General features: G+C 69.1%; 57 protein-coding genes and 2 tRNA genes (2 of these 59 only partly in view). 21 read left to right on the top strand and 38 right to left on the bottom strand.

What is annotated here, in order from left to right; genetic code table 11:
- Nucleotides 1–257: the 3' portion of a winged helix-turn-helix transcriptional regulator gene (locus BKA15_RS01705; protein ID WP_179747808.1), read on the top strand. 106 nt of this gene lie to the left of the window's left edge; 257 of the gene's 363 nt are visible here — the last part of the coding sequence; its start codon lies off the left edge, out of view; the stop codon is at nucleotides 255–257.
- On the opposite strand, the gene BKA15_RS01700 is transcribed toward BKA15_RS01705, so the two are convergent.
- Nucleotides 258–1259 (bottom strand): alpha/beta fold hydrolase, encoded by a 1002-nt coding sequence (locus tag BKA15_RS01700; RefSeq protein WP_179747807.1) that lies wholly within the window; start codon nucleotides 1257–1259, stop codon nucleotides 258–260.
- Nucleotides 1260–1307: 48 nt separating this feature from the next.
- Between BKA15_RS01700 and BKA15_RS35190 the strand changes: the two genes are divergently transcribed.
- Nucleotides 1308–2423, top strand: a complete 1116-nt coding sequence (locus BKA15_RS35190) for a DUF4272 domain-containing protein (RefSeq protein WP_179747806.1) — start codon at nucleotides 1308–1310, stop codon at nucleotides 2421–2423.
- Here the strand turns inward: BKA15_RS35190 and BKA15_RS01690 are convergent.
- From BKA15_RS01690 to BKA15_RS01665, 6 genes are all read right to left on the bottom strand, one after another.
- Nucleotides 2396–4558, bottom strand: coding sequence for a glucosidase family protein (locus BKA15_RS01690; protein ID WP_179747805.1), 2163 nt, complete (start codon nucleotides 4556–4558; stop codon nucleotides 2396–2398). The genes BKA15_RS35190 and BKA15_RS01690 overlap by 28 nt on opposite strands.
- Before the next feature lie 13 nt (nucleotides 4559–4571).
- Entirely contained in the window at nucleotides 4572–5396 is an 825-nt protein-coding gene (locus tag BKA15_RS01685) for a carbohydrate ABC transporter permease (protein WP_179747804.1), read from the bottom strand.
- 10 nt (nucleotides 5397–5406) lie between these two features.
- Nucleotides 5407–6279, bottom strand: coding sequence for a carbohydrate ABC transporter permease (locus BKA15_RS01680; RefSeq protein WP_179747803.1), 873 nt, complete (start codon nucleotides 6277–6279; stop codon nucleotides 5407–5409).
- Nucleotides 6280–6418: 139 nt separating this feature from the next.
- Nucleotides 6419–7582, bottom strand: a complete 1164-nt coding sequence (locus BKA15_RS01675) for an ABC transporter substrate-binding protein (protein ID WP_218871015.1) — start codon at nucleotides 7580–7582, stop codon at nucleotides 6419–6421.
- The gene (locus BKA15_RS01670; protein ID WP_179747802.1) at nucleotides 7579–9426 is read right to left on the bottom strand and encodes a class I mannose-6-phosphate isomerase; all 1848 of its coding nucleotides are present in this window, start codon (nucleotides 9424–9426) and stop codon (nucleotides 7579–7581) included. The genes BKA15_RS01675 and BKA15_RS01670 overlap by 4 nt, the downstream gene beginning before the upstream one ends.
- Nucleotides 9423–10382, bottom strand: coding sequence for an ROK family protein (locus BKA15_RS01665; protein ID WP_179747801.1), 960 nt, complete (start codon nucleotides 10380–10382; stop codon nucleotides 9423–9425). The genes BKA15_RS01670 and BKA15_RS01665 overlap by 4 nt, the downstream gene beginning before the upstream one ends.
- Before the next feature lie 347 nt (nucleotides 10383–10729).
- Here BKA15_RS01665 and BKA15_RS36215 point away from each other — a divergent pair, with 347 nt between their 5' ends.
- On the top strand, nucleotides 10730–10858 hold the full coding sequence (locus tag BKA15_RS36215; RefSeq protein ID WP_281385185.1) for a hypothetical protein: 129 nt from the start codon (nucleotides 10730–10732) through the stop codon (nucleotides 10856–10858).
- Between the two features lie 356 nt (nucleotides 10859–11214).
- On the opposite strand, the gene BKA15_RS01660 is transcribed toward BKA15_RS36215, so the two are convergent.
- Nucleotides 11215–12252: a LacI family DNA-binding transcriptional regulator gene (locus BKA15_RS01660; RefSeq protein ID WP_179747800.1), complete on the bottom strand. Its 1038-nt coding sequence runs from the start codon at nucleotides 12250–12252 to the stop codon at nucleotides 11215–11217.
- 58 nt (nucleotides 12253–12310) lie between these two features.
- Here BKA15_RS01660 and BKA15_RS01655 point away from each other — a divergent pair, with 58 nt between their 5' ends.
- From BKA15_RS01655 to BKA15_RS01635, 5 genes are read left to right on the top strand one after another with little or no spacing between them, the layout of a single operon-like run.
- Nucleotides 12311–13420 (top strand): DUF5005 domain-containing protein, encoded by a 1110-nt coding sequence (locus BKA15_RS01655; RefSeq protein ID WP_179747799.1) that lies wholly within the window; start codon nucleotides 12311–12313, stop codon nucleotides 13418–13420.
- Nucleotides 13421–13463: 43 nt separating this feature from the next.
- The gene (locus BKA15_RS01650; protein ID WP_179747798.1) at nucleotides 13464–14327 is read left to right on the top strand and encodes a phytanoyl-CoA dioxygenase family protein; all 864 of its coding nucleotides are present in this window, start codon (nucleotides 13464–13466) and stop codon (nucleotides 14325–14327) included.
- 47 nt (nucleotides 14328–14374) lie between these two features.
- The gene (gene cmk, locus BKA15_RS01645) at nucleotides 14375–15055 is read left to right on the top strand and encodes a (d)CMP kinase (protein WP_312878788.1); all 681 of its coding nucleotides are present in this window, start codon (nucleotides 14375–14377) and stop codon (nucleotides 15053–15055) included.
- A gap of 60 nt (nucleotides 15056–15115) precedes the next feature.
- On the top strand, nucleotides 15116–16465 hold the full coding sequence (gene der / locus BKA15_RS01640; protein ID WP_179747797.1) for a ribosome biogenesis GTPase Der: 1350 nt from the start codon (nucleotides 15116–15118) through the stop codon (nucleotides 16463–16465).
- The gene (locus tag BKA15_RS01635; RefSeq protein ID WP_179747796.1) at nucleotides 16465–17133 is read left to right on the top strand and encodes a response regulator; all 669 of its coding nucleotides are present in this window, start codon (nucleotides 16465–16467) and stop codon (nucleotides 17131–17133) included. The genes der and BKA15_RS01635 overlap by 1 nt, the downstream gene beginning before the upstream one ends.
- On the opposite strand, the gene BKA15_RS34715 is transcribed toward BKA15_RS01635, so the two are convergent.
- The 3 genes from BKA15_RS34715 to BKA15_RS01625 all read right to left on the bottom strand — a co-directional run bounded on the left by BKA15_RS34715 (nucleotide 17117) and on the right by BKA15_RS01625 (nucleotide 18883).
- Nucleotides 17117–17272, bottom strand: a complete 156-nt coding sequence (locus BKA15_RS34715) for a hypothetical protein (protein ID WP_218871014.1) — start codon at nucleotides 17270–17272, stop codon at nucleotides 17117–17119. The two genes, BKA15_RS01635 and BKA15_RS34715, sit on opposite strands and share 17 nt — an antisense overlap.
- 69 nt (nucleotides 17273–17341) lie before the next feature.
- Nucleotides 17342–18424, bottom strand: a complete 1083-nt coding sequence (locus BKA15_RS01630) for an acyltransferase family protein (RefSeq protein ID WP_218871013.1) — start codon at nucleotides 18422–18424, stop codon at nucleotides 17342–17344.
- Between the two features lie 99 nt (nucleotides 18425–18523).
- Nucleotides 18524–18883, bottom strand: coding sequence for a DUF5655 domain-containing protein (locus tag BKA15_RS01625; protein ID WP_218871012.1), 360 nt, complete (start codon nucleotides 18881–18883; stop codon nucleotides 18524–18526).
- 172 nt (nucleotides 18884–19055) lie between these two features.
- Here BKA15_RS01625 and BKA15_RS01620 point away from each other — a divergent pair.
- Together BKA15_RS01620 and BKA15_RS01615 are read left to right on the top strand one after the other, a co-directional pair.
- A tRNA-Pro gene (locus BKA15_RS01620) sits at nucleotides 19056–19127 on the top strand.
- Nucleotides 19128–19147: 20 nt separating this feature from the next.
- Nucleotides 19148–19221 (top strand) — tRNA-Pro (locus BKA15_RS01615).
- Between the two features lie 207 nt (nucleotides 19222–19428).
- Here BKA15_RS01615 and BKA15_RS01610 read toward each other — a convergent pair.
- The 7 genes from BKA15_RS01610 to BKA15_RS37490 all read right to left on the bottom strand — a co-directional run bounded on the left by BKA15_RS01610 (nucleotide 19429) and on the right by BKA15_RS37490 (nucleotide 24984).
- On the bottom strand, nucleotides 19429–20580 hold the full coding sequence (locus BKA15_RS01610; protein ID WP_051016947.1) for a tyrosine-type recombinase/integrase: 1152 nt from the start codon (nucleotides 20578–20580) through the stop codon (nucleotides 19429–19431).
- A 61-nt stretch (nucleotides 20581–20641) separates the two neighbouring features.
- Nucleotides 20642–20854, bottom strand: a complete 213-nt coding sequence (locus BKA15_RS01605; RefSeq protein WP_026529681.1) for a helix-turn-helix transcriptional regulator — start codon at nucleotides 20852–20854, stop codon at nucleotides 20642–20644.
- Nucleotides 20851–21375: a hypothetical protein gene (locus tag BKA15_RS01600; RefSeq protein WP_085996294.1), complete on the bottom strand. Its 525-nt coding sequence runs from the start codon at nucleotides 21373–21375 to the stop codon at nucleotides 20851–20853. Before BKA15_RS01600 ends, BKA15_RS01605 begins: the two co-directional genes overlap by 4 nt.
- Nucleotides 21376–21518: 143 nt before the next feature.
- Nucleotides 21519–23297, bottom strand: a complete 1779-nt coding sequence (locus tag BKA15_RS01595) for a type IV secretory system conjugative DNA transfer family protein (protein ID WP_036542293.1) — start codon at nucleotides 23295–23297, stop codon at nucleotides 21519–21521.
- The gene (locus tag BKA15_RS01590) at nucleotides 23294–23776 is read right to left on the bottom strand and encodes a hypothetical protein (protein ID WP_312878787.1); all 483 of its coding nucleotides are present in this window, start codon (nucleotides 23774–23776) and stop codon (nucleotides 23294–23296) included. Before BKA15_RS01590 ends, BKA15_RS01595 begins: the two co-directional genes overlap by 4 nt.
- A gap of 432 nt (nucleotides 23777–24208) precedes the next feature.
- Complete coding sequence (locus tag BKA15_RS01585) at nucleotides 24209–24565, bottom strand: DUF4145 domain-containing protein (RefSeq protein ID WP_257996728.1); 357 nt, start codon at nucleotides 24563–24565, stop codon at nucleotides 24209–24211.
- 86 nt (nucleotides 24566–24651) lie between these two features.
- Nucleotides 24652–24984, bottom strand: coding sequence for a DUF8608 domain-containing protein (locus tag BKA15_RS37490; RefSeq protein WP_498043712.1), 333 nt, complete (start codon nucleotides 24982–24984; stop codon nucleotides 24652–24654).
- Between the two features lie 243 nt (nucleotides 24985–25227).
- Between BKA15_RS37490 and BKA15_RS01580 the strand changes: the two genes are divergently transcribed.
- The 10 genes from BKA15_RS01580 to BKA15_RS01535 all read left to right on the top strand — a co-directional run bounded on the left by BKA15_RS01580 (nucleotide 25228) and on the right by BKA15_RS01535 (nucleotide 33943).
- Nucleotides 25228–26307 carry a tyrosine-type recombinase/integrase gene (locus BKA15_RS01580; RefSeq protein WP_102209907.1) on the top strand — a complete coding sequence of 360 codons (1080 nt, stop codon included), beginning with the start codon at nucleotides 25228–25230 and terminating at the stop codon, nucleotides 26305–26307.
- A 3-nt stretch (nucleotides 26308–26310) separates the two neighbouring features.
- A complete protein-coding gene (locus BKA15_RS01575) occupies nucleotides 26311–26640 on the top strand; it encodes a helix-turn-helix domain-containing protein (RefSeq protein ID WP_054683702.1) in 330 nt (109 codons plus the stop codon).
- Between the two features lie 389 nt (nucleotides 26641–27029).
- A complete protein-coding gene (locus BKA15_RS01570) occupies nucleotides 27030–28400 on the top strand; it encodes a site-specific integrase (RefSeq protein WP_054683699.1) in 1371 nt (456 codons plus the stop codon).
- A gap of 73 nt (nucleotides 28401–28473) precedes the next feature.
- Nucleotides 28474–29442, top strand: coding sequence for a thioredoxin-disulfide reductase (gene trxB / locus BKA15_RS01565; protein WP_054683697.1), 969 nt, complete (start codon nucleotides 28474–28476; stop codon nucleotides 29440–29442).
- Nucleotides 29439–29765, top strand: a complete 327-nt coding sequence (trxA, locus tag BKA15_RS01560; RefSeq protein ID WP_054683694.1) for a thioredoxin — start codon at nucleotides 29439–29441, stop codon at nucleotides 29763–29765. Before trxB ends, trxA begins: the two co-directional genes overlap by 4 nt.
- Nucleotides 29762–30865 (top strand): ACR3 family arsenite efflux transporter, encoded by a 1104-nt coding sequence (gene arsB, locus BKA15_RS01555; protein ID WP_082406260.1) that lies wholly within the window; start codon nucleotides 29762–29764, stop codon nucleotides 30863–30865. The genes trxA and arsB overlap by 4 nt, the downstream gene beginning before the upstream one ends.
- On the top strand, nucleotides 30862–31866 hold the full coding sequence (locus tag BKA15_RS35185; RefSeq protein WP_054683691.1) for a metalloregulator ArsR/SmtB family transcription factor: 1005 nt from the start codon (nucleotides 30862–30864) through the stop codon (nucleotides 31864–31866). Before arsB ends, BKA15_RS35185 begins: the two co-directional genes overlap by 4 nt.
- A complete protein-coding gene (gene chrA / locus BKA15_RS01545) occupies nucleotides 31863–33077 on the top strand; it encodes a chromate efflux transporter (RefSeq protein ID WP_054683686.1) in 1215 nt (404 codons plus the stop codon). The genes BKA15_RS35185 and chrA overlap by 4 nt, the downstream gene beginning before the upstream one ends.
- A gap of 27 nt (nucleotides 33078–33104) precedes the next feature.
- Nucleotides 33105–33527 carry an arsenate reductase ArsC gene (locus tag BKA15_RS01540; RefSeq protein ID WP_054683684.1) on the top strand — a complete coding sequence of 141 codons (423 nt, stop codon included), beginning with the start codon at nucleotides 33105–33107 and terminating at the stop codon, nucleotides 33525–33527.
- Nucleotides 33524–33943: an arsenate-mycothiol transferase ArsC gene (locus tag BKA15_RS01535; protein WP_026937615.1), complete on the top strand. Its 420-nt coding sequence runs from the start codon at nucleotides 33524–33526 to the stop codon at nucleotides 33941–33943. Before BKA15_RS01540 ends, BKA15_RS01535 begins: the two co-directional genes overlap by 4 nt.
- Nucleotides 33944–34035: 92 nt before the next feature.
- Here BKA15_RS01535 and BKA15_RS01530 read toward each other — a convergent pair whose 3' ends face one another.
- Nucleotides 34036–35541 carry a SulP family inorganic anion transporter gene (locus BKA15_RS01530; protein ID WP_026937616.1) on the bottom strand — a complete coding sequence of 502 codons (1506 nt, stop codon included), beginning with the start codon at nucleotides 35539–35541 and terminating at the stop codon, nucleotides 34036–34038.
- Between the two features lie 118 nt (nucleotides 35542–35659).
- Between BKA15_RS01530 and BKA15_RS01525 the strand changes: the two genes are divergently transcribed.
- Nucleotides 35660–36025: a helix-turn-helix domain-containing protein gene (locus BKA15_RS01525; RefSeq protein ID WP_054687050.1), complete on the top strand. Its 366-nt coding sequence runs from the start codon at nucleotides 35660–35662 to the stop codon at nucleotides 36023–36025.
- Between the two features lie 113 nt (nucleotides 36026–36138).
- Here BKA15_RS01525 and BKA15_RS01520 read toward each other — a convergent pair whose 3' ends face one another.
- From BKA15_RS01520 to BKA15_RS01430, 19 genes are all read right to left on the bottom strand, one after another.
- Nucleotides 36139–37647, bottom strand: coding sequence for a putative type IV secretion/conjugal transfer ATPase (locus BKA15_RS01520; protein ID WP_102209905.1), 1509 nt, complete (start codon nucleotides 37645–37647; stop codon nucleotides 36139–36141).
- A complete protein-coding gene (locus BKA15_RS01515; RefSeq protein WP_102209904.1) occupies nucleotides 37644–38111 on the bottom strand; it encodes a hypothetical protein in 468 nt (155 codons plus the stop codon). Before BKA15_RS01515 ends, BKA15_RS01520 begins: the two co-directional genes overlap by 4 nt.
- A 41-nt stretch (nucleotides 38112–38152) precedes the next feature.
- Nucleotides 38153–38950, bottom strand: a complete 798-nt coding sequence (locus tag BKA15_RS01510; protein WP_036542075.1) for a hypothetical protein — start codon at nucleotides 38948–38950, stop codon at nucleotides 38153–38155.
- 50 nt (nucleotides 38951–39000) lie between these two features.
- Nucleotides 39001–40467, bottom strand: coding sequence for an SCO6880 family protein (locus BKA15_RS01505; protein ID WP_026529670.1), 1467 nt, complete (start codon nucleotides 40465–40467; stop codon nucleotides 39001–39003).
- Nucleotides 40468–40473: 6 nt separating this feature from the next.
- On the bottom strand, nucleotides 40474–41805 hold the full coding sequence (locus BKA15_RS01500) for a TrbL/VirB6 family protein (RefSeq protein WP_102209903.1): 1332 nt from the start codon (nucleotides 41803–41805) through the stop codon (nucleotides 40474–40476).
- Between the two features lie 28 nt (nucleotides 41806–41833).
- Nucleotides 41834–42103, bottom strand: a complete 270-nt coding sequence (locus BKA15_RS01495) for a DUF6112 family protein (protein ID WP_026529668.1) — start codon at nucleotides 42101–42103, stop codon at nucleotides 41834–41836.
- A gap of 246 nt (nucleotides 42104–42349) precedes the next feature.
- The gene (locus BKA15_RS01490) at nucleotides 42350–44773 is read right to left on the bottom strand and encodes a TniQ family protein (protein ID WP_179747794.1); all 2424 of its coding nucleotides are present in this window, start codon (nucleotides 44771–44773) and stop codon (nucleotides 42350–42352) included.
- On the bottom strand, nucleotides 44770–45921 hold the full coding sequence (locus BKA15_RS01485; RefSeq protein WP_218871011.1) for an ATP-binding protein: 1152 nt from the start codon (nucleotides 45919–45921) through the stop codon (nucleotides 44770–44772). The genes BKA15_RS01490 and BKA15_RS01485 overlap by 4 nt, the downstream gene beginning before the upstream one ends.
- A complete protein-coding gene (locus tag BKA15_RS01480; RefSeq protein WP_179747793.1) occupies nucleotides 45918–47993 on the bottom strand; it encodes a TnsB C-terminal domain-containing protein in 2076 nt (691 codons plus the stop codon). The genes BKA15_RS01485 and BKA15_RS01480 overlap by 4 nt, the downstream gene beginning before the upstream one ends.
- Complete coding sequence (locus tag BKA15_RS01475; protein ID WP_218871010.1) at nucleotides 47990–48700, bottom strand: TnsA-like heteromeric transposase endonuclease subunit; 711 nt, start codon at nucleotides 48698–48700, stop codon at nucleotides 47990–47992. Before BKA15_RS01475 ends, BKA15_RS01480 begins: the two co-directional genes overlap by 4 nt.
- 184 nt (nucleotides 48701–48884) lie before the next feature.
- Entirely contained in the window at nucleotides 48885–49151 is a 267-nt protein-coding gene (locus BKA15_RS01470; RefSeq protein WP_026529667.1) for a DUF6112 family protein, read from the bottom strand.
- Nucleotides 49151–50719 (bottom strand): M23 family metallopeptidase, encoded by a 1569-nt coding sequence (locus BKA15_RS01465; RefSeq protein ID WP_218871009.1) that lies wholly within the window; start codon nucleotides 50717–50719, stop codon nucleotides 49151–49153. Before BKA15_RS01465 ends, BKA15_RS01470 begins: the two co-directional genes overlap by 1 nt.
- A 76-nt stretch (nucleotides 50720–50795) precedes the next feature.
- Complete coding sequence (locus BKA15_RS01460) at nucleotides 50796–51440, bottom strand: hypothetical protein (protein WP_312878785.1); 645 nt, start codon at nucleotides 51438–51440, stop codon at nucleotides 50796–50798.
- A gap of 86 nt (nucleotides 51441–51526) precedes the next feature.
- Nucleotides 51527–52552 carry a ParB N-terminal domain-containing protein gene (locus BKA15_RS01455; RefSeq protein WP_026529660.1) on the bottom strand — a complete coding sequence of 342 codons (1026 nt, stop codon included), beginning with the start codon at nucleotides 52550–52552 and terminating at the stop codon, nucleotides 51527–51529.
- A complete protein-coding gene (locus BKA15_RS01450) occupies nucleotides 52549–53445 on the bottom strand; it encodes a hypothetical protein (protein ID WP_026529659.1) in 897 nt (298 codons plus the stop codon). The genes BKA15_RS01455 and BKA15_RS01450 overlap by 4 nt, the downstream gene beginning before the upstream one ends.
- Nucleotides 53446–53537: 92 nt before the next feature.
- The gene (locus BKA15_RS01445; protein ID WP_026529658.1) at nucleotides 53538–53942 is read right to left on the bottom strand and encodes a hypothetical protein; all 405 of its coding nucleotides are present in this window, start codon (nucleotides 53940–53942) and stop codon (nucleotides 53538–53540) included.
- A complete protein-coding gene (locus BKA15_RS01440; RefSeq protein ID WP_036542085.1) occupies nucleotides 53939–54649 on the bottom strand; it encodes a helix-turn-helix domain-containing protein in 711 nt (236 codons plus the stop codon). The genes BKA15_RS01445 and BKA15_RS01440 overlap by 4 nt, the downstream gene beginning before the upstream one ends.
- Nucleotides 54646–55560, bottom strand: a complete 915-nt coding sequence (locus BKA15_RS01435) for a bifunctional DNA primase/polymerase (RefSeq protein WP_026529656.1) — start codon at nucleotides 55558–55560, stop codon at nucleotides 54646–54648. The genes BKA15_RS01440 and BKA15_RS01435 overlap by 4 nt, the downstream gene beginning before the upstream one ends.
- Nucleotides 55560–55639 carry the end of an ArdC-like ssDNA-binding domain-containing protein gene (locus BKA15_RS01430; protein WP_102209900.1) on the bottom strand. The gene runs 1018 nt beyond the window's last position, so only the last 80 of its 1098 coding nucleotides appear in the window; its start codon lies beyond the right edge, outside the window; it ends in the stop codon at nucleotides 55560–55562. The genes BKA15_RS01435 and BKA15_RS01430 overlap by 1 nt, the downstream gene beginning before the upstream one ends.

Genomic DNA, 55639 nt, shown 5'->3' with positions numbered 1-55639 from the left:
TGGCCCTGGCCGGCGGCACCCGGCGCTGGAACGAACTGCGCGACGCGATCGACGGTGTCAGCGAAAAGATGCTGGCGCAGACGCTGCGCACGCTGGTCGACGACGGCTTCGTGGTACGGGACCAGAAGCCGACCCTGCCGCCGCACGTCGAGTACTCGCTGACCGACGTCGGCCGGGAGATCGCCGACCTGCTGCTGCCGCTGGTGGAACGGGTGGCTCGGCACGTCGGCGACGAAGTCCCCTGGACCCGTTGTTGATCATCGCCCGTACGGCAGCAGGTGCTCGAGGACGGCGGTCAGGAAATGGCCGGGCTCCTCGTACATCGGCAGATGGGCGGAGTCGTCGAACCACTCGATGATCTTGGCCGGCGCGGCCAGTCGGTCCAGCCAGGCGAGCGCCGGGGCGGTCGGGGTCACGTAGTCGTGCCGGCCGAGGAAGACCATGATCGGGATCGGGAACTCGGTGATCATGGTGAAGTCGATCTCGATGAACCGGGGCAGCAGGTGCTGGGCCAGGAACTCCCGGCCGGCCCGGGCCGACTCCTGGTCGGCGGCCGACCAGTCCGGAGCCACGCTCTCCCCGTCGTCGAAGTAGAGACTGTCGGCCCGACCGGCCGCCATCCCGCCGAACCGGGACACCCAGCGGCGCTCGATGATCAAGGTCTCCCGGCTGAACGACTCGGGGTACGGCGCGATCGCGTCCAGCTCCGCGGCCGCGGCCCGGTCCCCGCGCCGGTCCGCCTCGGCTCTCGCCCAGCGCCAGCTCTCCGCCTCGCCGGCCGCGGTCGAGGCGATCTGGCAGACGCCGAGATAGGCGGCGAAGAGGTCCGGCCGGAGCAGCGCGGCCCGGGTGGCGACGGCCGTACCCCAGCTGTGCCCGGCCAGCAGCACCTGCTCGATCCCGAACTCGGCCGTGATCAACTCGGCCAGCTCGATCGTGTCCCAGGCGCAGTGATCAAGGCTGAGCGCGTCCCGGAGCCGATCCGGGTCGTCGTGCCGGAAGCTGCGGCCGGCGCCGCGCTGGTCGTACTGAATGATCGTGAGCGACTCCTCGAGCGGCCGCTGCCACATCCAGGAGGTCGCGCTGAGCGAAGTGCCCGGCCCGCCGTGGACCATGATCAACACCGGGTTGCGCCGGTCCCGGCCGCGGAGCGAGACCACCTGCGGGCTGTCGCCGAGCTCGACGATCCTGGTCTCCTCGATCGCGTACGGCGTCGTGAGCCGAGACAGTTCGGAGATGATCATGCTCGGATCGGTCATGGACGTATCCTCCCGGACCGGCCGGCGAACTGTGGATAGGTTGAGGCCGTGGTGACAAACGCGGCGGTGTACGCGAGGTTCGGCTGGCGGCTGGAGGCTCCGCATTGGCAGGCCCTGGTCCCGCCCGGCGTGGAGTGCGCGGTCGATCTCGCCGAGGACGGGAGCTCGGTGACGTTCGCCTCGCCGGAGGGGACGATCACGTTCAACCGGCTGGCCGACGACAAGGTCGGGCCGCACCTGCTCGGGCTGGAGCGCTACCTCCGTGGCGTCGGCGCCTCGGACGGCCTGCTGGTTCGGGCGCTGTCGACGTCGGCCGTGTACGGGTCGGTGGCGGACCGCGACCTGGGCAAGGGACTGCCCGGTCAGCTGATGCTCGACCTGACCGACCGGACCGGCGGTTTCTGCTTCCTGGACGGCCGCCTGTTCATCGACTGCGACGGCCGGGATCTGGTCGCCGACCCGCTGCGGCCGGACCGGGACCGGGTCGTCCGGCGCGCCCTGGTCCTGCTGGCGACCATGTACCGCAGCGCGATCGAGGCCGGCATCGAGGAACATCCGGACCTGATGAAGGACGAGGAGGGCAGGTACCGGGCCTGGCTGGACGGAGTCGATCTCGGCGCCGAGCCGGAGCCGGACGAACGCGATCTGCTGGACCAACCGGCCGGCGCGGTCGGCGAGGACGTCGCCGCGGAGCACGCGTTCGACGCCGAGGCGGCCCTGACCCTGCTCTGGGCGCTCGGGGTCGCCGACACGCTGCCCGCCCTCGACCCGGCCCGGCAGCCGCTGGACACGCTGATCGAGTACCAGGTGCCGGGCCCGGGGCCGTTCGACGGCCGCCGCCCGGACCCGTCGCTGCGACCCGACGACGTGATCGACTGTGAATGGCGCCGGCAGCAGGCGATCCACTGGCGGCTGGCCGACCTGCAGCTCGCCCGGCGGCACGTCGACTTCGCCGCCTGGGCCCAGGACACCTGGTTCGGCGCCGTCGACCTGGACGGGATCACCCTGATCGACGGCGACCTGGCCGTGGCCGGGACCCCGGTCTCGGCACTGGACGACCGGGCGTCGTGGTGGCTATGGCGGCAGGTCGCCGAGCGCAACCGCGCCCTGAACTGGCTGATCGGCGCCAACCCGATCTACGGCGCGGTCGGCACGCCGACCTGACCGAGCTCGACGACCCGGCCGTCCGCGTGCACGTCGAAGGTGCGGCCGGCGACGCGGAGCCCGTGCAGGGCGGCGCCGGGATCGAGGTCGTGCAGGACCGGTCGGGCCGTGACCGCACCGTCGGCGCCGACTCGGACGCCGAACAGCGATTCGATCACCAACGCCACCCAGGCGCCGGAGGACGAGCAGGACCAGTCGATGATGTACGGCAGCTGCGGCGGGGCCTTCCGGGCGCCGCCGTTGATGCCCGGCTGGGCCTCCTCGACGAAGTGCGCCTGGCCGGTCGGGCCCTGGTTCGCGGTCCGGGCGAGCCCGGGCAGCCAGTCCAGCGCGACGTCCGCCGCGCCGAGATCGACCAGGGCCCGGGCCGCGTCCGCGGGCCAGGCCGGGTAGGCGCCGTTCCACTGGTGGTCGGGGCGGACACTGAAGCTGGCGTCCGGATCGTACGGCGACAGGGCACGGATCCAGTTCGGCGTCTGCAGCTCGCGCCGGAAGAAGTCGATCATCTCGGCCTTGACTCCCGGGTCAAGATCATCGGCGATCGTGGTGCCGACGATGCTGAAGTCGTAGCAGTGCCGGACGCCGAGCCGGGTGCCGTCCGGCTGCCGGGCCGCGAAGAACCCGGTCCCGGTCTCGTACAGGTCGATCACGTGCGGCAGCAGCTCGTCCGCCGTCTTCCAGAGTTGATCACCGTCCTGGCCGGCCCGGTCGAGCAGCTCGGCCGCCGTGCGCAGGTTCCACACGTTCGCGGCGTTGAGGCTGGCCACCTCGTGGGTGTACGAACTCACGCACTCGAGCAGGTTCTCGATCTCACCGTAGTCGGCCAGCGGAGAGGCCTTGCGGAAGTCCTGCCAGGCGTAGGCCCACTGCCGGAGATGATCATGGACCGGGCGCCCGGCCAGTTCCTCGCCGAGGAACTGTTGATCACCGGTGAACCGGACGTAGTCGTCGACCAACCGGGTCATCGCGTAGTCGTTCACCGAGTACCACTGGCCGACCGGCCCGCCGGTCAGCGACGAGGTGCCGAAGTGGGTGTGGATGTCGCTGGTGATCCAGTGCGCCAGCTGCCGCCGCATCGGCTCGGGATCGAGCAGCGCATGGGTGAGCGAGCTGAGGCTGAAATCCCAGATGAACGTCGTGGTGGACCAGTAGTTCGGCATCAGCGTGTCGTAGCTGCGGCCGAGCACGTTGCCGGCAAAGTCGCGGCGGAACCAGATCACGCCGAGAACGCCCCACCAGTAGAGCCGACGCAGCGCGTCGTTGTCGGTGCTCAGGATCGGCAGGCTACCGGAGAACTCGCCGCTGCCCGGCGTGAACGCCGCGCTGAGCTGGGTGTTCCAGAACTCCTTGGCCGCCTTGACCGCGGCCGGCACGTCGGCGGAGACCCGGTCGAACGTCGCGTTCGCCTGTTCCTCGGTGCCCGCGATCGCCTGTACGTAAGCGATCCGGGCCGATACGCCGGCCGGGACGTCGAGCGTCGCGTCGACCGTGCCACCGCGAGCGGTGCCGCCGATGCCGACCTCGTACGCGTCGCCGGCCGCCTGCGCGACGCCGCTGGCCCGCACCGTGGCCGGCCGGTCCAGCCCCTGCACCGATACCGCGGCGCCACCCGGCTGGGTGAAGATCATCCGCGCCGTCTGATCGTTCCCTGAGCCTGTCGAAGGGCAGGCGACAGTCTCATTGGCCGCACTCGGCGACTCAGCGGACAGCCAGGCATCCCCGTCCGCCGCGCGGACCCGCGCATTCAGCGTGAACCCGAGCCCCACCTGGCGATCATGGTCGCCCAGGTTGTGCACGACGACGTCGATCGCGACCGCGGTCTCGCCGGGCACCGCGACCGTGGTCGTCTCGATCCGCAACCCCGGCAGTTCGGCGCTCCGGACCACCCGGTCCGGCCGCCAGGCGTGGGTCACCTCGGCGCCGTACGACGCGAACAGCCGGCCGTCCACGAACAGCGTCGCGGTGGCGGTCAGGCCCTGCGACACGGGCGGGAACGTGACGGCGCTGAGCTGGGTCAGGTCATGATCGACTCGCACCGTGCCGAGCAGGTTGGTCAACCCGCTCGGCGCGATCAGGTCGTCGTAGTGGTGGCTGACCGGGTCGGCCGCAAGATCATCGACGGTCGGAACGGACACGAAGGAAAACTCCTCAGTACTGGCCGAGGGCCAGGCCCTTGGCGAAGAAGCGTTGGGTGCACAGGAACAAGATCACGGTCGGCAGCGAGACCAGCACGCCGGCCGCGAGCACGGTGGACAGCTGCGCTCCGCCGTACGTGCTCTGCATGCCGGCCAGCGTCGTCACGATCGGCCGGACCGCGTCGGACTGGGCCAGCACCAGGCCGAGCAGCAGGTCGTTCCAGATGAACGTGGCCTGCAGGATGAAGATCGCCACCAGGGCACTGACCGACATCGGCAGGTAGACCCGGGTGAAGATCGACCAGACCGACGCCCCGTCCAGCCGGGCCGCCTCGAACACGCTGTGCGAGACACCGGTGAAGAAGTTGCGCATCACGAACGCCGAGAACGGGGTCGCGATCGCCGTATAGATCAAGATCATCCCGATCCGGTTGTCGTACAGGCCGACCCGGGAGTAGCCGTCGAACAGCGGCAGCAAGATCATCTGCAGCGGGAAGATCGTGCCGCCGAAGATCACCACGAACCAGGCGAACCCGTGCCTCAGGCCGAGCGCGACGATGCCGAAGCCGGCCGCCGCGCCGATGATCACGGCCAGGGCAGGGGAGACCAGGCTGTAGAGCACCGTGCTGAGCACGCTGTCCGCCATCCCGGACAGGCTCAGCGCCTCGGCGATGTTGGAGAACAGCGCGAAGCCGTCCGGGACCCAGGACTGCCGCGAGTCGTACACGGTCGGATCCTTGCTGGCGTTGATCAGCAGCAGGTAGACCGGAATCAGCCAGAGCAGGCCGAAGATCACCAGGATCGTGGTACGGACGATCTGAGACGTCTTTCCATTCATGATCGGCTCCTCAGATCTCGTGCTTGCTGGACAGCTGGCGGCGCAGGTAGAGCACCGAGGCGATCAGCGTGATCACGGTCAGGAAGAGCGCGATCGCGGAGCCGAGGCCGTACTCGCTGTTGACGAAGGTCTCCTTGTACATGGTCAAAGCAAGCGTCTCGGACGCACGGCCGGGACCGCCCTTCGTCATGCCCTGGACGATGTCGAACGTCTTCAGGCTGGCCACGATCGACAACCCGATCACCACAGTCGTGAGCGGTCGCAGCATCGGCCAGATGATGCTGCCGAGCAGCCTGGCGCCGGTCGCACCGTCCAGCCGGGCAGCCTCCAGCGGTTCCTTCGGGATCGAGTTCAGCCCGATCGTGAACAGCAGCGCGTTCACCCCGACGCCCTGCCAGGCACTGGCCAGGATCATCATGATCGTGTTCAGCGGCGCGTCGACCAGCCACCGGGGTCCACCGAGCCCAAAGGTGCCAAGGGCCTGGTCGAGGGCGCCGCCGCTGGACAGGATGAACGACCAGATCAGCCCGACTCCGATCCCGGACAGCGCGTACGGGATCAGGAAGGGCAGCCGCAGCCAGGCGCCGCCCGGCAGGTTCCAGGACAGCAGGGCGAGCACCAGCCCGAGGCCGACCGGGACCAGCAAGGTCCCGGCCACCCAGAGCAGCGTGTTGGCCACGGACCCGAGGAAACCGCCGTCGTCGAACATCTCGACGAAGTTCGCCAGCCCGACCCAGTCCGGGCTGCCGAGCCCGTTGTAGTCGGTGAAGCTGAGGAACACCGTCCACAGCAGTGGTGCGTACAGCAACACCGCGACGATGATCACTCCCGGGGCGACGAACCCCAGTCCCGATCGCTGCGTCCGCAGCGTCAGACTCGCCATGCGCTTCCTTCCTCAGCCCGCGGGATCGCCTACTTGTTCTCGGCGAAGTACTTGTCCGCCTCGGCCTGGATCGCCTCCAGGACCGGCATCGGATCGCCCGGGTTGGCGTTGAACGCGCCGAACTGCTCCAGGGCGACGGTCAGGATCGGCGTCGGGGTGGCCTCGTAGTGCGCTCGACCAGGGTGTACTTGTCGGTCGCCACCTCCTGGCCGAGCTCCTCGAGGCTCTTGTCGGCCACGGTCGCCTTCGGGTTGAACGGCACGTCACCGCGGGCCGAGGACCAGGCGCTCTGCGCCTCCGGCGACATCCACCACTTCGAGTACGCGAGCCCGAGTGCCTTCTGCTTCGAGTTCTCCGCGACACAGATCGGGCCGGTCTCGACCGCGACCGGCGTGGCCGGCAGGTCGGCGTTCTTGGCCGGGATGACGAAGAAGCCGTAGTCCTCGCCGGACTTCATCCCGGCGCCGTCCAGCGAGCCGTTGAAGAAGCTGCCGAAGTTGATCATGGCGAAGTCGCCCTGCTTGAGCCCGTTGGCCGGGTCGGTGTTGCTGCCCGGATCGGAGAACCAGCCCTTCTTGTGCTGATCCAGCCACTCGTTCATGATCGCGACGATCCGCGGGTCGGTGTACTTCACCTCACCGGTGGCCAAGCCGTTGTAGAGCGCGGGATCGGTGCCGGCGACGAGCTGCTGGAACCACTGGAACGTGAACAGGGTGCTGGTCTGGTAGTACGGCGTGACGCCGGCCGTCTTGAGCTTGGCCGCCGCGGCGTCGAGCTCCGGCCAGCTGGTCGGCACCGTGACGTCGTTCTCCGCGAAGATCTTCTTGTTGTAGTACATCACCCAGTAGGCGATGTTCATCGGCACGCAGTACTGCTTGCCGTCATAGGTGTACGTCTCGCGCAGATCCTCGGTCACCCAGCCCTGTGCGACGGCCTCGGTCCACACGTCGGTGGTCTCGGCGACCAGCTTCTCGTCCACCAGTTCCTTCAGCGACGGGCCGGTCTGCCAGGTGAACAGGCCCGGGCTCTTGTCGGTCCGGAACGACTGCTTGATGAACGCGTCGTACTGGTTCGCGTCGGAGTAGCCGGTGGTGTTCAGGGTGATCTTGGTGCCCGGCTCGGAGGTCTTGTTCAGTTCGTCGAAGTCGGGCTTCCAGGCGGCCTTGTTGGTGAAGAAGTCGAGCGTCCCGGTGACCGGCTGATCATCGGTGCTGCCCGAGCCCGGGCTGGAACAACCGGCGAGCAGCAGCCCGGCGGTCGCGGCCGCGGCGATCACGCCGGTGGCGAGGGAACGGAATCTCATGATCGAACTCCTTTGTTGCCGGCTGCGAGGGCCGGGCCTTCTTGATCGGTGCGGGTGGTTCCCCTGACGTACGCCTTGACGGTGGCGAACCGGGTCGACTGCGAGTTCTCGGTGCGCCGGATCCGGTACGGTCCGACGGCGGCCGGGATGATGAAGGTCTCGGCATAGTGGATCCGCAGCGGAGCGAAGGCGCCGGTCGGGCTGATCACCTCGACCTCGTCGCCCTCGACCAGGTTGAGGACGTTGACCGTACCGTCGGTGTCGTGGTCGGCATGGTTCTCGAACCAGTGCCGGCGCACCTCGATGAACTCCAGTTCGTGCAGGCCGGTCCGTTCCTCGATCACGTCGCCGTCGCGGCTCAGCTCCTCGGGCCCTTGCAGCAGGTGCTCGGTCACCCATTCGGTGTCGCGATCCCACTGGATGTTGGCCGCACCATGATCGACATGGACCGGCCGCGGCACTCCGTCCAGACCGACCCGGCCCCAGTCCCACAGCTTGAACGTGAAGATGAACGGCGTCGCGGAGATCTCCAGCACCATCGAGTTCGCGCCGGAGCAGTGCACAGTGCCGGCCGGGATCGAGAAATGATCATGCTTGCGGGCCGGGAAGGCATTCACGTACTTCTCGGTGTCGAACGGGTGATCGGCCTGCTGGGCCGCCCGCAGGTCGGCGATCATGGCGTCCGGATCGATGCCGGACTTCAGCCCGAGATAGACCACCGCGTCCTCGTCCGCGTCGAGCAGGTAGTAGCTCTCGTCCTGGGTGTAGTGCATGCCGAACGTGTCGGTGATGTAGTCGGTCAGCGGGTGCACCTGCAGCGAGAGGTTGCCGCCGCCGACGGTGTCCAGGAAGTCGAACCGGATCGGGAACTCGGCGCCGAACCGGGCGTACGTCTTCGCGCCGAGCAGGCCGCGCGGCTGGGTCAGCACCAGGTCCAGCGCGGGGATCTCGACGGCATGATCACCGTCGGACAGCAGCAGCGAGTTCTCCTCCGGTACGCAGTCGAAGCACCAGGCGTAGTTGGGCGTCTCCGTGTCCAGCCCCAGCTTGTCCTGCATCCAGTGACCGCCCCAGACGCCCGGGTCGAAGAACGGCACCACCCGCAACGGCGCGTTGACGGCGGCCGCCAGCGCACCGCGGAACGCGTCGCCGGTGATCATCCCCGGCCCGCGGACGACCCCGGAACTGTGCCCGATCGCATTGCCGTCGAGCAGGAAGTCGATCTTGGCGAACAGGTCCCGCTTGTGGCGGTCCGCGACCCGCCACTCGACGAAGAAGCCGCGCTTGTATTTGCGCAGGTTGTCCTCGGCGCCGTTGGCCGACCGCCAGTTGGGGGCGCCGGCGCGCTGCCGCTGCTGGATCTCCCAGCGGGCCAGGTCGACCAGCACCAGGGCGTCGGGCCTGGTGGCGGTGAGGGCGGCGCCCCAACCGATCAGGACCGTTGCCGCGGTGCGGTCGGCCAGCCGCTCGGCCAGGGCGGCGAGCCTTTCCTGATCGTAGAAGGCGTTCAGCCGCAGATGGCTCATCACGCCGAACACCCGGTCGTCGGTGAGGTTGTCGGCGATCCGGGCGTCGATCTCCTCGATCGGCTTGGCCGCCTCCTGCTCGACGTCGATGATCACCGCGGTCGGCCAGGCCTCGGCCAGCTGCCGGGTCAGTTCGGGAAGATCGACACCCGGATAGGTGTCGACCACGATCAGCGGCGGCCGGTCCTCGGCGCGCTCGTAGGCGAGGTCGCGGACCCGGTGCCAGGCGGCGGCGCCGGTGATCACCGACTCCCCGGCCGGCAGCGGCACGGTGGGGTAGCGGTCGTAACTGGACTTCTGAACAGGTGCGGTCGTCAACGCTTCCTCGCAGCGGTCGTGGGACCGGCCAGCGCGGCGAGTCCGCGCAGCACCGAGTCCTCGGGTCGGTCGGGGGTGATCAACTCCGGCCGGTGGGCGGAGGACCAGAGATGGCGGTGCACGTATTCGGTCAGCGACGGCAACACCCGGTCGCGGGCCCGCAGCACGCCGCCGGAAACGATCACGACCTCGGGGTCGTAGGCGTGGCAGAGGTTGACCAGCGCGGCGCCCCAGACGTTCAGGAACCTGGTCCGCAGATCCGCGGCGGCCGGATCGTCCGCGGGTGCTGCGAACAGATCGGCGAGTCCGGGCCGTTCCGTACGGGCCAGAGCCGAGGCGTCTCGCTGCGGGTCCCGGGCCAGGTGCAGCGGCAGGCTCCAGGTGCTGGCCTGGGCCTCCGCGCAGCCCAGATTGCCGCAGTTGCAGGGGATTCCGGAGAGATCGACGGTCTGATGGCCGCCCAGGATCGCGGCGTGATCATGACGGCCCCGGAGCAGGTGGCCGTCGATCAGGGCGGCGGTGCCGATCCCGGTGCCGAGCGTCATGATCACCGCGTCCGTGGCGCCGCGAGCGCAGCCGTAGGTCACCTCGCCGAGCAGCGCGGCCCGGGCATCGTTCTCGATCATGGTCGGTACGCCGAGCGTTGCCGAACCCCAGGCCCGCAGATCCCGATCTCCCAGATAGCCGTACTTGTCGTGCGCCCGGACCAGCCGTCCCGCGGCCCGATCGACCACCCCCGGCAGTGCGACCCCGGCCCCGTCGACCGGCGCACCCGACTCCTTGATCAACTCTCCGGCCAGATGGGCGGCCCGGTTCAGGTCGGCCAGCTCCCCGGTGACCACGAACTCGTCCCGGAGCAGCACAGCCCCGTCCTGATCGAGCACCCCGATCTTGACCGAACTGCCCCCGAGATCGATCGCCACCCGCGCCGTAGCGTCCTGCTCGCCTCTCGTCACCTTGGTAACGTTACCACCCCAAACCCCAGCCCGCCGACCGGTCACAAAAGCAGGTGTTTTGACGGCGTGTCGCTGCAGGAGTGACGTGTCAGCATGCGGACCGATGGATGGGGCTGCGGTGATCGCGCACCACAAGATCATGAAGAGGCCGGATCACAGACCTGGGCCCGATCCCAGCTGGGCGAGTTCGAGGAGACGTCACGGTGCTCGGATCCTCCAACTCGGCGCCGGCTTCGGGCACCACTTCATCGAGTGTGACCCTGTGAACCGTTGAAATCGATCTCCAGGGTCCGGAACCTCACACTCGACGACACGCGCGGCGTGGCCGTCGCGAAGGTCCGGGCGCCATGATCGACCTGAGCACGCTCAGTCTCATCGCGCGCGGTCCGGCGCCGCATTCGGAGCCGGATACGCGTGAGTGGGTGCGGGGGATCTCCGGCACACCGGTGCTCGGCCCTGGACGCGAGCGCCAGTGACACACCGCGCGGGCGAGCTCCAGCAGTGCCGGTTCCGTCGCGGTGCCGCAGTCGGCCCGGCTGGCCAGATGCTCGATCGCGGCCGCCCGCTTCGCCTCGACGTCGTCCCGGTGGCGTCAGGGCGTGCGATCAAGGTTGTCCCGGAAGCCACGGTCCGCCTGCGGCGCTGGTGATCGGACGTGGAAGCCGCGTCGACTCGGTCGTTCTGCAGCGAAGCGCCCCAGGGCGCGTGTGGTTGTGCTGGGACTGCTGTCCGGTTCGGGCGCCGTCGACGAACCCACCACACCCTGCATCGACCGGTCACTTCTGCGGCGACACGCCGTCAAACACCTGCTTTTGTGACCGGTCGGCGGGTTTCAGGGGCGGATGATGCGGAGGGTGACGGGGAGTTCGATGGTCCGGGCCGGTACCGGGTCGGTGGACTCCATCCGGTGGAAGAGCAGGCGGGCTGCTTCGGCACCCAGTTGGTGCGGGTCGTGGGCGATCACGGCGAGCGGTACGGGGGAGAGGTCGGCGAGTTCGAAGTCGTCGAAGCCGACCAGGGCGGGCAGTCGGCTCGGGTCCGTACCGCCGCGGATCCGGCGGCCGATCTCGGACAGAGCACCGATCGTGTTCCGGTTGTTGGCGCTGAAGATCGCGGTCGGCGGATCGTCGGAGTCGAGGAGCCGGGCCAGGGCGGCGCCGGCCGACTCGACGTCCTGCTGGCCGCGCTGGACCAGCTCGGGGTGGACGGCGAGCCCCTGCTCGGTCAGGGCGCGCTCGTAGCCGGAGAAGCGGCGCTGCCCGGTGAAGACGGAGAGAACGTTACCGAGGTAGCCGATTCGCCGGTGCCCGGACTCGATCAGGTGCCGGGTGCCGCGGTAGGCGCCGCCGACGTCGTCCAGGACCACGGTGTCGAGCTCGAGTCCGTACACCCGGCGGGAGGCCAGAACCGCCGGCAGGCCACCGATCCGATCGGGTCCGAGGTGGTCGGCGGAGCTCGCCGACGGGACGATGATCAAGCCCTCGATCTGCCGGCCGATGAAGTCCGCGACGAGCTGCGTCTCCCGGTCGGCGTCCTCACCGGTGTTGCCGAGGATGATCCGTCGGCCGTACGTCGCGGCGACCTCCTCGACACCGAGCGCGAAGGTGCCGTAGTACGGGTTGGCGAGGTTGGTGATCGCGACGCCGATGAGTCCGCTGCGATGCCCGGGCCGCAGGCTGCGCGCGTTCTCGTTGCGGTGATATCCCAACTTCTGAACGGCTTCCAGCACCCGCTGCTGCACCTCGGGACGCACGCCGCTGCCGCCGGCGAGGGTCCTAGACACCGTCATCGGGCTCACGCCGGCCCGCTCGGCCACCTGTTTGATGGTCGGCTGCCTGCCTTCCGGTCCCGGCCGGCGTGGTCTGCTCATCGTTGGTAACGTTATCGCATCAGGATCGACGAAGGCGACGACCGAAGGGGATTTGATCATGGAGCGACCGACCATCCACCGACGGGCGGTGCTGACCGCGGGCGTCGGGCTGGCCGCCTTCGCCGCACTGGGCCAGCGCAGCGCCGGAGCCGTACCGAAGGACGGGGAACCGACCGCCGTGATCAACGAGCGGCTGACCCGATTGTTCGGCGACTACGCCGACACCGCGGGCGCCTGGACCGGCGCCGACTCGGCCTACAGCGTGCCGCTACCGGACGGGCGCACCGCGTGGCTCTATTCGGACACGTTCCTCGGCACCGTCAACCCGGACGGCTCGCGGCCGCTCGACTCCCCGTTCATCCACAACTCGATCATCGTCCAGGATCGCGACCGGCTCGCCACGATCACCGGCGGCACGCCCGGCGCCCCGCGCTCGCTGGTCGCGCCGGCCGGAGCCGACGAGTCCAAGACCTGGTACTGGTTCGGCGACGGCACGGTGGAGGGCCGGCGGCTGCGCGTCCTGCTGCTGGAGTTCGAGAAGACCGGCGACGGGCCGTTCGACTTCGCGTTCAAGCGCACCGCGATCGCCTCGTTCGCCCTGCCTGACGTACGCCTCGAAACGATCACCCCGCTGCCGGAGCCGACGCCGGATCTCCCACTGCACTGGGCCTCCGCGGTCGTCGAGCAGCCCGATCACACCTACGTCTTCGGCGTCGAGGACCGGCAGGCGGAGAAGTACGCCCACCTGGCCCGGGTCCGGCCCGGTCACCTGACCAGAGATCCGTGGCAGTACTTCACGGGCGACGGCTGGTCGGGCGATCCGACCGCGTCGGCGCGGATTCTGGCCGGCGTGTCGAACGAGTTCAGCGTCAGCCGACACCGCGGTCGCTGGCTGTTGATCACCGGCGATGCGCGGGAGCCGCTGAGCGCCGACATCGTCGCCTACCGGAGCGCGTCGCTGACCGGCGGGTACGGCGAGCCGATCAAGCTCTACCGCACCCCGGAGACCGGCGGCAACGTGTTCACGTACAACGCGAAGGCCCATCCGCAGCTGACCCGGGGCGGAACCGTCGTGATCACGTACAACGTGAACAGCTTCGAGTCCGACGACCTCTACGCCGACGCCCGGCTCTATCGCCCGCGGTACGTCGACGTCTCGTTCTCCTGACCGGGCGCTGGCGTACGACCAGGAACCGGCGCAGGCTGAAACCATGGCAACGGTGCGACAACCCAGTGATCTCGATGACTACCTGTTCGACCTCCGCGGCTATCTGATCTTGCGCGATGCGATCGATCCCGAGTTGATCACCCGGCTCAACGAGGCCTTCGACACGTTCCCTGCGGATCTGGAGCCGTGGGGTTGGTGGGGCAACGTGCAGCGCTCCGACGACGGCGACAACGCCAAGGGTTACGAGCTGCAGAACATCGTCGAGGCCGGTCCGCCGTTCGAGGCGCTGATCGACCACCCGAGCTGGATCGCCTATATGCGGCGCTATGCCGGTGAGGTCGATTCCTACGTCGAGGGCCTGTTCATCGACGAGTGCTTCGCCTCGATCCGGCGCAGCGGCGGCTACTTCTATTTGCACTCGGGCGGCTATCACGGCGCGATCCGCGGCCAGTACCGCTATCTCAACGGCGTGTTCCGGTGCGGCCAGGTCAACGCGCTGATGGCGCTGACCGACATCGGACCCGGCGACGGCGGCACGATGGTCATCCCCGGCAGCCACAAGTCGAACTTCGCCCACCCGCAGTCGATCGGGCGCGACGCGAGGCCGATGGACGACGTCGAGGGCGCGATCGAGGTGCACCTGAACGCCGGCGACGTGCTGCTGTTCTGCGACGGGATCACCCACGGCGGCAGCTCGCGGACCAACCCGGAGGGGGAGCGGCGGGTCGTCATCTACCGGTACGGGCCGTCGTGGGCGGCGACCCGGCACGGCTACCGCTATTCAGAGGACCTGCTGCGCCGGGTGAGCGCGCCGCAGCGGAAGATCCTGGAGCCGGTACGGCCTCGGCACCCGGGCGAAACCCGCCAGGTCACGGACGAGTATCCGGAGGACGAACCGACCGGCTGAGCCGGTCGGAAAGCGGTCGTCCGCAGGAATCCCGGTACGCTGTCGGCGTGCCTGGGGTAACCGAACGACTGGTGATCGCGATCGACGGACCGAGCGGGTCCGGCAAGTCGAGCACGTCCCGGGGGGTGGCGCAACGCCTCGGACTGGCCTACCTGGACACCGGTGCGATGTATCGAGCGGTGACCTGGCTGGCGCTCGACCGGGGTCTGGACCGGACCGACGCCGCCACCGTGGCCGGGACGATCGCGCAGGCGCGGCTGGACGTCGCGACCGACCCCGCCGCGCCGACGATCTCCGTCGACGGGACCGACGTGACGACGGCGATCCGGGACCCGCAGGTGTCCCAGGCGGTCAGTTCCGTCGCCACCAACCTCGCCGTCCGCAAGGACCTGATCGCCCGCCAGCGGGCGATCATCGCCGCCGCCGAGCGCGGCATCGTGGTCGAGGGCCGCGACATCACCACCGTGGTCGCGCCCGAGGCCACGGTCCGGGTGCTGCTGGTCGCCGACCCGGCTGCCCGGGTGGCCCGGCGGCAGGCCGAGCTCGGCAACCGAGTTGATCATGACGCGGTCACCGACCAGGTGATCCGGCGGGACCGGGACGACTCGACCGTCGCCCAGTTCACCGATGCGGCGCCCGGCGTGACCGTGGTCGACTCGACCGACCTGACCCTCGACCAGGTGATCGACGTGATCTGCGGCCTGGTGCCGCAACACACGGGCTCCTGATCAGAGACGCCCTCCGACCCGGTCGAAGGGCCTGAAATCCAACACACGAAGGAAATACCGATGACCGAAACTGCTGCCGACTCTGCCCCGGCGGTACCGGTCGTCGCCGTGGTCGGCCGCCCCAACGTGGGCAAGTCCACCCTGGTGAACCGGATCCTCGGTCGCCGCGAGGCCGTGGTCCAGGACGTGCCGGGCGTGACCCGGGACCGGGTCTTCTACGACGCCGACTGGAACGGGCGGAAGTTCGTCCTGGTCGACACCGGCGGCTGGGCTCCGGACGCCGCGGGGATGGCGGCCCGGATCACCGAGCAGGCCGAACTGGCGGTCGCCACCGCCGACGCGGTGCTGTTCGTCGTGGACGCCACCGTCGGCACCACCGACGACGACGAGGCCGTGGTACGAGTGCTGCGGCGGAGCAAGAAGCCGGTGCTGCTCGCGGCCAACAAGGTCGACGACATCCGGGCCGAGGCCGAGGCCGCCAGCATGTGGAACCTCGGGCTCGGCGAGCCGCACTCGGTCTCCGCGCTGCACGGGCGCGGTTCGGGTGACCTGCTCGACGCCGTCCTGAAGCTGCTGCCGGAGGCGCCGAAGGACACCGGCGCCGAGGTCGGCGGACCGCGCCGGGTGGCGCTGATCGGCAAGCCGAACGTCGGGAAGTCGAGCCTGCTGAACCGGATCGCGGGATCGGAGCGTTCGGTCGTCGACGACGTCGCCGGGACCACGGTTGACCCGGTCGACGAGCTGGTCGAGGTTGGCGGCGTGACCTACCGGTTCATCGACACGGCCGGGATCCGGCGCCGGGTCAAGGAGGCGACCGGCCACGAGTACTACGCCAGCCTGCGCACCCAGGGCGCGATCGAGCGGGCCGAGGTGTGCGTGGCGTTGATCGACGCCAGCCAGCCGGTCACCGAGCAGGATCTGCGGATCCTGACCAACGCCGAGGAGTCCGGCCGGGCCCTGGTGATCGCGTTCAACAAGTGGGACCTGACCGACGACGAACGGCGCCGCTACCTGGAACGGGAGATCGAGCGCGACCTGATCCAGTTCGGCTGGGCGAGCAAGATCAACATCTCGGCGCAGACCGGGCGCAGCGTGGACCGGCTCGGCCCGGCGATCGAGGAAGCCTTGCAGGGTTGGGAGACCCGGATCCCGACGGCGAAGCTGAACGCGTTCCTGGGCCGGCTCTCGGCGGCGCATCCGCATCCGGTCCGGGGCGGCAAGCAGCCGCGGATCATGTTCGGGACCCAGGCCAAGGCCGCCCCGCCGACGTTCATCCTGTTCACCTCGGGGCTGCTCGACGACAGCTACCAGCGGTTCGTGGAGCGCCGGCTGCGGGAGGAGTTCGGGTTCGTGGGATCGCCCGTGCACGTCCAGATCCGGGCTCGGGAGCGGCGCGGCCGTACCCGCTGATGAACACCGGCGGCAGCATCTCGCTGATCATCGCCGATGATCATGCGATGGTACGGGCCGGGTTCATGGCCCTGCTCACCGAGCAGCCCGGCTTCGCGATCATCGGGCAGGCCGAGAACGGCGCCGACTGCGTCCGGCTGGCCGGGGAACTGCGGCCGGACGTGGTGCTGATGGACATCAGCATGCCGATCATGAACGGGATCGAGGCGACCCGGCAGGTGGTCCGCGACTCGTCGTCGCGGGTGTTGATCTTGACCACGTACGACAGCGACGACTACGTCTACGAGGCGCTCCGGGCCGGCGCCAGCGGCTTCCTGCTCAAGGACGCGCCGCCGGCCGAGTTGATCAACGCGATCACCGTGATCGCCGCCGGTGACGCGCTGCTGGCGCCGCGGATCACCCGCCGGCTGATCGAGCGGTTCGCCGCGGCCGGCGGACCGTCGGCGCCGAACCGGGACGCGCTGAGCCGGCTGACCGACCGGGAGCGGGAGGTGCTGACCGCCGTCGCCCGCGGCCGCTCCAACGCCGAGATCGCCGCCACCCTGGTGATCGCCGAGCAGACGGTCAAGACGCACGTCTCCCGGATGCTGACCAAGCTGGGCCTGCGGGACCGGGCCCAGCTGGTCGTTGCCGCGTACGAGTCCGGACTGGTCACGCCGGGACGCTGACCGGCGGCCGTAGCGTCGGCACCGCCGGTCGAGGCAGCGGGGCGCCGACCAGGCGGAGGGCGCCGGCCAGGCCGAGCGCCGCCACGGTCGCGGAGAGCACCGAGAAGCCGGCGATCAGGACCGCGGCGACCGCGGCCATCGCGAGCAGGACGGCGGCCGTGGCGGGCGCCGAGCGGTCGGGGTGCCCGGGCCGAGGGCGTACCGCGGACTATTCGAACCGGCCGAGCAGCCGGGCCGCGATGATCATGACCAGGGCGATCGCCGCCAGCCAGTAGCCGCGGGTGATCCACCAGGCCGGGCTCAGCGGATCCGGGAACGGCAGCCCGGCGGCCAGCCCGACCAGCGCGACACCGACCAGCACCGACATGTGCCACAGATAGATCGTCAGCGCCCGCCCGTTGATCGCGTCCGCCGCGGCCGTCACGGCGGGACGAGCGGCCAGGCCGCGGAGCGCCGGCTCGACGAGCGTGAGCGCAAGGGCCTGGACGACGCCGAGGACGAGCAGCAGGCAGGTCGGCGGGTTCAGGTTGTCGATCAGGTTGGGCGAGTAGCCGCCGGCCCAGCCGATCATGATCATGGTCCCGACGCCGAGCAGGGCGGCCGCCGGGAGCCGGCACCGATCGATCCGGCGGAACCACCCGTCGGCGTACCCGAAACCGAACTGCTGCACGGCGAGCCAGACGAACCCGAGGTTGAGGAAGCCGATCGCCTCGAGGCCCGTGGCGGACCGGAGCAGATCGACCAGCACCGCGCCGGCGGTGAGCGCCAGCAGGGTCCGGCGCGGCACGGTCTCGTGCAGCCGGACCATGATCGGCACCAGGGCGGTGACGCCGAGATAGACGCCGAGGAACCACATCGGCTGCCCCATCCGGAAGCCCACCTGGGCCAGCAGGTCGCCGGGGACGCCGAGCAGCGAGGCCACGGCGAACGCCGCGGCGATCGCCCCGAACGTGATCACCGCCGGCCGGGCCAGCCGGACCAGCCTGGCCTGGACGTACGCGGCCGGGCTCGTGCCCCGCGCCCGCAGCCGGCGCCAATGGGTGAGACTCGCGAACCCGCCGACCAGGAAGAACAACGGCATGATCTGCACCAGCCAGGTGAGCACGGTGAACCACGGCTGCCCGTGCGTCGCGTCGAACACCGCAAGCCGGCCGCCGTCGATCGAGATGCCGGCCATGAACGCGTGCAGCCCGACCACGATGATCAGACAGCCGGCGCGAACCAGGTCGACCACCGGGTCGCGGCCGACCAGGACGGGGGAGTGCGGTGCATGATCATGTTTCATGATCATGACCCTAGGAACGCGGGCCGCCCGGTGCGTCACCCGGCGGAGCGGACTTCGAGGCCGTACCGGAGTAGGTGGAGGTCCCTCCAGCGCCCGATGCTGGGGTTAGCCGGAGTCCCCGGTCGCGAAGTCGTACGCGACACCGACCAGGGCGAGCAACTCGTCGTCAAGATCATCCGCGGACCGCAGCGTGAAGTAGTGCACCACCCGGGCCGCCGAGGGATCCGGAGCGGAGGTCAACTTCGGATGCTCCACCCGGCCCGGCAGGTACAAGATCAGTTGCACCGTACGCGCGCGCGGCCGGAACTCCGCCAGCTTACGATCGGTCTTCAAGAACACCCCGACCCGCACCGCGTCCTCGTGCACCGGCCCGTGCTGCCGTACCTCCTCGATGATCATGGCGTAGCAGTCCCGCATCCACGGCGTCGCCGGTGCCAGCGACTCCTCGACCGAGGACCCCGGCACGCAACTGTGCCCCTGCCCAACTCGTCCGAACTCGCGGTCACAGCGAGGACAGATCCAGCGAGCCATGCCGCCATTCTGGGCCACCGCCACGCGGACCGGGAACCGCGTTGGGCGCGACGCCCCGCGCATAGTAGAGTTCCGGCTGTTGCCCTGATCCTCGGACCGGGGCACACGGGCTGTGGCGCAGTTTGGTAGCGCACTTGACTGGGGGTTAAGTGGGTTTACCCCGCTCTGGTCGGCCCGAACAACTGAAAATCCATGCCACGGGCTGTGGCGCAGCTTGGTAGCGCACCTGACTGGGGGTCAGGGGGTCGCAGGTTCAAATCCTGTCAGCCCGACGTAAAAGCCCAGGTGAGAGTAGGTTTCTCGCCTGGGCTTCATCATGTCCGGGGGTCGTTCTCTGTGGTCCCCCTCTGGTCCCCCGGCGCTCTCGCCGGTGGTCGCCTGTGGACGAACTGATCGCCCAGAACCCGCGTCCTGTGGATAAGGGGACCAAAAGGGGACCAGAACGCTTCCGGGAGCACTCCCGCGGGCGTCGGAGCGCATCACAGGCCCCTGGTCGCGGGGCTGCTGCGCCGGGCGTTCTTGCGTTGTCCGGCGGTGGAGAGGAAGGCGTTGGCCTGCTCGGCGGCGGAGGCTAGGTGGCGGTCGTCGGGGTGGAGATAGCCGCGCGTGGTCTCCATCGAGGCGTGCCCGAGGATGTCTTGCAGTACGTGCAGCGGGATGCCCGCGTCGGCCATCCAGGTTGCCCCGGTGTGGCGTAGGCCGTGCCGGGTGAGGTCGGGCAGTCCGAGCTTCGCGACGATGCCGTCCCAGTTGGTGGCGTCGCGGACGGTCGCGGTGGTGAGATAGCCGCCCTTCGGGCCGACCAGCAACGAGTCCTCGGGCTCCTTCCCGTCGGTGAGGCGTTCGAGCACTGGCCGGAGTGGTTCGAGGATCGGCACGCGGCGTTCTTTGCGGCTCTTGGTCGGTTTTGTAACCAGGCCGCCTTTGCCGGGGAAAACCTGCCGGCGGATCACGACGAGGTTCTTGCCGTAGTCCACGTCCCCGACCTGCAACCCGGAGACCTCCGAGGACCGTGCGGCGAGTAGCGCGGCGAGCATCACGAAGTCGCTGTAGGACTGATGCACCTTGCCGCACGCCCTGGCGAGGCGGTTGAGGGTCTTCATGTCCGGGATTGCGTGCGCCCGTGGGGAGGTGTGTTCGGCGGACTGGCCGCGGAAGGCGTTGCGGTTCAGGCTCCGCTTGGCGCGGTTCTTCGCAGGATTGATCTGGATCAGCCCGTCCCGCACGGCCTCATCGAGCACCCGCACGAGCGGGGCGATGGTGTTCTTGATGGTCGACGCGCCGTGACGCTGCTCCCACTCATCAATGGTGCGGTCGATGATCCCGGCGGTGATCTGGGTGACCGGCAGGTGCCCGAGCGCGGGCAGCACGCGCAGTTTCAGCCCGTACCCGTAGGTCTCGCCGGTGGAGGTCGGGTCCAGGCCCCGCGCCCACCGGTCGCCGATGGAGGTGACGAACTCCAGCAGCGTCATGGACACGTCCATGCCCTTGGTCGATGAGTTGCGGAGCTGGTCGAAGAACGCGTGCGCGGCCGCTTCGTCTCGCACGATTTCCGAGCGGATGACACGCCGCTTGGTGGTCGGGTCGGTCCACCGGGCTCGGGCGCGGATGCCGTAGGAGCGGCGCTCCATGTCTGTGGAGACCTTCACGCCGATCGGCGGGACCGGCTTGGGCTCGGCGGTCGGCTGCGGTTCAGCTCTGCGGGGCACGGTCGTGTTCCAGCTCGCTCAGCCAGCGGTCCACGGCGTCGAGCCGGTACCGGGCGATCCCGCCAAGCCGCAGGAACGGCGGCCCCGTGCCGGCCGAGCGCCACCGCGACAGGGTGGACTCCGAGACCTTCAAGTACGCGGCGACCTCACGGCTGTCCAGCAGGGGCGAGACGAGTGCCTCGGTCTTGTCGCTCACGACACTTCTCCGGTGTCCGGGTCGAGGTCGCGGTAGAACGCTTCCTCTGCCTCGCGGCGGGCCTGGACGTCGGCCATGACGAACTCCACGAACTCGGCGTCGCGGTCGGTGATCGGGATGTCCTCGATCGGGTCGCCGGGTTCCTCGCCGGGCCAGACAGTCTGCCGGGTGGGACGGTCGTGGTCGAGCCGGGTGCCGCAGGCGGCGACCCATTCGCGGAGCCGCTGGCGGGCGTCGGCGAAGTCGCGGTGCCAGCCGAGCGGTGCGCTGCCGTTCTGGTCCGGGTCGTAGGCGCAGAGCCAGTGAAGGTGCAGCGCGCTCAGCTCCCACAGCAGCTCCGGGTGCATGTGCCAGGCGGGCGGGATCACGGAGGCGGGGAGCCCGTAGGTGTGGCGTAGCCAGTCCACCCAGCGGTTGAGCTCCAACCACTCGGCCTCGGCGTCCTCGGCACTCAGCAGGTTCCAGTTGATCGGGTGCGGCGGCTCGGCGATCAGCGGCTCGTCGTAGCCGTCGTCGTCCATCTGGTCCACATCCGAGTCGGGAACATCGTTCGTCGTGGCGTCGCCACCGGGTTCGTCGGACATGCTGGGCTCCTGTCTGCTCTCCGGCGCCGGTTCGTGCCGGGCCGTTGTGGCGGGCAGGTGCTCCGTGCCGCGACCGGCGTTCAGGTGCCGGAACGACGGAGCAGGGCTTCGATCTCGGCACGGTCGGCGGCGAGCTGGCCGGCGTCGGGACGCTTGGGCCAGGGGTGCAGGTCGGTGACGATCGGGGCCGCGGAGCGCAGCAGCACGATCCCGGTCCCGAACGGGAGCCGGCGGATGCGGTCGGGCGGGAAGATCGGCACCCGGCGCACGGACCGCTGGTTGGAGCGGGTGCCGTGGTCGCCCAGCGTCACGGAGTCGGTGTATTCGTCGCGTTCGCCGACCAAGGCGCTCAGGTCTTGCAGGTCCCGGCTGTTGGAAGCCCCGCCGAGGATGACCTTGACGATCGAGGCGTCCCAGATCGCGTTCGCCTGGTGCTCGTTCCACTTGTCCCGCGCCTGCGCGAGCGATTGGAGCACCGGCATGGTCGTGATCCCCGACCCGCCGCCTTCGGCCATCAGCGTCGGCAGCGACGGCAACGGCGAGAGGTTGGCTATCTCATCCAAGGCCAGCAGCATCGGCGGATCGAGCCGGGCACCGGCCGACCGTGCGGCCAGGCGGCGGGCGGTCTCGATGAGGTCTTCCACGAGCGCGGCGACCAGCGCGGCGCTGGCTCCCGCACCGGACCCGGTTGCCAGCAGGAACAACGTGCCGCGGTCGCGGATGAACGCTTCGGGATCGAAGCCCTCACCGGGGCCGGGCGATACGGCGTCGAGCACGCGCGGGTCCGCGAGGGAGCCGAGAGCCAAGGAGACGCCCTGCCAGATCGAGTCGCGGGTGCGGGGGTCGGAGTCGATCATCGCTTCCAGAGACTCGGCCCACCCGGTCGCAGCCTGCGTGGAGCCGGTCAGGATCGCCACCGCGTCAGCGGCCGCGGTCGGATCGAGAGTCCACCTGAACAGCTCGGCGGGCGGCCGATGGTCGATCGCTGCCGCGTGCAGCAGGGCTTGGAGCGCGGCCCGTGTCTTGCCCTCCCAGAAGCCTCCGCCGTCGACGCCGCCTGCGGACAGGCCGGTGCCGGCGGCGAGCCCGGTGGCGCGGATCATCGCCGTCTGCGGCGACTCGCAGCCCCGGATCGGTGACCAGCGCAGACCGGCGGGCAGACCCTCGGCCAAGTGTTGCGGGTCGAAGATCGCGACGGGGCCGATCCTGCGACGGGCGCGCATGGTCGCGGTGAGGTTGTCCGGCCTGGTCGAGGTGACGACGACGGCGCCGGGCGCGTCGAGGATCGCCGGGATCACCAGATGCAGGCCCTTCCCGGAGCGGGGCGGCCCGATCACCATGATCGAGTCCTCGACCGACGCCCACACGCCGGTGCCCTTGGAGGTGCCGAGCCGGTAGCCCACGTCCGCCGGCTTCGGGTCAGCCAGGCCGGGGCGCAGGTTTCCCGCGCGGCGCAGCAGCGCCTTCTCAGACGCAGCGGCGGCGACTTCGTGCCGTGTGGCGATCCCGGCCATGCGGCGCGGGTCGGTCTCGATCCGGTGGGTGTGGCGGCGCAACCGCAGCCACGCCCATAGCCCGCCGGTCACGAGGCCGGCGAGCAGCAGCCCGGCGACGATCCAGTAGACGACCGGGTTCAGGCCGTCCGCGTCGAGCGCCGCGCCGGGATCACCAGGGCGGAACAGCACACCGACCCCGGAAGCGGGATCGCCGGCCGGCTGGGGCGTGCCGGTCAGGAACGCGGCCACCGATCCCGCGGCGCGCAGGATCAGCGCGACGCCGAACAGGACGACCAGCCCGATCATCGCGGCGTTGGTCAGCTCGTCCCCGAACGAGCCGGTCTGCCGGCCCTGCTCGTTCACGGCACTCGCCGGATGATCGTGGTGCCGGAGACCCGGCCGAACAGGATGACCTCGATGACCTCGCCGGTCCGGTCGGCGCCGTTCCCGGCTGGGTCGATGAGGGCGCGCGCGGTGCCGGAGTGGGCGGCGTCGGTGTGCCCGGTGACGACTGCGACCGCCACGTCCTCGCCCGGAACGAACCCCTTGCCCTCGACGGTGTGAAACACCGGCCCGGCCTGCGCCGCCGGTTCCGGTTCGGGCTCGGGGCGGGAACGCCGGCGGCGGGCGGCGACGATGTCGGTGAACGTCGTGCCGTCCGCTTCGCGGACCTCGACCCTCGCCGGTGTCGTCCGGTCGTTCGTGGCGCGGTCGATGATCTGCCCGAACGAGGAGCGCCGCCACGGCGGCGCGAAAGGGTCAGGGTCCAACCGTTTCCCGTCGACGGTGACGGTCACGGTGCCGTCCTCGCGCACATCGAGCACGACGAGCGGAATGGACACCGGGACGGGCTCAGGCTCGGGCTTCCTCATAGCGTCGAGGTGAGCCAACGCCGCCATGAGAGCATGCGTGGCGCTCCTGGGCGTCCGCGCGCACGTACGAGCCGTGCAGGTCGAACCTCTGCCGCGTACGGAGGAATGTCGGACGTCTCTGGCAGGCTCTTCGTATGAGTGATGAAACTTGGGACGGCCGCCGGGCGGTCAGTGCGAGTTCGGGTGATAACACGGTTTCGCGTGCGCGGCAACCGGATGGTTGACGCGCACACTGGGGAGACATCATTCCGTGTCCGCGACGACGGCAGAGTGGTGGATGCCAGTTCCGGCGAGACACGGTTTCGCGTGCGCGATGACGGCCGTGTGGTCGATGTCAACACGGGTGAGACGGTCTACAGACTCAGAGGTTGAGTCACTTAGCCCTGGTTTGGCCATCGTTGCTCAAGGTTGCCGCGATGGCCCCTTGGCCGCGTTTATGGTTCGTGCTTGGGCATCGATATCCGGGCCAGTGAAGAGTCGGTGGAACGCCTCGTCGAGCACTCTGGCTCCGTCCAGCACCTCCATAGTGGTTAAGTCCGAGTCCTCGTGGGTTCCGACGTTTCCGAGCCATTTGACGGCGAAGAAGAGATCGGCCACCGCTGGACGGTCTGGGTCAGTATCACGCCACTCTTTGATACGTTCGTGCGCGTTCCGAAATTGCCCAGATGGTCGAGTTGCAGAGATTCCTTCTGAAGTCAAGAACCGTTCCACCGTGGCACGCAGCGCAGTTGCGGCCACACCAGGATCAGCGAAAAGCACGCGAGAAGCGCGCAGCACACCCTCTCTTACTTCGTCGGGTGCCTATCTCGGGATCGGCATTATCAGCATCGGCGGATGCAGGTGCGTCACAGTGTAGTACGAGGAATAGGCGATGCCTTGGTACTCGAAATCATCGCGGTTCGACCTGTGGGAGTAGTCCACGCGATAGTCGCCGTGCCGTGCACAGCCTGTCGACACTCGGGATTCTCGCACTGACCGCGGACGACAAACGTGCCGGAAATCCACTCCGGCTCGAACGCAGGGTGGTTGCGCGCGGAAGCTGAATCGTGTCCTTCATCCTCGGTGGGCGCTGAGAATCCGATGTATCCGGTCTGGCACTTGGGGCACGCAGGCCGCGGCCACGGCTGTCCGTCCTCAATCGGGCGAGCGAGCTCGGAAAGTGCGGGGTCCACAGCCATGCTTCCAGCGTAAGCGGGACGCTATGCGGACAGGCGTAGAACGGGAATCGATCGCGGGCGACGGCTCTAGCCTTTTGTCTCTATTCCCGCGTCTTCGTGAGTTGCTTCCATGTGATTCAGGTGCGTCCTGCCCGCTGTATCAACGAAGCCACGCCGGATCAAGATTCCTGACAAACCATCACGATTCCTGACGATTCGGGCGTATTCTTGATGCATGGTCAGGATTGCTGAAGTAGCGGGCTGATGAGCCTCGCTGTCGTTCGGAGTATCGGGACCGCTCGCGGGTGGCGGTCCGAGGAAGATGCTGCGGACTTTGAGCAGGAGATCATCGACCAGTACGCGCTCGCGATGGCCGCAGCTGGGCTCAGCGACGCTTACATCTCGCACTCACGAACAGCGATCTTCGAGCTCCGTTCGCACGTGAATATCCCGCTGTGGCAGGTCAAGCCCGCCGACGCGGACGCGTTTCTTGCCGGGCTTCGCCGAGCGGGTCTTGCGGCTTCGACGCGTGCGGGCAAAGCGGGCGTGATCGCCCAGTTCTTCGACTTTGCGATCAGTCGGTATCAGGCCGACATCAACGCGCTTACCGGGTGGGTGATCGAGCAGCCCATCGATGAGTACAACCGGCAATCGGGTTCGTCGCTCGGCAAAGTCCGCGTCCCGCCCTCGGACGCGGAGGTCGACCGACTCTTCGGCGGCTGGGCGGCTTCGTTGCAGGATGAGCGGCGATTTCTCCCGGCGGCGCGGAACTACTTCGCGGCGTCGTTGTGGCGGCGAGTCGGGCTGCGGATCACGGAGAGCACGAAACTCGATCTTCGCGACTGGCGGCCCGATCTCGGCACGCTCGGGAAACTGCATGTCCGATTTGGGAAAGGCTCGCGCGGGCGCGGCTCGAAGCAGCGCCTGGTTCCCGCGATCAACGGTGCCGACAAGCTCATGGATTGGTGGCTCGGCGACGTGCGGCACAGGTTCGGCCCGGATTGGGATGACCCGGATGCGCCGCTGATCCCGTCGGAACGGTTCGATCATGAGCTCGGCCGCACGGGGAGGGCCAGCGACGATGTGCTCCGGCGCGGGCTGGTGCGTGCGACCGAGCGGTTTCTGCCTGCGTGGTCGGGTGATCTGACTCCGCACGTGCTGCGGCACTATTGCGCGTCGTCGCTGTATCTGGCGGGTATGGACTTGAAAGCCCTCCAAGAACTGCTCGGGCATCAGTGGCTGTCGACGACGACGCAGTACATCCACGTCTCGAGCCAGCACATCGAGGATGCGTGGGCGCACGCGAACAAGAGCGTTGAGGAACGATTCGAAGGGATGGCGTGACTGATGAAGTGGAACCTGAGAGTCCAGGCCGCTGAGCGCGGCATCTGGAAGTCTGCGGAGTTGCGGCGCATGCTCGCCGCCGCTGGGTTGGAGATGAGCCAGGGCAAGATGTCGGGGCTGTGGACGGGCACTCCGACGACGATCCGCCTCGATGATCTCGACGTGATCTGCCACGTCCTGGACTGCCAGCCGACAGACCTCCTCGTGCCCGAACCGGAAAAGGTCAGCGCGCGCACGCGACGGCTCGAGCAGCACAGCGAGGCCAACGGTTCGACACCGCGAGTGACGCCACGGTTGGGCGCGAAGGATGACCGGCCCGCCCCGCCGCTATGAGTCCGGCACGCGGTCCGAACGGGCCGCTGAGCCCGCCGCTGCCCTGCACGGGGTGCGGCGTGAAACCGGCCGCGTGGCTCCAGCCTCGCGTCGACTACTGCTACGACTGCATCCCCGGCGGCCCCTTCGCTCCGCCGCTATGCCGCAGATGCGGATCGAGCGAGTACTACAGCCAAGGATTGTGCGCGCATTGCCATCCGGGAAGTCCCGGCTTCATAGGGTCCTGTCGTGATTGCCTGGCCTGGGGCGTCTACCGGAATCGCAACTGGCGGTGCCCGAAGTGCCGCTGGTGGTTCAAGCACTACCCGCAAGGCGAATGCGTCTCGTGCCATCGCGACGTCACCATCGGTGAGCAGGGCTACTGCCGCCTCTGCCTGGAGACCGCCCGGATGCTGCAAGTACTCGGCGAACCGCTCGACCTCGACGCACCGCGAAAGTTCGGGGCGCAACTGTTCTTCGCCGTGATGAACGATCCCCGCAGGCCTGCCGAGAAGCACCGGCCGATGGCGATGAGCCTGCGCGAAGCGATCCGGCTCGTCGCCGCGCCGCCGCCGGTCGCCGAGAGCACCCAGCCGGTGCTGTTCGATCTGGATCCCGACCCGGAACGGGTGCGGCAGCGCTCGAACGAGATCCGGCGGCGCGACATCACCTCCCGCACCGATCACTTCCTGTACGCCCGCGCCGCCGAGTATGCGTGGAGCAAACGGCAGACGAACCAGGTGCGGCGCACGTTGAAGATTCTCCAGCTCGTGTTCCCCGGCGCGAATCTGCACTTCCGTGCTTCCGACATTCTCGCGATGCGCCGCTACGACGATGACGGCAACATCCGCTCCACGATCGAAGTCCTGGGCGACGCCGACCTCCTCATCGACGACCGAGTGCCGACGTTCGAGCAGCTCTTCGACCGTAAGACCAGGCATCTGCCCGAGCCGATGCGCTCCCAGCTCGAACTCTGGCGCGACATCATGGCCGACGGATCGAAGACCACGCCGCGCCGTCAACCCCGCGACACGATGACCGTGAAAGGGCAGATGTACGGCATCCTCCCCGCGATCACCCGCTGGGTCGAGGAAGGCCGCACCAGCCTGACCGGGATCAGCACTGAAGACATCCTCGACGCGCTCCCGGATGATCCGAGCCGCCAGCACACGATGATGCTCGGCTTCCGCACCCTGTTCACGATCCTGCGCGGCCGCAAGATCGTCTTCGCCGACCCGACGAAACCGATTCCGCTGCGCGGCCCCAAACGCACGATCCCGCTCCCGATGGAGAAGTCCGCGATCCGTGACGCGCTCACCAGCCCTGACCCCGCAATCGCTCTGGCCGTCGCCCTCGTCGCTTTCCACGCCCTCACCACACAACAGGTGCAGCACGTCCAGCTCACCGATATCATCGACGGCAGACTCCGCATGCCCGACGGCCGTACGATCCCGCTCGCCGAACCCGTGCGGGTGCGCCTGGCCGCCTGGCTCGACCATCGCGCCACGCGTTGGCCCGAGACGAAGAACCCGTACCTGCTCGTCACGATCCAGACCGCGCCGCGCCTGTCGCCACCGGGCCGGAACTTCCCCTGGAAGAAGGCCGGAGTCACCGCTCAGGCGCTGCGCACTGACCGCATCCTCTACGAGGTCGAACAGACCGGCGGCGATGTGCGACGCATCTGCGACCTGTTCGGCATCGGCATCGACACCGCCCTCCGCTATGCGCATCCCGCCCGAGTCGACCGTCCTGTAGATGACGGCGGCGACTCCGCCGGGTGAACACTCGGCGAACAACCTCCCGAACGCACCTACCCGACTTGCCGCTTGGTTCGATGAATGTCAATATAGAGACATGTCGATGCAACAGGTGGTGATCGTCGGGTCTGGTCCGGCGGGGTATACGGCCGCGGTCTACGCGGCCAGGGCGGGACTTTCTCCCGTCGTGGTCGCTGGCTCGGTGACCGCCGGCGGTTCGCTCATGACGACCACCGAGGTCGAGAACTTCCCGGGCTTCACCGACGGGGTGCAGGGCCCGGACCTGATGGACGCGATGCGTGCGCAGGCCGAGCGCTTCGGGGCGCGTATCGTCTACGACGACGCGACCCGGCTCGACCTCGCAGGCGAGGTCAAGACGATCGAGACCGGCTCGGGCGAAACGTTCGAGGCGCGTAGCGTGATCCTCACCACCGGTTCCGCTTACCGCAAGCTCGGCCTCGCCGAGGAAGCTCGGCTCTCCGGTCACGGCCTGTCATGGTGCGCGACCTGCGACGGCTTCTTCTTCCGCGAGAAGGAGATCGCCGTCGTCGGCGGCGGGGACTCCGCGATGGAAGAGGCACTGTTCCTCACGCGCTTCGCGTCGAAGGTCACGATCGTGCACCGGCGTGATGACTTCCGGGCGTCGAAGATCATGGCCGAGCGGGTGCGCGCCGATCCGAAGATCGAGGTCGCCTGGAACAGTGAAGTCGCCGAGCTCGTCGGTGAGAACGCCGTCGAAGCGCTCCGCCTGCGCGACACCGTCACCGGTGACGAGCGTGCCCTTCCGATCTCTGGCGTGTTCGTTGCGATCGGGCACGACCCGCGCTCGGAGCTGCTGACCGGGCAGGTCGATCTCGACGACGACGGCTACGTGCTCGTCGACCATCCGTCGACCGCGACGAACCTGCCTGGCGTGTTCGCCGCGGGTGATCTCGTCGACCGCCGTTACCGGCAGGCGATCACGGCATCGGGCACGGGCTGTGCCGCGGCCCTTGACGCGCAGCATTTCCTCGCCGGCCTGCCTGCCGACGAGACCGAGACCGAACTTCTGGAGGTGTCCGCATGAGCGCGACCATCACCGTCACCGATGCCACGTTCGAGGCCGAGGTGCTGCAGTCCGACATCCCCGTCGTGGTCGACATCTGGGCGACCTGGTGCGGGCCGTGCAAGGCGATCGCACCGATCCTCGACGATCTCGCCGGCGAGTACGACGGCCGCGTGAAGATCGTGAAGCTCGACGCGGATGCCAACCCGCAGACCGCGATGGCTGCTGATGTCACGTCGATCCCGACTCTCGGGTTCTACCGGGGCGGTGAGCGCGTCGACGTGCTCATCGGCGCACACCCGAAGCCGATCATCGCGGGCAAGATTGACGAGCTGATCGTATGAGCACCGCAACCCAGACCCGCGCGATGCCGGCGAAGCTGTCCACCCTTGACCGGTGGCTGCCGCTGTGGATCGGGCTCGCCATGGTCGCGGGCCTCCTCCTCGGCCGCTTCATCCCCGCACTGTCCGACCTGCTCGCGCATATGGAGGTCGGTGGTATCTCGGTGCCGATCGGTCTCGGACTGCTGGTGATGATGTATCCGGTGCTGGCGAAGGTCCGCTACGACAAGGTCGCCGCTGTCACGGGAGACAAAAAGCTCCTCGTCTCATCGCTGATCCTGAACTGGATCGCAGGGCCTGCCGTGATGTTCGCCCTCGCGTGGCTCTTCCTGCCCGATCTGCCCGAGTACCGCACCGGTCTCATCATCGTGGGGCTCGCGCGTTGCATCGCGATGGTGGTGATCTGGAACGACCTCGCTTGCGGCGACCGTGAAGCGACCGCGGTGCTGGTGTTCATCAACTCCGTGTTCCAGGTCGTCGCGTTCTCGCTGCTCGGCTGGTTCTACCTCACCGTGCTGCCGGGCTGGCTCGGCCTCGACTCCCAAGGCCTGGATGTCTCGATCGGGCAGATCGCGATCAACGTGCTCGTATTCCTTGGCGTCCCGCTCGCGGCTGGGTTCCTCACTCGCTTCTTCGGTGAGAAGGCGAAGGGCCGCGACTGGTACGAGGCGAAGTTCATCCCCTTTATCGGCCCGTTCGCGCTCTACGGCCTCCTGTTCACGATCGTGCTGCTATTCGCGCTGCAGGGTGAGGCGATCACGTCGCAGCCGTGGGACGTCGCCCGGATCGCGCTGCCGCTGTTGGCGTACTTCGCGATCATGTGGTTCGCAGGCCTCCTGCTCGGGAAGGGCATCGGCCTCAACTACGCCCGCTCGACGACCCTCGCGTTCACGGCGGCAGGCAACAACTTCGAGCTCGCCATCGCCGTCGCGATCGGCACCTTCGGCGCGACCAGCGGCCAGGCCCTCGCAGGCGTCGTCGGCCCGCTCATCGAGGTGCCCGTGCTCGTGGGTCTGGTCTATGTCTCGCTCTGGGCCGCCCGCACGTGGTTCCACACCGACCCGTATGCGGTTCCCGCCGTCACCAAATCGAGGGCATCATGACCACCACCGAGCTCTGCACACCGACCCCGACGCACGTCATCGGCGAAGACGCCGCCGATGCTGTCGCTTCAACGCTCAAGGCGCTGGCCGATCCGTTCCGGCTGCGGATGCTGTCGGCGATCGCGACGGACCCGCGCGGCGAGGCCTGCGTGTGCGACCTCGCCGAGCTCGCCGACGTCTCCCAGCCCACCGTCTCGCATCACTTGAAGAAGCTCAAGGACACCGGGCTGCTGGCCTCCGAGCGGCGCGGCACCTGGGTGTACTACAGCATCCTGCCGGCGCGGAAGCAGGCCGTGACCGCGCTGCTGGACGCGTTCGCGCCCGCCGCGATCGCCGACGCGCAGGCCGAGCAGGAAGACCGCGCGACGGCACTGGCCGCCCTCGACGCGAAGGTCGAGCACCTCGCCGCCGAGCTCGCCGACGAGATGACGCACCTGAACCGCAACCTCGTCGTCACGATCGTGCGCGAGTCGTTCGCGGGTCTCGTCCGCTCGGCGAAGCTCACCCAGCATATGATCCCGCTCACCGAACGTTTCGCCCGTCAGCGTCTCGCCGACCTCACACGGGATCGCGAAACGGGGATGCCGCAGGTGCTGTTCGTGTGCGTCGCAAACGCGGGCCGTTCTCAGCTCGCCGCCGCCCTCGTCAATCAGCTCTCCGGCGGTGCGGTTGTTGCCCGGTCGGCCGGGTCGACGCCAGCGGCCGAGGTGCACCCGCACGTGCGCTCGATCCTCGCCGACATCGAAGGCGAGCAGGACGCCGCGGCCGCGTTCCCGAAGCCGCTCACCGACGACGCCGTCCGCGCCGCGGACGTCGTGGTCACGATGGGCTGCGGGGACGTGTGCCCGATCATCCCCGGCGTCCGCTACGAAGATTGGGCTGTCGGTGACCCCGCCCTCGCCTCCGAAGACGGCGTTGCGGCGATCGCCGCTGACATCGAGGCCCGCGTCCGTGGCCTGCTCGCCGAGCTGTGCGTTCCCGTCGACGGTGACGGCGCATGACAAGCGAGACGCGACGTGCGCCGGTGCGCGGGTCGGCGTGGGAAGTGTTCCGGGTGTTCCTGCGCCTCGGGGTGACCTCGTTCGGCGGGCCGATCGCGCACCTGGGCTACTTCCGCACCGAGATCGTGGAACGCCGACGCTGGATGGACGACCGCGCCTACGCCGACCTGGTCGCGCTGTGCCAGTTCCTTCCCGGCCCGGCCTCGAGCCAGGTCGGGTTCGGCATCGGCCTGCACCGCGCCGGATACCGGGGCGCGCTGGCCGCATTCATCGCCTTCACGCTCCCGTCCGCGGCCCTCATGCTCGCCTTCGCCTCCGGCGCCGCCCTGTTCACCGGCACCATCGGGGAAGGCATCCTCGCCGGGCTGAAGATCGTGGCGGTCGCGATCGTCGCGCAGGCCGTCCTCGGCATGGCGAAGACACTCACCCCGGACCGGCAGCGCGCCGCGATCGCAGCCGTCGCAGCCCTCGCCGCGCTGCTGCTGGCCGGATCGCTCGGCCAAATCATGGCGATCGTCCTCGGCGGGATCGCCGGATACTTCGTCTGCCGCGCACCCGCCGCGAACACGGCGACAGCGGTGCGGTTCCCGGTGACCCGGGCCGCGGGGATCGCCGCGCTCACCCTGTTCGTCGCAATCCTGGCCGGGATGCCGATCCTCGCCGCCGTCACCGGCAACGACAGCGTCGCCCTGTTCGATGCGTTCGCGCGGGCCGGAGCGCTCGTATTCGGCGGCGGGCACGTCGTGCTCCCGCTCCTGCAATCCGGCGTCGTCGATCCCGGCTGGGTCACGAACGCGGACTTCCTCGCCGGATACGGTGCAGCCCAGGCCGTGCCTGGCCCGCTGTTCACCCTCGCCGCTTTCCTCGGCGGCGCCGCTGACGTCGGCCCGGGCGGGGCGGCGGGGGCGGGCATCGCGCTGGCCGGGATCTTCCTGCCCGGCTTCCTCCTCCTCATCGGCGTGCTGCCGTTCTGGAACCGCCTGCAGCACCACGAGCGGGTTCAGGCCATCATGCGGGGCGCGAACGCGGCCGTCGTCGGCATCCTCGCCGCCGCCCTCTACACACCCGTGTTCACCACCGCGATCCTCACCCCGCCCGCCTTCGCACTCGCGCTGGTCTGCTTCGTGCTGCTCGTCGCGTGGAAGCTCCCGCCCTGGATCGTCGTGATCATCGGAGCCGCAGGCGGCATCCTCGCCACCACCCTCACCTGACCGACCCGATCGGAAACGAGAACCCTCATGTCTACTCCCACCGTCCTGTTCGTCTGCGTCCACAACGCCGGCCGTTCCCAGATGGCCGCAGGCTACCTCCGCCACCTCGCGGGCGACCGCATCGAGGTCCGTTCGGCAGGCTCGATCCCCGCGGACCAAATCAATCCCGTCGCCGTCGAGGCGATGCTCGAAGAGGGCATCGACATCCGCGGCGAGGCCCCGAAGATCCTCACCACCGACGCCGTGCAGGACTCCGATGTCGTCATCACGATGGGCTGCGGCGACGCCTGCCCGTTCTTCCCCGGCAAGCGCTACGAGGATTGGAAGCTCGATGACCCCGCGGGCCAGGGCATCGACGCTGTCCGTCCGATCCGCGACGACATCAAACGCCGCATCCAGGAACTCATCGCCTCCCTCGAGCCCGCGAGCACCGAGGCGGCCAGCGCATGAGCGCGTCGGTGCTGTTCGTCTGCAAGAAGAACGGCGGCAAATCGCAGATGGCCGCCGCGCTCATGCGGCAGCACGCCGGCGACGCCATCACCGTCTATTCGGCCGGTACTGCGCCGGGCGATACGCTTAGTGCCCTCGCCGAGGAAGCGATCGTCGAGGTCGGTGCGTCGATGGAGGGCGAGTATCCGAAGCCCATCGATCCCGAGATCCTCCGCAGCGTGGATCGGGTCATCGTGCTCGGCGACGAGGCGAAGGTCGCCCCGGTCGACGGCATGGCCGGAACGATCGAGACCTGGACCTTCGAAGACCAGGCTGCATCCGACGTCGGCGGCGGCGACCGCACGCGGGCGATCCGGGATCAGATCGCCGAACGCGTCCTGCGCCTCGCCAGCGAGCTCAGCGCCGCGATGTCGTAACTCTGAACGGGAGGGCAGGAGTAGTCGCTGGCCCTCCCGTCCAGCGCGGCGGACGGCCGATGAGCCTTGCATGAGCCGAGCACGCAGTCGGGTCAGTGTGAGGGCAGGTTCCCGCTCAATCGTGCGTGGAAGGTTCCGCTCGCCTCGTTCAAGCCGATGATCTCGACCTCGATGTCGTGTTCGCGGTACTTCTGCTCGATTCCATCGAGCGCTGCGACGGTCGAGGCGTCCCACACGTGCGACTTCGACATGTCGATCACGACACGCTTCGGGTCGTCGGCGTACTCGAACTGGGTGGTCAGGTCGTTCGAGGACGCGAAGAACAGCTCGCCATCGACCTCATAGTGCGCCGTGTCTTCGTTAGCGCTGAAGGTGCGGGTGACGGTGGTGAAGTGGGCGACGCGGCGCACGAACAGGATCGCGGCGACGAACACGCCGATGATGACCCCGACGGAGAGGTTGTGGGTGATGAGCACCGGGATGACGGTGACGAGCATCACGATCGTCTCGCTCTTGGGCATCCGCTTCAGCGTGGAGGGTGCGATGGAGTGCCAGTCGAAGGTGAGGAACGCGACCATGAACATGATCGCCACCAGTGCCCCGATGGGGATCAGGTTCATTATCGGGCCGAGGAACCACACCAGGATCAGGAGGAACACGCCGGCGGCGAACGTGGAGACGCGGGTGCGGGCGCCGGAGGCGCGCACGTTGATCATGGTCTGCCCGATCATCGCGCAGCCACCCATGCCACCGAAGAGGCCAGAGAGGATGTTCGCGCCGCCTTGCCCCATCGCCTCGCGGGTCTTGTTCGAGTGCGTGTCGGTGATGTCGTCCACGAGCTTCGCGGTCATCAGTGACTCCATGAGCCCCACCGCGGCCATGCCGAGGGCATACGGGGCAATGATTTGCAGTGTCTCGAAGGTGAGCGGTACATCGGGGAAGAACGGCATCGGCGGGCCGCCGGGCAGTTCGCCGAGACCGCCGACGGTCTTCACATCGAGGTTCAGCAGCCACACCGCGAGGGTCATCACGATCACGACCACCAGAGGCGCGGGCACAGCCTTCGTGAGCTTCGGGAAGAGCCATAGGATCAGGATGCTGACGATGATCATCGGGTACATCAGCCAGGACGCGCCGGTGAAATGCTCCAATTGGGCGACAGCGATGAGGATCGCGAGGGCGTTGACGAACCCGACCATCACGCTGCGCGGGATGAACCGCATGAGCTTGCCGACACCGAGCAGGCCGAGAACGATCTGGAAGATGCCGCCGAGGATCACGGTCGCGATGAGGTAGTCGAGGCCGTACTCGTCGGCGACCGGCCGGATGACGAGCGCGATCGCTGCGGTCGCCGCGGTAATCATCGCGGGCCGCCCACCGAGGAACGCGATCGAGATTGCCATCACGATCGAGGAGAACAAGCCCACCTCGGCCGGCACGCCTGCGGCGATCGCGAACGCGATGGCCTCCGGGATGAGCGCGAGGCCGACCACCATACCCGCGAGGACTTCCTTCGTCAACAGCTTCGGCGAACGGAACACATCCATCACGGTCGGCCGAGGCCAGTAGCGTTCCTTGTCGCGTGCGGGCGCGCTCATTCTGCCTCCCAGAGAGGTGCGGGAAAATAGGGTGACGGCGGTCGAGGTCGGAGCCCGCCAAACCCAACTCTACCGTTACGTGAGGGTTGGGTGCCAAATCGAGGCAGAGGAGTACCCGATGGCAGGAACGATCCATATCGGCGAGGTCGCTGAGCGCACCAGCCTGTCGCTGCGCACCCTCCGCCACTACGACGAGATCGGGCTCGTCTCCCCGAGCGACCGCACCAGTGGCGGGTTCCGCCTCTACACCGACGCCGACGTCGAGCGGCTCCTCCTGATCCGCCGGATGAAGCCGCTCGGGTTCTCCCTCGACCAGATGGGCGAAGTCCTCGCCGCTGCTGACGCACTGGCGGATGATCCGTCAGACAGCGCCGCGCGCGCAGCGCTGGATACGTTCGTGACCGACGCAGAGGAGCGTCGCGAGAAACTCGCGAAACAACTGGACGCCGCCGACGAACTCATCGCGCGCCTCCGCGACGTATAAGCCTGCGGCAGATGCACGCCCGGCCCAAGTGTTCACCGGTGGGGTTGCATGTTCGCGGAACATGCAACCCCACACCTCAGAAACCATGGCCTGAACCCGCTTCTTCCGGCGATTTAGTCTTCAGGAATCGTGAACTTGCGGGTTTCGCCGGTCATGCGGGCGGTGGTGTCGAACGCGGCGAGCTCGGCGGGGTGGAGTTGGTGCTGCACGACGAAGGCCCGGTCCTTGATCCGCCAGAGCCCTTGCCCGGTGCCGAGTCCGGGCAGCAGGCGGCGTTCGGTGCCGGTCAGCCCGAGCGCGACGGCGGTGGGGCCGAGCTGATCGGTCTCCTGCCGGTAGACGATCCTCGTCTCCGCGTTTGCCAGCAGGCTGTTCGCCAGCGCCCGGTTCGCCGATCCGGCATCGCCGACGTTCTCCAAGTCGGTGAGCTTGTGGAACACCAAGAGATTGGCCAGCCCGTAGTGCCGGGCGAGACGCCAGTGGGCGTCCATCCTGCGCAGGAGCGCCGGGTGGGACATGAGCCTCCATGCCTCGTCGTAGACGACCCATCTGCGGCCCCCGTTGGGGTCGAGCAGGGCGGCTTCCATCCATGCCGACGAGCAGGTCATCAGCACCGAAATCAACGTGCTGTTCTCGGTGACGCGCGAAAGATCGAGGCTGACCATCGGCAGCGACGGGTCGAACCTGACGGTGCTCGGCCCGTCGAACAGGCCGGCCAGGTCCCCGGCCACCAGGCGGCGCAGCGCGTGGCCGACCTGGCGGCCGTCCTCGGTGAGCCGGCCGTCCGGGTCGTCGGCAGGGTCGGGGCGCAGCAGCCGGTCGACCACCATCGGCAGGATCGGCACGTCCGCGTCGCGGACCGCGCCGGCCAGGGCGGTGTCGATCGCGGTGTGCTCCAACGGCGCCAACCGCCGATCCAGCACCGTCTCCGTCAAGGCTCCGAGCAGATCGCGGCGTCGCGCGGCGAGGGTGGTGGCCCACTCCTGGTCGGACAGGCCGCCGGGCCGGTAGCCCTCATCCAAGGGGTTGAGCCTGTTGCCCATCCCGTGCCCGAGGATGATCGCTTTCCCGCCGACTGCTTCGGCGACGCCGGAGTGCTCGCCTTTGGGGTCGCCGGGGACATAGACGCGGTACCCGAAGGGCAGACTGCGGGTGTAGAGGCTCTTGGCGAGCGACGATTTCCCGGAGCCGACGATCCCCGCCAAGATCAGGTTCGGCGCGGTGATGATGCCCCTGCGGTACAACTCCCACGGGTCGTACACGAACGAGGAGCCGCTGTAGAGGTCTTGGCCGATGAAGATTCCCGCGGCTCCGAGCCCGGCTTCGGCCAGGAACGGGTACTGCCCGGCGAGCACGGCGCTGGTGTCCTGATGCCGGGCCACCCGGAAGCGGCCCGGTGTCCTCAGCGCGGCCGGGCCGGGCTCGCCGGCGGCGGGCAGGTAGACCGTGGCACGGCGTTCAGCCCGTTCGGCGGCGGCCTTGGCCTGGGCCGCTTCCTTCTCGACGTGACGCTGCTCGGCGACGAGGCGGGCGGCGGCTTGCCGCCGCTGCTTGCGCAGCCGGCGCCGCTCCGAGGCGGGAGTGACGAGGACAGCGGTGTGCAGCTTCTCGCCCCGGCTCACAACGACCGCCCCCGCGCCCCGGAGACCCAACCGCCGGCGGGACGGTCGAACCATGACGAGTCCGGCGCCGGGCGAGGCTGCTGTGGCATGTCCGGCTTGGGCTGCGGCGGGCCCTCGATGCCGAGCGGTGCCAGCGCGTCCGCGTTCTGGCGAGCGGCCTCCGCGACCCATCCGGGAAACAGGCACTCATGCTCGGGCCTGCTGCCGGGGTTGTCGATGGCGTACTGGCGGGCGTCGCCGGCCGCTGCCAGGAAGGCGGCGAGGTCGCGCATCGCGCGGTCCGGGGCGACCGGCGCTCCGGCGCCGGTGAACAGGTCCCGGCCGACGAGCGTCTGCCCGGTCGCGGTGTCCTCGATGCGGTAGGCATATCGCTGGTGCTCGCCCAGCGGCGAGTCCGGCCAGACGGTCAAGGTGAGCGTCCCGACGTGCCGGGACATCGAAGCGGTGGGGTCTGCGCTGTTCATGGCGGGCAGGTGCGCGCCGGCACGTCTCCGTGGTGGCTATGTCAGAGCGACAGCCCGCGGGCCTGCTTGACGGCGGCGACGCCGGGATGCTCGAACCAGCCCCCGTCACGGACGGCGCTACGCCGCCCGGCCGTCTCTCGCTCACGGCCTGTCGTCGGGCGGCGGGCCGGGACGTGCGCCCCTGCTTCTTTGTCGATGGCGTCCTCGGCACGGATCAGGTGCCGCCGGTACAGGGCGACGTGCCCGGCCATCGGGTTGTAGGTCATCGCGTAGTCGCCGGTCTCGGCCTGCCGGTCACCGGGATAGACCGGGGCGGTGTCGTGAACGTCGCCGTTCTCCAAGGCGGCGTTCGTGGTCTCCTCGCCGTAGTCCCACGCCGACAGATGCTCGATCCCCGCCTCGACCCCGTGGGCGTCGATGAGGTCGATCACCCGGTCGGCTTCCTCGCCTTGGAGGAACACGACGCCAACCCACCGCTCCACCATCCGGTCCTGCGGGTTCCACACGATCCGGCCCGAGTGGGTCATGGCCGCGCTCAGGCGGTCGTCGGCCTGGTCGATGAGCGTGCCGGCCTGGTGCAGCTCATCCGCTGCGGCCAGCGCCTCGGCCGCACCGCCGCTGTACTCGCGGGACTCGTCGGTGACGTGATGCTGCCGGCTCAGATGGGCGGCGGCGAGCTGGTCGAGCACCTGCCGCAGCGATCGCAGCCCGCCCAACAGCTCACCGATCACCACGTAGGTCTCGGACGGGTCCTCGAAGCTACGGCTGGCGTGAGCCAGACCGCGCAACGCCTCGTAGGCATCGCTGGCATCGCTGGTCGGGTTCGTGTATGTCGGCATCACGGGCCTCCTTCAACGAGGGTGGGATGCCTGCCAGGTGAGCGCGCCGGTCACACCGTGCGGCACAGCGGCAGCGCGGCCGCCGTGAACGCGACGGCTTGCTGGCCGACGAGCCTTCGGGTCTCGCAGGAGGCTTGGATCGAGGCTTGTTCGATCGCGGCGACTGCGGCTTCCAGCTCGTCGACGCTGGGGGCGGAGACGGAGATGAGCCCGGAGACCCGTAGAATCCCGTGGCCGGCGGTCAGGTCGGCTTCCTGCTGGAGAACGTCTTGGTATTCGGCGGTCTGCGCGGCGTCCTCGATCTGCCCGATTCGGGCGCGCTGGGCCGCATCGGAGATGTGTTCGACCTTCTTCTTGCGGATGTCGCGGGCCGCCTGGTCCGAGCGCATCGGGGTGTAGATCAGCGACACCGCCCGTTGGATGCCGGTGGAGAGCAGCACCGGCGCGAGGAACCCCGGATAGACGAGGCTGCGGGGCCACTCCGAGACCCACAGCACGGTGTGCCAGGCGGAGTCGGTGCGCAGGTTGCCCCAGGTCTCGGTGACCGCGACCGGGCCGGCGGCGGCGAGCTCCTGCCCGAGCCGCCCGTGGCGCTCCAAGGTGGCGGCCACGGCCGGGTCATACGCCGAGCGGAGGATGACCGCGACCTGACCGGGGCCGAGCCACCCCGAAGGGGTCAAGTCCGCCGAACGCAGCGCGGCGACCAGCGTCGCCATCTCCTGCCGGAGCACCGCGGCGGCGCCGCGGATGCCGCCGCCGGCGGTCCTGATCTGCCGGGAGGCGACCTTCATGTCCAGGGAGAGGCTGACCGTGGTGGCGTGCCGTTCCCCGGCGGGGCCGGCCCGCTCGATCAGTTCGCGGTAGGTGGTCGCGGCCCAGGAGCCGTCGTCGGTGCCGTGCTCGGCCCACCACTCGGCCAGCCCGCTACCGGAGTCGGGCAGGGTTCGTTCGAGCACTTGCAGGGTCGCGATCCGCCCGGACCGGCAGACCGTGGCGAGCACTCGCCCCCAGGAGGTGACGCGGCGCTCTTGCTCGCCGGGGTCGAGCAGGATGAATGCCGGATGGGTCACTTCCGTCACGACCGTCAAGGTTGCCTGGCGGGGGTCGTGGATCATGCACGCCCCGGTCTCGGGGTCCAGGTGCTCCCGAAGCCGGGCCATGTCACCGGGCAGCGCGAGACTTCCGGCAGGGCGGGGCTTGACGATCCGCCGCCGGTAGAGCAGTTGCCCGCCGGTGGAGCGCCACAGCCACCAGAGCGCGACAGGGAGCCATTCGACCATCGGCCTCCCAGCGATGGGCACCCAGGTCAGCACGACCGCGAGCAGCCAGACCGGGGCGGTGTAGACCAGCAGCATCCCGGCGCCGCCGTAGAACGCGGCCAGCAGCGCCAGGCCGCCGATGCCGAGGGTGATGAGCTGCGCGACCGAGAGGCCGAGCAGCACCCCTCGGCGGGTGAGTCGGCTGAACTTCATCGGCGTCAGCTCGCTACCGGGTGTCTTCTGGTCCGTGGTGGGCATGGGTGGTCACTCCTTGCCCCACGGCGATGCCGTGGGGTTGGACGGCTCCGTGGGCGTCCTCGGCTGCGGCGTGGACGGCGGGGGCGTCTGCGACGGCGGCGGGGTGCCGCCGTTCTGCCCGCCTGCGGCGTCGGCGGCGGTCTCGGCCTGACCGGCCACCGCGTGCCCGGCCTTCGGCCCGGCCTCGGCGGCATCCTTGGCGACCTTCGCTCCGACCACGACGGCTGCCGCCGGTCCCGCGCCCGCGGCGGAGGCGCCGGCTTCGGCGCCCACGGTTTCACCGCCGGCCGCGGCAGGTGCCTGCGCCGGGGCGGGCGACGGCGGAGGCGTGCCACCTGATCCTGCGTCCGACGCGCCGTCATTGGGGTCTTCGAGAACCTTCTTGGGCTCGCCGCCGCCTTGGGGCTTGGAGGGGATCGGGACGGGACGGTTGAGCGCGTTCTTGGCCTCCTGCTCGGTGCCCATCTGCTGGTACAGGTCGAAGCCCACGAACGACACGAAGCGGTAGACCATGTAGGGCGCGAAGGCCGCGATGCCCATGAGCACGATGCCGGTGATCGGTTCGGTGACGGCGGCGATGTCCAGCTCGATCGGGGTGGCGATCTGCGTGATCGCCAGCAAGAAGATGACGACGAGCACGAGCTTGCTGATGATGAGGGCGATCACGAACGCCGCCCATTTCCCGATCCATCCTTTGGTGGCGTCCCAGGACGCGCCGGCGAACGCGATCGGTGCCAGCACCACGCCGACCAGCAGCAGCGCCTTGCGGATCAGCAGGCTGAACCAGACGATCGCGACGGCGGCGATCATCAGCCCGGCCAGGAAGATCGTGACGATCGCGCCGACGCCGGGCGCGGCGATGTTGATGCCGCTGAGCCCGGCGGCGAGCAGGATGATCTTGTCGCCCATCGTCTCGGTGGTCTCGCCGGACGTCTGGATGATGCCGATGCTGAGCTGGTCCACGATTTCCAGTGCGAGCGCGGTCAGCGTGACGACCACGAACGCGCCCAGCACCGATTTCGCCGCGCCGAGCGCGGCTCTGGACAGCGCGGTCGGGTCGCGGCGGATCAGCCCGGTGATGAGTTGCAGGCAGAAGAAGATCAGGACGAGGAAGACGCCGATGCCGAAGATCAGGTTGTAGACGCTGGTGAACCCGTCTGTCTGGACATCGACCAGCGTGGTCGTGTCGAACACGGCCCACATCGCCTCGATCAGCCAGCCGGCCGCGCCGCCCATCGCCTGGGCGAGCCAGTCGAACGGGGCAGCCACGACCGTCGCGGCAGCCTGGCCCGCCACGTCGCAGACGGTCGAAATCACGGGAACGTCGCAGACACCCATCTCAAATCTCCTGCGGTGACCGGCGGCCCTATACAGCCTGGCCGACGTTCCAGAAGAAGTTTACGAGCGTCACCGCCGCGCCGCAGATCACCGCGGCACCGCAGGAGATGAGAACGCCCAGCTTGCCCCTGCCCGCCAGATGCGGGTTCGAGCTGTTGGCGCCGTAGGCCCAGACGATCGCGGAGACGATTAGCGCCAGTACGGAGAGGATGAGGCCGACCGTCATCACGGCGCCAACGATGGTGCGGAGCTGGTCGATGCCGGGCAGTCCCGAGCTGTTGGGGTCGATGTCGATCACGGCGGTTACTCCCTCGCTGAGCGAATGGCTTGTGGCGACGAGGTGAACCAGGGAGCGACTGGCGAGACCGGGCAGACGAAGGGCCCGCTCCCAACGCAGAGAGCGGGCCTGCTGGCTGTAGGAAGTCGGTGGAGTTGGCCCCTGCGTCCGTCTACTTGGCCCTTGTTGGCCCCGAGAATCCGCCGGTCACTGCCTGCGCTTGGTAGCTGCGTCGGGGTGGCGCGTGCGCCGTAGTTGGCCCTTTCTTCAGCGGCCGACGGAGCTCGGTGACGCGCCGGGCTGCCCGATGGGTTCGATCCCGAGGTGTTCGCGTGCTTGGCGTGCGAGCTGCTCGCCCAGCGGCGTGAGAGAGGTAAGGGGCTGCGCCGGGGTGCGGTGGAACAGCCGCCCGCCGACGAACTCTTCGAGCAGTCGGAGTTGTCTGCTGATGGTGCCGGTTGAGCTTCCGGTGAGGTGTGCGGCCTGGCTGAGACTGCGCTGGTCGACGATGGCGATGAAGCGTTCCAGTCGGGAGCGTGCGCCGAGTCCATAGAGAGCCCGGCGCAGCGGCTCGGGGATCTCCGAGGGGTGGCGATCACCGAGGGCTTCTCGGTTCACGGTGTAGTTGAGGCTGCGGCCGGTGTGGGTCGGGATGCCGTGCACCCACGCGAACGTCATGAGGGTTTCTCGCGTGCAGCCGACTTCGCGCGCGATGTCGGCGATGCCACGATGCCAGGTGGCGTATTCCTCGTGAAGCCATGACGGGTTGACGTAGAACACGCCTGCTTCTGCAGCAGCATGCTGGATGGATGAGCCTGTGGGTGCAGGGAGGATGCGATGGGAGAGATTGGGGCGGGACCGTCCTGGCCGGGGCAGCGGGTGGGCGCGCAGGACCGTGCGGACGTGCTGGAGTGAGATGCCAAGCTCGGCAGCGATGGTCGGGATCGACTGGTGTCGATCCAGGATCGCTCGGTGAACGAGGGCCGGATCGGTGTGCTCTGGCTCGGCGCCGGGCCATCGGCTCGCGCTCACCCAGTCGGTTGGCGGCTCCCAGGTGAGGGGTTCGCCGGTGATGCCCGCCGAGTCGAGGAGTTGCCTGGCGTGCTGGTGGAGGGCGTCGGCGACGCCGGCGGACATGAAGTCGGCGAAGGCGTGGTAGCGATCTGCGCGGGCAGTGCCGGAGAAGTATTGGTATGGGCGCGGGGCGCTGAGGAGGCTTCCGCCGGTGATGAGTTCGTAGAGGTAGCGGCGCGCGTTGTCGAGGGTCTTGGCGGGGCCGCCGGGGAAGCCGCGAGAGATCCGGTTCCAGGCGCGGGCATCGATCAGTTTCGTGGTCGCGGCGAGTTGGCGTCGCCTGGCGTAGTCGATCGGGATGTCGTGGTCGTCGATAGCGAACGCGAGTTCGGCGAGCATGCCCAGCGTCGTCTTGCCGGAGGGCCTGTCCAGCAGACGCCCGAGGTAATACATGACGGTGTTCGGTTTGAGGTCCGCGCCGACCAGCGGCAGGATGTGGCCTTTGAGTGGGAGTGCGCTGTGCGGTAGCAGCAGCGCGGCCAGCATCGTGGTGCGGAAGTAGGCGGCTTCCGTTTCCTCATCGCAGAGACGTATCGCCCAGGCCGGCCAGAGTTGGTCGGGCAGCCTCGCGGCTCGTTTGATCGCCGGGTCTGTGTTGCTGGGCTGGTGCGGCGGGAGCAGTCTCATCGTCGTCAGGCTCGTGCCGTAGCGAACTCGATCGACTGGGCTGAGAAGACCGGCCAGGGCGCGACCTCGTGCGATTCGTGTGCGCAGCTGCGGGCTGGCGATGCGCCAGGAGTGCGGGATCGCTTTGGGTCTCCTGCCGACATCGGCGTCCTCGACGACCCGGAGCAGCGGGTCGGGCTGGGCATCCTCGCCATTGAGCAGGAGGCCAGCGGCAGCGGTGAGCCGGTCGGCTCGCAGCATCGCGATCGATGGCTGCACGCTGTAGGACTGCCGGTTCTTCGATGCCAGGTGAACGGCGATCAGGGTGAGATCGATCAGTTCCGACATCGCCTCCTGGCGGGAGTTCTTGCTCCCGGAGGGATTCCGGACCTCGGTCAGCAGCCGGTCGATGAGCCGTTGCGCGTCTGCCGCAGCAGCCACGTCGAGACACGCTGGCGGTTCGATGCCGGATAGGTCTTGGCCGCAGGCGCAGAGCAGCCGGTTCCGCTCGGTGGAGGCAACGCGATCCGATGGGCCACCGGGCCAGAAACTGGGTCCCGCGATCGACCCTTTCTGCGGAGCCTCGCAGCGTGAGCAGTGTTCGACCAGGAGGCAGTGGTGGCGAAGGCAGAAGAACTGCAACCTGAGCCGCCAGTCCGCAGACCATTCGCCGCCGGAGTCCGCGAGGCAGGACGGGCAGAATCGGCTGGTCGACCGCGGCGACCACACTCGGAGCATCGCGATAGGAGGCACCCGCAGCGAGGGGCGGAGCATGTCGGCAACGGCAACGGCGACGGCGTTCAGCCCGGTCGCTGCGCAGATCTGATCGACGGCCTCCCCGGTGGCCTCTGGTCTGCCCCAGCTTCCCTGGGACGGGGCGGGCAGATCGAGCGCGGTGAGCATCGTCCGAATGCTGACTCGCAGCCTGGTCGCGTAGGTGACCAGCCATACCTCGAACGATTCGCCAGGCAGCGGCGCGAGTGTGAACGGTAGCCGCCCGGCCTGGGTCATGCCGCCCGCTGCCGCCTGGTGCGCTTCGTAGTCGGGTCGAGCGGGGCAGGCGGGCGCGTGTCGAGCGCCGCAGTGATCCCGGCGCGGGCGGTCTCTGCGGCCTGGTCGATGCGCACTCCGTCGAGGAGATCGACGCTGAGCGCCTCGGTGCCGGTCTTGATCGCGCGGTAGCAGCCGCGCCCGATCAGCGACATCAGCGACGCGAAGTGCCCGGACGAGCGGGCGAACAGGTAGTCCGACAGTTCGGCGAGCGTGCCCCGGCGGGTGTGGGCGAGCACGAGGTCGCGTTCGATCGCGAGTATCAGTTGCCGCCAGGTCGCCCGTCCCGCCTTGGTGCGCGTCTCGAACGGTTCCAGGTTCACCACCGTCCAACGTCTCGCGGTCTGTGACAAGGCGGCGTCGGCTCCGGTGAATCCCTCATCGAGCAGGCCGCGGGCGTGCAGCCCGACGCCGACGAACACGAACGTCACGGGGAATGTGTTGGCGAGCCATTTGAAGTGGTTGGCGACCTCGCGGCCGTCGCGCCGGTTCATGTCGAGGAAGTGGACGTCATCGACGACGATCAGGCGGGTCTTGCAGGCCGCGACGCATTCTGCGGCCCGGTGCGCCAGCGACTGGGCGGTGCCGCGGTCGGAGCCTGGCAGCCCGTAGAAGCGGCAGAGCATCGAGTTCAGGCTTCGCATCGTCGTGTGCGAGGTGAGTCCGAGATGGACGACCGGAACCCGCTGCCATGCCCCGTCGCCGGCCCCGACTGTGGGGCCGTAGAGGTCGATCTGGTCGCGGTGGAATCCGCGGGCGAACGCGACCGCTGCGGTGCTCTTGCCGAGCCCTGGCAGCGCGTCGAGGACGGCGGCGGGTTTCACTTTCTCGCCGTCCTGCATGTTCGCCCCGACGATCTCGTCCAGCTCATCGAGCACTGCCCCGAGTGCTGGGGTGCGGATCGGGCCGAGGTTCGCATGCCAGCCCGCCCGCAAGTGGTTGTAGCGCAGTCGTTCGGGTGCGGGCATCGCCTCGATCTCGGCGATTGTGTGCGCTGGTGGCCGTGTGCGCGGCGGGGCCTGGGCCATCTGGAACCAGCCTGCCTTGGTCGACAGATCCCAGTCACGCTCCTCGTCGGCCAGCTCCGCCGTCGTCGCCGGGATGCTCACGAGATCACCTCAAACGCCTCGGCGTAGAACTCCTCGTCGCCGACGTCGAGCTCGTCCTCGGTGTCATCATCACTGGCAGCCCAGGCTGCATCGTCAGGCTCGGGAGGTTTCTCGACCGCGTGCAGCACCGCAGGTGCGGCGACCTCCGCTGTGGGTGTGGTTCCGGTGAGGCGTGCCTGGCGTTGCTCGCTGGCGCGGACGGCCATCCGGCGTTCGGCGGGGTGCCGGGTCAGGCCCGCATCCCAGCGATCCAGCAGCCCGGACAGTGCCCGCCGGTCATCGACATGGCGATCCTCGGTCAGCGCGAGTTGCCGGGCGTAGGCCAGCGCCTCGGCCGAGAACGGTGCGGCAACGGCGGTGGCGTGCTCCCACTCCAAAGCGTGCCAGGACTGGTCGGCGGGGTCTTGGAAGTAGACCTTGGAGATGTCGTCGGTGTCGTAGCGCACCGGCCACTTGCCCGCGTGAGCACCCGCGAAGTTGCTCGTCCGGTTCCGATACCGGGTCAACGCCGGGCCGTTGTAGCGCAGGCCGTTCAGCTCGATCCCGTAGTGCTGGATCGTCCGCCACGCCACCGGCAGGAAGTCGAACACCAGGTCCGGGCTGGCCGGCACCCGCAGCCGGCCCGTGCGGGTCATCCCGTGGGCGAACATCTCCGCCGGCGACAGCTCCAGCCCCGGCACCTGCGCATCGGCGAGCCCAGCGTGCGGGCGGTGGTGATAGATGCTCCCGACCCATTCGCGGATGATCGACTCCAGCTCATCGATGAAGAAGTAGGCGCACCCGGCGGGGTCTTTGCCGCGGCTGTGCACGTCCGGGCCGGTGTAGCCCGGCAGCGCTTCCAGCAGCTGCTCGCGGACGGTGCGGAAGAACCGCTCGACCGCAGCCTTATCGGTCGGGGTGAGCGGGCGGGCGGGCTGAACCGAGATGCCCAGCCGGGAGCACACGCTCAGCAGATGGTTCGACAGGTAGATCTTGCCGTGATCGACCACGATCGTCTCCGCAGCCACCCCCGCCAACCCGGTCTGACGCTCCTCGCCTGCGACGATGACCTGATCCGGCAGGCCCGCATACGGCAGCAGCCCGCCCGACGTCGTGAGCCGGGTGTCCGGGCGCAGCGACTCGAACAGCACCAGCGCCGCATCGACCGACTTCGTCGACATCGGCGAGAGCCTGAGCCCTGTGATCGACCGCGAGTACAAGTCCATCGCGATCGTCAGCTCGCAGCGCACCCATTTCAGCGTGATCGGCTCCATCGCGAACACGTCCAGCGTCGTCGTATCCAGCAGCAGATACTCGCCCGGCCGCGTCGCCCGCAATCTCCCGTATGCGCCCTCCGGCCTGGCCGCGATCGAGCGCTTGCCTTTGGTGCTGCCGGTGAACGCGTTGCTTCCGCGGGTGAGCTCGCCCAGGACGGTCCGAGCTCGACGCTGTGACGGTTCGGGCACGACCCCCTCGCCGTGCTCGGCGGCCAGACGCTGCGAGATGCGTTGCAGCACCAGTGTCTGCGTCGGCCGGGCCGCGTCGGTGTGCTCGGCAAGAACCGTCCGACACATCTCCAGCCACCGCTCATCCACCCCGGCCAGCGGATCGGCCGTCTTCGCGGCCCGCTGGTCGAGCAGACCCGCTGGCCCGAGCTCACGAAACGCGCTCACCCAGCGCTTCACTGATCTGAGCCCGACGCCCATCTCCGCAGCTTTCGTCTCATACCGCTGCATGAGCGGCCGCGCCGGGTCGTACTCGGGTCGTGGTTCGCCCAGTGCCGCGTCCTCGGCGTCGCCGGAGCGATACCCGGTGAGAACTTCGTGAATGTGCGCCAGTCGATCAGTCAGCTGCGCTTCTTGCGCCTCGGTCAAGTTCTCCAGCACCGGCCCCAACGCGGGAGCAGGATCGGACTCAGCGCCGACGATCGCGACAGACGGGTCGGCCAGCAACGAGGCGGTATGGACAGTGACCATCTGACCGCGGGCCCCGCGCAACCGCAGCCGCTCCGCCTCCACGCCCATCACCGTGAACCAGTCGCCATCCCAGCTCAGCCGCGTACCCACGCCGACGACCGCGGTCCGCGCGCTCATGCGGCATGCTCCAGCACTGTGGCCGCCGACAACGGCGCATCCAGGTCAGCGCGGAACACGCCCCGCCACACCAAGTGCAGCGCGGCGGCCCGCACATCCTCCGCCGCATCGGGCCACTCCGCTTCGATCTGGCCGAGCGACGCCGATCCGCGAGACCGCTCGGCAAGCCGGGTCACCGTGGCCTGATCCACCCGGTTGGGATGCCGGTAGGCGGCCAGGAACCGGACGTTCGAGAGCCGCGTCGGGTCAATCCCCGACCAGACCTCGTGCCGCCAGCCGCAACTGGTGAAGACCTCTTCGGCCCATTCCAGCGCCTCGGCGATTTTCGGCCGATCCAGCTGATCGGCGGGCTTCACGTTCACCACCGTCACCGACTCATCCGCGTGCAGCAGCAAGAAATCGGGCACATGCCGACGCCGCACCCCATCGACCTCCGCGGTCACGCAGAACGGCTGCGCAGCAATCGCTACGATCTCGGGATCGAAATCAGCCAGCAGCAGCCGAGCCAGCTCCAATCGGCTTTCGTACACGACGTGAGCGCCGACGGTCGATGACCAGTACCAGCCCGAGTAGTGCGGCTGCCCGTGCCGCCAACGGAACGTCCGCCACGGCGAACCCGCCACGAGTATCCGCGGCGGCACGAGCGCGAGATCGGTGGTCGACTCCTCACCGGCGGCGTCCTTGAAGCTGACCGAGTACGTGCCCATCGCTGTTCCCTCCGCAGCGCTCCCGCTCGCAGGGAACCATTGCTGGCAACGCTACGGAACCAGACCGCCGATCCTCGCGCCCCACGCCAGGCAGGGGCCAACAAAGCGGCCAAGGGCCAACTCGGGGCCAAATAGGGTGGCCAAAGGGCCAACTTCAATGCATCCCTACACTGGCGACGGAGGATCAGAGCTGTTGGCCGAGGGCGATGAGCCAGTTCACCCACGCCACCCCCGCGCCGGCGAGCGCGGCGGCGCCGACGCCGACGAGCACCCCGACCCGGCCCTTGGAGGCAAGCGAGTGGTTGCCGTGCGAGGCGCCCAGCGCCCAGCAGATCGCCGAGACGATGACCATGAGCACCGCGACGATGAGCACGAACATCAGCAGGGCGCCGATGACCTGTTTCAGATCACCGATGCCTCCGAGCCCGTCGAAGTCGGGGAACACTTCCATCACGAACCGGCCCTGACGGTGACGTGCAGGTGGTCGTAATGGCCGCCGGTCACGTCGCCGGGGTCGTGCATCCCGCCGCCGTTGTAGGGGCGCCAGCCTTCGGCGTCGCGGGCCAGGGACCAGATTTGGCCCTGCCAGATCAGGTACTCCACGCCCAGCGACTCGGCGTGGTCCTTCATCCAGTTCGTCACCCGCCACCCGTCCTCGAGCTGCGCGGGCGTCGGGTGCGTCCCGATCGGGTTCCCGAACGTGATGTCACACGCCCGGCCCAGCGGGTGCTCTGACGTTGTGCCGGGCCGGGGCGAGTAGCAGGCCCAGGAGCTGTCGGGGAACGCGGCACGGGCTTGGGCCATGACGTGCGCCATCCGCGCGGTGATCTGCCCGTCGCTGGTGGGGTCATCGACCTTCTGGTCGGGGTCGCCGTCCAGCGGGGCGGGATCGCCCGGCGCTCCACCGGAACTGCACTCGTTCGGGCTGCCGACCGTGGCTTCGGGCAGGTCGACCGCGTTGTGGTCGTTAAGCCACTTGGCCGCGTCGACGGCCTCGCCGCTCGTGCCGCCGGGCCGGACCTCGAAATGCAGGTGTGGCCCCGTGCTGTTCCCGGAGCTGCCGACATCGCCGATGTGCTGGCCCGCGGTCACACGATCTCCGGCCGCGACGAGGATGCCGGACTGCCACATATGCGCGTAGGCGGTCGCCACGGTCTGCCCGTCGATCTGGTGCTCGATGACAATGAGTCCGCCGTAGCCGCCGGAGAACTCGGCCACGGTCACGGTCCCGTCTGCGGCGGCGAGGATCGGCGTGCCGTCCGGTGCGGCGAAGTCGGTGCCGGTGTGGAACGACGGTTCCCCGGTGATCGGATGGATACGCGGCCCGAACTCGCTGGTGAGCACCCAAGTTCCCTCGGGGAGCGGGAACACGACCCGCGAGGACTCCGCGACCGGACCGGCCACCACCGAGGCGGTGGCCGGGCCAGCCGCACCCGTCGCGCCGGTGAGAGCGTCGAGGATGCGTTCGGCGACCGGCTCGTAGTTGCGGTAGCGGTCAGGGTAGGCACTGACCTCGACGGCTTGCGCGGCCTCGCCGGGGTCCATCTGCGCCCAGCCGGGGATGTCCAGCAGGCCCCGCGGCGAGGGATAGTTAGGTCCATCGGGTCCGCCGTAGAACGCGCGGGCCTGATAGTTCGTGTCCATCAGCTCCGCGACGGTTCCCCACCCGGATTGCGGGCGCATCTGGAACAGGCCGAGGGAGTCGTGGTCGCCGCCGTTGCCGTCGTTGGGGTAGTTCGCGGACTCGGGGTAGGCACTGGTGTTGGCGAGCTGGCGCAGGGTGCTCTCGGTGAGCGCGGCCATCAGCGCGATCTTGATGCCGGGCCGGCCGACGCCCTCGATGCCGCCGCCGACAGTGATGATCGTGGCCGCGTGCGTGAGCTGGGTCTTGTTCAGCGTGAACGTGGTGCCGTCTTGCGTGGTGACGGTCAACGAATCGGGGACGTTGCCCACGGTGACGCTGCCGCCGGGGACGGCGCAGTTCGCGGCGGCGGGGTTCATCAGCACGCCGATCGCCATCAGGACACAGGCAGGGCCGAACAGGACGAAGGCGAGTCCGAGGATGAGGAGCTTCTTGACCACGGCGTGCCTTCTGTCATCGCAGCGGGTTGTCGAGCTGCGACAGGCGCAGCACGTGACACGGGCCGGTGCGGAACTCCGGCGCCGGGGGCGGGCAGGCCAGAAACACGGTGAAGGCCACGGGGTGCTCGCTGGTGACGGGTTCGCCGTTCCAGACGCCCTCGCGGTGCCGGGTTCCTTCGATCGTGATCGCGGTCGCACCACGCGGGAGCTGGCCGGACTGGGCCTGCTCAACCGCGGTGTCCCATGCTTGGGGCACGAACGAGGACTCGATGGTGAGATGCTGGGTGGTGGCGTACTTGCGCAGCTCGATCCACGCCTCCCGCGACGGCAGATAGGACGCGATGTCGGCGGCGAGGCCCGCCTGCTCATGGCCGGAGGGGTCCCCGACCTCCAAGATCGCGGCGGAGTAATCCAGCGGCATCAGCCCGGAGCCGGTGTCCCAGGCGAACAGCGCCTCAGCGACATTGCGGGCGAACTCATCCGGGTCGTGCGAGGGGATCACCCGCGGCGGCCCCGGTTTGCCGGGCTCGGACTCACCCGGAGCGGTGATGGTCGGAGCCGGATCGGGCGCGCGATCGGTGGGCTGTCGTGGGCCGGTGATGAGCCCATACACGCCGACGCCGATCAGGAGCAGCAGCACGAGGCCGGCGGCGATCACCGCGATGAGTCGGCCACGGGACCAGGAAGCGAGATTCGTCTTCATGCCCAGAGGTGAGCCCGCCGGTGACTGGCCCTACCGGTGCATCAGAGGGCGCGCAGCAGCGGCCGGCCCGCCGACTCAGCGACGGTTGTGCGGGCGGTGCGGAGCCGGTCGGCGAACTCGGTGGTGCCCTCGACGGTGGCGAAGAACGCCTCGGCCTGCTCGTCGGTGAGCTCGACGGCCAGCTCGTCCACGTCGTAGTGGGTCCACCACGCTTCCAGGTCGCCCCAGGTCAGTACGAACGCCCGCAGCGGGTACCGCGTCGGTTCCTCGTCCTCAACGACGGGGCGACGCTTCGGCGTGGCCGGCTTGCTGACCTTGCTGGCCTTGCTGGTCTTGGCGGCGTGGACGCGGGCCAGGGCTTCGTCGGCCAGCTCGTGCAACCGTTGGTCCCGCTCGCTGTCGGCCTTGGCTTGGCTGTCGCGGAGGCGCTGGAAGATCGGGTTGACCGCCGCACCGGCCTCGATCTGCGTCAGCCCGTCCCGCGCCTGGACGCGGATCGTCTCCGGGGTGCTCGGATCGTCGGCCAGGTGTTGCAGGTAGCCGATCTGTTCCAGCCGACTGTAGGACGCCGAGCCGGTCACCATCCGCGCCGCCTGTGTCCGAGCGTCTCCGAGCTGGTGCGAGTCCGATGGTCCCGCCGAATCGGCGGGACCATGCTTTCCGGGCTCGTGGCCCTCGTGGAACTGGGTCTTGGCCTTGCGGCGTGCGGCGTCCTCGGCCATGAGTTCCTTGATCTCCCGGTACAAGGCGGCGGCCTCGATCGCGGTGAGCGGCTTGTGGAGCTGGTTGTCGTCCTGCTCGGCCAGCAGATGCCCCAGCCGGTCCGAGATACCGGAGCGCACCCACACGCTGACGCGGCGCCAGCCGAGCTTCTTGATCGCGGCCATCCGGCGCGCCCCGCACACCAGCACCCCGTCCGGGGTGATCGTCGGCGGCTGCAACAGACCGTCCCGGTCGATCGACGCCGCGAGCGCGTCGATGTCGCCCAGGTCCGTGCGGTGCCGGCGGCCGACAGTGATGGAGTCAACCGCCCGCTCCAGCTCGATGTGTCCGGCCGGTGCGCTCATCCCGCACCTCGCGCCTTTCTCGCGCCCGGCTTGCTGATGCCCGGTGCGGCCAGGGAGAGGGTGAGCACGAGGTCGTCATCGCGCAGCAGCACCGGCAGGGTCTCGCCGATCAGCAGCCGCAGCAGGATGCCGCGTCCCGCGCCGGTCGCCGCGAGCGCCGGGTCCGGGCAGCCGAGCAGGGCGCGCAGCAGCACCGCCCAGGACCGGCCAGGAAGGTCGATCAGGGCTCGGGCGTGCTTGTCGCGTCGCAGTGTCTCGTAGGCGGTGTGCCGGTTCCCGACGCGCGTCAGCGCCACGCAGACGTGTTCTACCGCCGGGCGTGCCGTGCCCTCGGGCCAGTCCAGCAGCATCAGCAGCGTGATCGCGTCCTCGACCGCCGACGCCGCGGTGGTTGCCGCCGGCTCGGCCGGTGCCTGCTCCGGGGTGTTGTCGCGGTCGTGGGCGTCCTTGATCTGGAACGCGGGATGGTAGTCGCTCAGGACGTTCTCGCGGTCGGAGAGCCGTTCGGGGTCGTGGAAGATCGAGTAGCGGGGCCGGCGTGCCTGGTGGGTCGAGCACAGCAGCCCTTGGCCGCGTTCCTCGGCGATGCAGGTGATCCGTACCGCGTGCGTGATGACCGCCCACGGGTCATCGGCGGTGCGGGCGGCCTTGGTGCGCATCACGTCGAACGCCGCCGACGCGGCCTCCCACGGATCGAGCCGGTGCTTGTGCGCCAGCGCCGCGTACTTCTCGGCCGCGAACGCCATCAGCTCTGCCGCTACCGGGTCGTGCTCCCAGGCGCGCTGGCCGGCGGCGTGCAGCCGTTTCAGCAGGGCACGCAGGCCCTCGCTGGTGCGGTAGTCCTCAGCCGTCCGGCCGCTGGTCTCGCTCATGGTGCTGGTGTCGTTGGTCATGGTCTGGGCACCTCCCGACGGCGAGGTGCACCCGCAGACGACTGCGGGGCTCGCCTTGACGGAATGAGCGCCCATGACTCATCACCACCCGGCTACCTCATCCCGACCCCGGAGCGGTGCGGTCCCTGCTCGGCGCCGCCGCGACGGCCGAAGGCGCTCAGAGGCGGCAGACGCTTGGCTCGCTCGGCGACCCAGCGGGCGCCCTTCTCGATCGGGGCGCGAACGTGCCGGTTCATATCGGCGGTCCGGTCGATGCCCCGGCGGGACAGCCGGCCGCCGCCTTGGGCGATCAGGTCGGTCGGGCGCACCCAATCCACGCCCCGGCCCCGTACCCGCGCCAGCTTCTCCTTCGCCGCCGTGCGGGACGCGGCGGCCTTGACCGCATCCGGCGTCCCCGCTGCTTCGGTCGCCTCGGTTGGGTTCAGGTCGTTCCGCTTACGGGGTGGCGGCTCGGGCTCGGAGCGATGCTGCTCCCGCATCCGGTCCTGATCGTTCATGGCAGGGCTCCTTCCATCTCGGGCTGCGACCCGGACGGGTCGGCCTCATCGGACTGGTGAGCACGAGGCAGCCAGCGACCCACCGTCGAGGGATGCACGCCCAAATGCCGGGCGATGGCCTTGTTCGACCAGTCCTGCTCTCGCAGCTCTGCCGCCAGCGCCCGACGATCCGGCCCGCCGTCCGTGTCCGCAGCGGTGACGCCTGCCGCCGTAGATGGCGGGTCAAGAGATGCCGTCTCGCTCTGGGGCAACGGGGTGATCGGCTCGACCGCCGGCGGCAACTCGAGCGCAGTAGCCGGGCGTGCGGTGGCGCGGGTCAGCACAACGGTCAGATGCGTGATCGCCAGCAGCACGACCGGCGGCACGGCAGCGACCGCGGCCGCGAGCGGTCCGGGCACGTCGGCGTCGGCCGCGACCACCGCATGCAGCGAGTTCGCCGTCACCGACACCGCGGCACCGCCGACCAGCAACGCCCACGGATACCACGCCGCTCGCTCACCGGCGAGGGCAACGACGGCCACCGTGGAGACCACGATTACGCCGTCGACGATCAGCGGCCACGCCCACGCCTGCCCGGCCCCGATCCCGGAGCGGCGGGCAAGGTCGGCCAGGGACGTGAACGACAACCAGAACGCGCCGGCAGCGATGAACACCGTCCCGGCGACCGAGGTGATGACCGCCCACCGGCGGCCGCGTAGCTCCTTCATGACAGCCCCCGCGTGGCGGGCGCCCGCTGCTGCGCGTTCCCGCGAGCGAACTCGCCCGAAGCCGATGCGGCCGGACGGTCCCGGCGGGCTCCGGCGCCGACGCTGCGATAGGCGCTGTAGACGGTGCGGGTGATCTCCCGCTCCCCGAAATCGGATTGTGCGGCCGTCACCATCGCGTCCAGGGCATCCGTGAGCGGCACCCCGCCCTCGGACAACCGGCACGAGGCCCAGAAGAGTTTGAGGTTGCGGTCTGTGGCCTGCCGCCCCAGCCACGTCGCCAGCCGCTCCGCATCCTCGCGCCGCACTGGCCCACCGAGGCGCGGCCGAGGCGCGGGCCGAGGATCAAGGAAGTCTCGCAGCCGGCCCGCATCTATCGGCCAGGCCGCACCGGCCGCGAGCTGCTCGACCCGGTACGGCGTGCGCAGGCCGTCGAGCCGTAGCAGCGAGGGCGGGGCGATGATGTAGCCGCCGTCCCCGCGACAGTCGATGCCGACCTTCCCTGCCTGCCAGGACCGTTGCGCCTGGTTCGGGTCGGCTGGAAAGTAGGCGTGCTGGCCGCCGGTGGGTGTGCGCACGACCGCCAGCGGCTCGGGGATCAGCCCGGCCCGGGCTGACCGCGCGTAGGCGGCGTACCCGTTGACGCCGTGCACATCCACGTCGATCACTACCAGCCCCGAGACGGCACCGGTCGGGATGCCGATGTTCGCGGCCGGCCGCGCCCGCCACCACGCCTCAACACGGCTCGGGTCGATGCTGGCCTCGTGGAATCCGCGCTCCGGGATCGGCCGCTTCCCGGCCGGCGCACAGGGGAACACCGGAACTCCGGCCCGCGCCAGCTCACCAGCCGCGACCGGCAACGGTGCCCCGTCGAGCTGACCGAACACGGCGGCAGCCGTGGCGGGGGTGACCATCACAGGCCCCGTCCCGAGCCGACTGAGGCCGCCGGCGTCTCCCGCTCCGGCAGCGGCTCGACCTGGCGCGCGGCCTGCT

This window comes from Microlunatus parietis (assembly GCF_013407955.1).
In the GTDB taxonomy this organism is placed as follows: Bacteria; Actinomycetota; Actinomycetes; order Propionibacteriales; family Propionibacteriaceae; genus Microlunatus; species Microlunatus parietis.
The sequence above is the reverse complement of the archived record's forward strand: the minus strand, read 5'-3'. Positions and strand labels throughout refer to the sequence as shown.

Bases quoted from the DNA above. Each gene is read 5' to 3' on its own strand.
- BKA15_RS01525 (WP_054687050.1), top strand. From the start codon at position 35,660: ATGGCAGGAACGATCCATATCGGCGAGGTCGCTGAGCGCACCAGCCTG.
- BKA15_RS01455 (WP_026529660.1), bottom strand. From the start codon at position 52,552: ATGAGCGCACCGGCCGGACACATCGAGCTGGAGCGGGCGGTTGACTCC.
- BKA15_RS01480 (WP_179747793.1), bottom strand. From the start codon at position 47,993: ATGAGCGCGCGGACCGCGGTCGTCGGCGTGGGTACGCGGCTGAGCTGG.
- BKA15_RS01505 (WP_026529670.1), bottom strand. From the start codon at position 40,467: ATGCCCACCACGGACCAGAAGACACCCGGTAGCGAGCTGACGCCGATG.
- BKA15_RS01680 (WP_179747803.1), bottom strand. From the start codon at position 6,279: ATGGCGAGTCTGACGCTGCGGACGCAGCGATCGGGACTGGGGTTCGTC.
- BKA15_RS01660 (WP_179747800.1), bottom strand. From the start codon at position 12,252: ATGAGCAGACCACGCCGGCCGGGACCGGAAGGCAGGCAGCCGACCATC.
- BKA15_RS01500 (WP_102209903.1), bottom strand. From the start codon at position 41,805: ATGGGTGTCTGCGACGTTCCCGTGATTTCGACCGTCTGCGACGTGGCG.
- BKA15_RS01700 (WP_179747807.1), bottom strand. From the start codon at position 1,259: ATGACCGATCCGAGCATGATCATCTCCGAACTGTCTCGGCTCACGACG.
- BKA15_RS01470 (WP_026529667.1), bottom strand. From the start codon at position 49,151: ATGGAAGTGTTCCCCGACTTCGACGGGCTCGGAGGCATCGGTGATCTG.
- BKA15_RS36215 (WP_281385185.1), top strand. From the start codon at position 10,730: ATGATCGACCTGAGCACGCTCAGTCTCATCGCGCGCGGTCCGGCGCCG.
- BKA15_RS01510 (WP_036542075.1), bottom strand. From the start codon at position 38,950: ATGCCGACATACACGAACCCGACCAGCGATGCCAGCGATGCCTACGAG.
- BKA15_RS01475 (WP_218871010.1), bottom strand. From the start codon at position 48,700: ATGGGCACGTACTCGGTCAGCTTCAAGGACGCCGCCGGTGAGGAGTCG.
- BKA15_RS01575 (WP_054683702.1), top strand. From the start codon at position 26,311: ATGAAGTGGAACCTGAGAGTCCAGGCCGCTGAGCGCGGCATCTGGAAG.
- BKA15_RS01450 (WP_026529659.1), bottom strand. From the start codon at position 53,445: ATGACCAACGACACCAGCACCATGAGCGAGACCAGCGGCCGGACGGCT.
- BKA15_RS01650 (WP_179747798.1), top strand. From the start codon at position 13,464: ATGGCAACGGTGCGACAACCCAGTGATCTCGATGACTACCTGTTCGAC.
- BKA15_RS01435 (WP_026529656.1), bottom strand. From the start codon at position 55,560: ATGGTCACCCCCGCCACGGCTGCCGCCGTGTTCGGTCAGCTCGACGGG.
- BKA15_RS35185 (WP_054683691.1), top strand. From the start codon at position 30,862: ATGACCACCACCGAGCTCTGCACACCGACCCCGACGCACGTCATCGGC.
- BKA15_RS01530 (WP_026937616.1), bottom strand. From the start codon at position 35,541: ATGAGCGCGCCCGCACGCGACAAGGAACGCTACTGGCCTCGGCCGACC.
- BKA15_RS01570 (WP_054683699.1), top strand. From the start codon at position 27,030: ATGCTGCAAGTACTCGGCGAACCGCTCGACCTCGACGCACCGCGAAAG.
- trxB (WP_054683697.1), top strand. From the start codon at position 28,474: ATGTCGATGCAACAGGTGGTGATCGTCGGGTCTGGTCCGGCGGGGTAT.
- BKA15_RS01655 (WP_179747799.1), top strand. From the start codon at position 12,311: ATGGAGCGACCGACCATCCACCGACGGGCGGTGCTGACCGCGGGCGTC.
- der (WP_179747797.1), top strand. From the start codon at position 15,116: ATGACCGAAACTGCTGCCGACTCTGCCCCGGCGGTACCGGTCGTCGCC.
- BKA15_RS34715 (WP_218871014.1), bottom strand. From the start codon at position 17,272: ATGGCCGCGGTCGCCGCGGTCCTGATCGCCGGCTTCTCGGTGCTCTCC.
- BKA15_RS37490 (WP_498043712.1), bottom strand. From the start codon at position 24,984: ATGGCTGTGGACCCCGCACTTTCCGAGCTCGCTCGCCCGATTGAGGAC.
- BKA15_RS01515 (WP_102209904.1), bottom strand. From the start codon at position 38,111: ATGAACAGCGCAGACCCCACCGCTTCGATGTCCCGGCACGTCGGGACG.
- BKA15_RS01580 (WP_102209907.1), top strand. From the start codon at position 25,228: ATGAGCCTCGCTGTCGTTCGGAGTATCGGGACCGCTCGCGGGTGGCGG.
- BKA15_RS01685 (WP_179747804.1), bottom strand. From the start codon at position 5,396: ATGAATGGAAAGACGTCTCAGATCGTCCGTACCACGATCCTGGTGATC.
- BKA15_RS01440 (WP_036542085.1), bottom strand. From the start codon at position 54,649: ATGAAGGAGCTACGCGGCCGCCGGTGGGCGGTCATCACCTCGGTCGCC.
- BKA15_RS01535 (WP_026937615.1), top strand. From the start codon at position 33,524: ATGAGCGCGTCGGTGCTGTTCGTCTGCAAGAAGAACGGCGGCAAATCG.
- BKA15_RS01675 (WP_218871015.1), bottom strand. From the start codon at position 7,582: ATGAGATTCCGTTCCCTCGCCACCGGCGTGATCGCCGCGGCCGCGACC.
- BKA15_RS01610 (WP_051016947.1), bottom strand. From the start codon at position 20,580: ATGGAGCGCCGCTCCTACGGCATCCGCGCCCGAGCCCGGTGGACCGAC.
- BKA15_RS01630 (WP_218871013.1), bottom strand. From the start codon at position 18,424: ATGATCATGAAACATGATCATGCACCGCACTCCCCCGTCCTGGTCGGC.
- BKA15_RS01490 (WP_179747794.1), bottom strand. From the start codon at position 44,773: ATGACCCAGGCCGGGCGGCTACCGTTCACACTCGCGCCGCTGCCTGGC.
- BKA15_RS01465 (WP_218871009.1), bottom strand. From the start codon at position 50,719: ATGGCGATCGGCGTGCTGATGAACCCCGCCGCCGCGAACTGCGCCGTC.
- trxA (WP_054683694.1), top strand. From the start codon at position 29,439: ATGAGCGCGACCATCACCGTCACCGATGCCACGTTCGAGGCCGAGGTG.
- BKA15_RS01445 (WP_026529658.1), bottom strand. From the start codon at position 53,942: ATGAACGATCAGGACCGGATGCGGGAGCAGCATCGCTCCGAGCCCGAG.
- chrA (WP_054683686.1), top strand. From the start codon at position 31,863: ATGACAAGCGAGACGCGACGTGCGCCGGTGCGCGGGTCGGCGTGGGAA.
- BKA15_RS01635 (WP_179747796.1), top strand. From the start codon at position 16,465: ATGAACACCGGCGGCAGCATCTCGCTGATCATCGCCGATGATCATGCG.
- BKA15_RS01540 (WP_054683684.1), top strand. From the start codon at position 33,105: ATGTCTACTCCCACCGTCCTGTTCGTCTGCGTCCACAACGCCGGCCGT.
- arsB (WP_082406260.1), top strand. From the start codon at position 29,762: ATGAGCACCGCAACCCAGACCCGCGCGATGCCGGCGAAGCTGTCCACC.
- BKA15_RS01600 (WP_085996294.1), bottom strand. From the start codon at position 21,375: ATGGACGACGACGGCTACGACGAGCCGCTGATCGCCGAGCCGCCGCAC.